Origin of the sequence: Streptomyces sp. NPDC058653, assembly GCF_042716895.1 — a bacterium.
In the GTDB taxonomy this organism is placed as follows: Bacteria; Actinomycetota; Actinomycetes; order Streptomycetales; family Streptomycetaceae; genus Streptomyces.
Window position 1 is genome coordinate 1 of record NZ_JBHXRM010000055.1, and the last position, 50,854, is coordinate 50,854.

The following is a 50,854-nucleotide window of genomic DNA, read 5'->3' on the forward strand; positions in this document are numbered from 1 at the left end:
TACCAACGCGCTGCGCGCGTTGCAAGCGATCACGCTTCGCTTCGCTCACCGTGACGGTTCGGCGCTGCGCGCCTCCCCTTCCGGGCTGCGCCCGGGGACGGGCCTCCGCTGCGCTCCGACCCGGACGGGAAGTGCGGCCTCCTCGCTGCGCTCTGAGGCCGTGACAGGCCGCTTCGCGCCCCGTCCTGGGCCTGTCCGCTGCGCTCCCGGACCTACCCGGCTCCGCCGGGAGCTGGCTACGGGGAAGGGTAGCCGGCCCCGGAGCATGTGACCGAACGTAGTGATGCAGCATGTGCAGTTGGCAAAACCAGGGCACCCCCTGCATCAAACCTGACCCCAGATCAACCCTGGAACCACACCCCACCCCCACCCCACCACCCCTGACCAGGCCAGACACCGGTACACCCCTCCAGCACCACCCTGACCTGACGAGCCGTCAGGGAACCTGCATGAATTCAACCGGTCGCAACAACACCCCCGGACCACCCATCTGACACCACTTCAAAAAACACCCCCAGACCAACACTGGAACCACACCCCACCACCCACCAATTCATCCCTCAATTCGCCGCCCAATTCCCCTCGGAGAAAAAGGGAATTCGCGCCGGACCGGAAATCGGGCAACCCGAAACGGGACATGCCCACTCAGTGGACGTGTCCCGTTTCGGGTTGCCCGGCGCCCCGGCGCCCGGCCGTTGACACCCTCCGCGATCCGGATCAGCTGGAGCGTGCCGTCACGCGGGGGCATGGAATCGGTCACCCTGACCGTGCCGCGCGGCATGTCCCGACCTGAGCCCGAACGCCCGGCGAGGACGCCGCCGGGCCGCCGGGGTCATCGGCGGAGCGTCGCGTACGTGAGCGGGACCAGGACGGCCGCAACTGCCCCGCCGGCCATCAGAGGCTCCCGGGAGCCGGGATGGGCGTACGCCAGGTACGCACCCGCTCCGACCGCCAGGAGCACCACCAGGACGGCGAGCAGCACCACGGCGTCCCTCAGCGGCGGCGCCGGGGCGGGGGCCGGCGGCTGCGGCTCGGGCGGTACGGGCGGCGGGTTCTGCGGACCGGTCGGGGTCGACATGACCGGGGGTCCTTTCGTCAGGCACACCGGGGATCGGCGCGCGGCGGGGCGGAGCATGGGAGGCTCCGCCCCTTTGTGCCGCAGGGCGGAGCTGGACAAGCAGCACCGTGCGACATCAAGGAGCAAGCCCCGCAACCCCTGCCAGGACCGGCCCCGTCGGCGGCCCGGCCACCATCCACTACGAGCCCTGTACTGGGAGCGTCACGCTCAGTAGTGCGGAGGGGTGCGGGTTCTCCGGTGACGGGAAGCGGGCGCTGCGGCGTCAGTGCCGCGTTGACCGAGGCCGGAACCCGGCCGCCGGACGGCACGCGCGCAGCTCGCCGCCGAACGCCCCCCGGCGACCACGGTCACGGTCTCCGCCGACGAACCCGTCGCCGCGGGGCCGGCCAACCGGCGCCGGACCCTCGACACCGGAACCGCGGCCAGCGCCCCGCCGGACCGGTCGGCGCCCCTCCGGCGGGGCGCTTCACAAGGCGCCTGGCCGTACCGCTGCGGGCGAGGGAACCCGCACGTCAGTAAGCCGGTCAAGGGGGTGGTCCGGGCGCCGACTACTTCTCTGAGAGGGGTCTTTGAGAAGTCCAGACCCGACCCCGACGACTGATGCGGACTCATGAAGTCAGGTGCTAGCAGGGGTGCTAGACCTAGCAGCCCCTGCCGCTAGGCACACCGCTCTGACCAGCGCTCTAGTGTCTAGCAGCCCGTCACCCAAGCCCCGCAACCCCGGCAGCCGGCTACCTCAACCGCCGCGCCGACCGGGTGCTAGAGCCCGCCTGCCCGATTCAGGAAGGATGGGCGGTATGAACGAATGCGAGTACGCAATGAGCCGGGTCGACCAGGGCGCCAACTGTGCCAATTCCGGCGACCTGGTGCGGTATCTGAGCCGGGTCGCCGCGGAAACCCATAGGCTCCGAAACGGTCTGTCCGCAGCCGTCTCCCAGGTCTTCGCCGGGGTTTCGCCGCCGGGCGGACTCGGAGAAGACCTGCCCTATCCGGCGGACCGTGTCGAGCGGTTGCTGTTCGATGACCTGATGGGCGCGGACGTCCTGGTCGGGGACCCGGCACTCGCCACCGCGCTCCGGCAGACCATGCGCCTGCTCGAAGACGCCGCCCACGCAACCCACCTCGCCTGCTCCCTGATCGAACGGCCCTGCGACACCGCGACGGGCCAGCCACTCTCCGGACCTCTCTACGCCACCCGCACGTGAACGCCCGCCGCCCGAAGCGCTGTACGCCGACCTGGCGGCCGATCTCCACCCCCGGCGGCCGGGAGGAGCCGCACGAGGGGGGAGAACGGCGCTCAGTGGCGCTCAGAGCGATGTTGAGGCGGCTTCCATCGCTTCGGCCGCCGCACCCGCCGCCGCGACCGTCGCCGCCCACTCGGCATCCTTCGCCTGCTTCCGCTCCATGGCTGCTGCTGACTCGCACCGGAAGCAGAGCCCTGTGGTCGTCTGCACGTCGCCACCTCGCTCGCACCCTCTGCCTTGGTGTCCGGGGCACCGCTCCGCCGGAGGCCGCTCCGCCATCTGCCGCTTCATCTCCCGGTACGCGGCACTCTCGGCACACGTCACCCACAGCGGGCCGTCGACCCCCGGCGGGAGGGGCGCGCCGCACCCGCACAGCGGCCACCCGAGGTGACGGCCGCACATGGCGTGCCCGGCTTCCGCCAGCCGGTGCGCGAGCGCGAGAGTGCGGAGCAGTCGCGGCGGGGCGGTTCCTTCTCCAAGTTCGAGACGGACCCGGAACGCCTGGCCGAAATCTGGGCAGCCAAGCACTCGGAGTGGCGGCGTGTCAGGGACTCGATGGTCGCGGCCGGTTGTGGTGCGTACGGGCCGGAGGAGGACACCCAGGGCTTGAAGTGGGCTCAGGACCGTGCGGAACGGCGGGAGAATGCTCTCGCGGAGGCGGCTGCCTTTAGAGCGCGGCGGGAGTAGGCGGATGAGCTGCGGATGGAGTTGTGGTTGCCCGCAGCCCCCAGCCGACTGATCCGGACGGTGGCGAGCCGGGCCGGGCTCCAGCTCACTCAGGTCCTGGCGCAGCTCGCTGAACGGATCGTGGTGAGTGAGGACGGCTCGGTGTCCGTCCCGCCCTTCTCACCGAACCTGTGATTTCTCGAAACGGCTTCGAATACGAGCGAGAGGAGGATCGTAAGATGTCTGGTATTCAGCTTCGGGAACACCAGGTGGACCAGAAGTCAGCATTCCGAAGGTGGGTCGGATTTCCCGCAAGATCACCCGTGCCCACTCAGGGTGCCCGGGGCACGATCGTGTCCGAGGCGGAAAGGTTACTCCAGGAAGTCCTGCCAGAAGGCCACAGTCGCTCTGGGGTCCCAACCGTCAGGGGTGTGCGTGCTGAAGTCGTCGAATTCGTGGTTGATTTAGTCGGCCAAGTCAGCGGCGTAATAGATGATGTCGGTGCCCCAGATGGACATGACTGGGTGCCCGTGGGAGCCGTGACCTGCAGGCAGGAATCGGTGGGCGTACACGGGCACGAGCTTTGGTACCTGGCCCAGCATCAACGTAGCTTTTTGATGCACTTCATCCGCGCCCGCAGGCCGCTGCCCCCACGTCGGATGCCAGAAGCCATGCTGAACAGCGCCAAGGACGCCTTCGACCGGCCATTCAAGATGTTCCCGGAGCTTCGCCGGATCTCCATGCCGCCAGTCGGGCCACGGATTTTCCCAGGTGTCCCCCTCCTCGGGCGGCTGCCTCACCGGAAGCCCCGCAGCCAGAAACGCCCTATGGTCGTCGGCGAACTCGAAGCCGCACTCCTCCTCTATGCGGCGGAACTCGGCATCGGTCAACCCGGGCTCAATCTCGCAGCAGTCGGCGGCGCCGAGCAGGCGCGCCGCCTCCAACCCCAGCTTCATTCCCACGGATGTCATCACCCTCGAACACTAACTGCCCTGGCCTGGGGTGATGCCAGCCAATTTCGGGTTCACGCTGCACGTGGAAGAGCGGGCTCGGACCTCTGCTGCCGGTAGTCCGGATAATCGTCGCTAGTCGAGCGTCTAAATCCCCTTGCGGTGTACGAACGCGACAGCTGGATCTGCCAGATATGCAAGACGGCCGTCGAGCGCGAGCGGTCCTGGCCCGACATGTGGGGCGCGACTCTCGATCACCGCATCCCGCTCACTGCAGGCGGCGAGCACACGCTACTCAACGTCCAGCTCACCCACTGGATCTTCAATCTCCATAAAGGCGACTACTTTCCGGTCGACGTTTAGTTCCGCCTGCCAGGGCGCCAGCGGCGGCGTCCGGGGCACTACGAGGCTCCGGTGGGCCGCATACCGGTATCGGGTCGGCGTCCTTGTTTCCGGGTGCCATGACTGCGATTTTTGTGGTGTCCGAGACCACGATCAACGTCAGGGCGCTCCGGCACCGAGGCCTGTCCGGCGCGGATTGCCGCGGTCGATGGTGAACACGACGCTGCTGCCCGTCTGCAGCGGAGTGGTGAAGATCGCATGGGCGGCCGCCTGGCCGAATGCCGGGTGGGTGCGGCCGTGTTGGGTCAGCCCGCCCGTACCGAGGCGGCTCAGTCCGGAGACCTGCGTGTTGAGAATCTGAGCTCCGATCGATTCTCCAACGGTCAGCCGATATTCGGCGTCCAGGACGGGCCTGAAGAGGTGAGCCTGGACACTGATTTCTCGGTCCGTTCCTAAGTATTTGCGAGTGACAACGCAAAACTCCACGGAGTGGGATCCGCTGTGCCGGCGCAGCTCCGACAGGGGGAAACTGAATTCGACGGCCGGGGATCCTCTCAATGTGGACTGGTGCGGTGACGCTGGTTCCAGCTGCTGGCCGTCGACCCGTACGTGATCGACGCGGAAGCTTTCGCGGTCCGTTATCTCAAGCCCGTCATCGATCTGCCAGCGAAACACATATCTGTTGTCGTTGGCCAGGACGCTGAACGGCTCGTCGGTCAGAGAGGACACACAAATAAATCTTAGTTCCCTGGGAATTTCCGGCACCTGGTAGGAGACCCTTATTGCTTGGACGGCATACCCATCGGCTCCGAGGCCGTCCAGGTGGCAGTCCCATCGGTAGCGGGTCAGGGCGCCGGTGAAGAGGTTTTCACGGATCGGTTCGAGGACTTCGCGTAGAGCGTGGTCAATGGCCTGGTTCACCTGCAACGTCGTGTCGCGGATGGTGATCTGGCCAAAGATGAAGCTGACCATCGCGGCCGAGACCAGCGTCGTGCCAACGATCTCTAATGATTTGACGATGACGTCGTCGTCAGCGCGGTTCACCGAGAGGACCAGGGCCACCGCTCCGACCACCAGCACCAGGAGGTTGTAGATGCGCACCGTGCGCCGGACTTCTGCAATGACATTGCGCTGGTCGACCATAGGTGAGTCCGACTACACAGGTTCCCCGAGGACCCGCCACACGTCTGCCATGCAGTCGCCGATCTCAATTCCGACTGTCGCAGTTTCCGGCTGATTCTCGGTGAGGAAGACAGCGATGAGGTCGTGGTCGCGGCCGTAGAGAATGCCTGCGTCGTGAGCGAGGCCGCGTAGGCTGCCCGTCTTGTGTGCGACATGGAGGTCGTCCGGGAGGCGCAGCGGCAGGCGGAAATTGCGCACGCTGTTCCGTAGGGCTTTGATCACGGGCTGCAGCTTCGGCTCTGCGGCGGCATGCTGCAAGATCAGTGCCATATCGCTCGCTGTCGTGATGCTGTTTCTTGCCATCGGGCCCAGTTCGTCGTCGGTGAATCCCACGCGCATGTGTGTGTGGTGTGCGCCTGCCCGCGCGGCAGTGGCGGTCACGGCTTCCATGCCGACGAGGTCGGTCAGGTAGGCGGCGATGGGGTTGTCACTGGTGGCGAGCATTAGACCGCCGAGCTCCGCCAGGGTGAACTCGTGCCGTTCATCGAACACCTCAAGCAGGGACGGATAGGCAGTACGGCCGAGGTCTGACCGCTTGACGACCTGGGTGGCGTCACGCTGCTCCAGCAATGTGATGAACAAGGGCACCTTCATCAGGCTGGCGGCAGGGAAGGTGCGATCGGCGTTGCGCTGGGCGCACAGGTCCCGTCCGCGCGTGGAGCGCAGCACAACAGCTCTGGATGGATCGTTCCGGACGAAGGAGTCGATGCGGCCATCGATATCCATGCAGAGCCCCCCGTGCCTCCGCCAGGCTAGGCCAAATCAGCTTAAGCCCAGCCAGTTCGGACGTCCATACCGCTCATCGCACGGGTGGTTCGCTCGGCAGTCCGGATCCCGCGCAGGCTGCCGGTGGGTTGTCGGCCGGTGCGCTGCCGGAGGAGCGGCGCGAGCAGCTGGAAGAGATCGACCCGTCCTGGTGCCCCGCCTGGCCCCTGGAGTGGCAGCGCGCCTTCCATTTGGTCCGGCTGCGCCTGGAGGCTGGCGGCGAGCTCCCGATGGAGCCGAGTGATGTCGTGCACCATGGCGAGGATCTGGGGCGGTGGGTGCGCTCGGTCCGGCTGGGCCGGGACAAGCTGACGACTGTGCAGCAGTGGCTGTGCGAGCACGTCCTCGGCATCGAACCCGCGGCCGAGGACGAGAAGCCGAAGCCCCGCCGCACCCAGGCCGACAAATGGGTCATGAATTACGCCGCCGCACGCCAGTACTACCAGCAGAGCCGCCACACTCACACCCGAACGAATTGAACAACTGTCCGCGATCGGCATGCGATGGGCATAATTCCGTCCTGGGTCAGCGGTGCTGCCGTGATCGCGGCCGGCTATCCGCTCGGACGGCTGCGCCCGTGGCGGCAGGCGGGCGGGCGGCGAAGACATACCCTATTCGACCCCGAACGCCCGCTTCGTCGCAGCAGTTTCGGTACGACTGCAGCCGTCTCCCACACTTACGATGAGGGAACCAGTCCGGTCACGGATACTCCTGCTCGGCCGATGGGCGGACCGGGTGCCCCAGGCGCCCCGGGTGTGCGTTGTGTCTGCAGAGGCCGTGTGCGTTGGAGGGCGTGTTTGCAGCCCTGGCATTGGAGCGTGTTGCATTGCGACAGCACGGGCGAAACGCAGACCACACTCCCGGGTGACATCGGGTCCCGTCCACCCCATCCGAGGCATGGGCTCAGATTCGTGTGAGCCGCACGAGGACGAGGTATTCGCCGGGCGTCTCGATGCGACCGGCTTCGATGGCGTATTCGCCCGGCGTGAGGTCGATGTCCAGGTGCTCCTCGTTCTTGATCCCGGTGGAGTCGTAAACCGCGTCGAACAGGATGACCGGCTCCGTGACGCTCCAAGAAGGTCCGGATTCCCAGTCCACCTTCGGCAGCAGTCCGGCGACCAGGTCCGGCAGCTCTGCTTCGTCGTCGCCCGCGATTTCACGGACCAGAACGTTGAACTCGGGGAGGAATGTCGTCCGCGCCGGCATGTCCCCGAGGACCAGAGCCTCCGAGGTGCCAACGTCGATCAGCCCGACGTAGCCCTCGACCTCGCAGCCTCGTCCGTAATCGCCTTCGTCATCGGGGTAGTTGCGTGGTGCCTCACCCCACTGCGTGCAGGTCGACCCGGCAACCAGGATCAACGGCCCGCCCGCCGAAGTCACCCAAGTGAGGCCCACCACGGTCTCCGATCAGTGTTGCCGCCGTCCGGCCTGCCTCGCCGTTCACAGGGCGATCGGCCGGTATCTGAGGGCTTCTTCGACGATCTCCTCAGCCGAGGCGTCCCGAAGTGCGGCCGGGGGACGGAAGATCAGGTCACTGACCCCCGGATGCGACACGTTGGCGTCGAGCAATCGCAGGAAGAAGTCGCTCTCCGGGTCTCCGGCGAGAAGCCTTCGAACGATTTCGACGAGCTCGTCCATGGTGATGTCCGCGATCTGGGAGCGGGCCGGTCGGGCAGTCTCCAACGCGAACTCGACCAGGTCCCGGCCGCCGTCGTACTCGGCGAAGTCAAGGGGCGCACACTCATGGCCGGTCTTCGCGTTGAAGTCCCTGATCGCCTCATCCGCCTTCTCGGAACCGGAGAGCACCAGGTCAGCGATCCGTACGATCTCACGGCAGAGCTCGTCCAGGTGTTGCCGGCTCACCATCGGGGGCATCAGTTCCGCTCTCAGGTCCACGGCCCGAATCATGCCGTCGGCGCCAAGGCGCGCGCCACCTCGCCGGAGAACGGCTTTCGGCGTCTGCGGGGAGCCCGGCCGAGTGGCAGCGCGACGACGAATCCGCAGTCCGGGCCGGGGCGTTCGCACGCGCCGGTTTCCAGTGCGGTCCGCAGGATGTGGCGGGCCCGGTGAACACCTGGGCTGCCGCGCCGGGCGTGACCGGGCGTGGCTTGCCGGCGCCGCGGCCTGCCCCAGCAACTCAGTGCGGCTCCAGCAGAACCACGACTTCAACGGCAGCCGCGACGCGCTGATCTGCGTACTCACCGACAGCGTCCTGCACCTGGAGAACCGCGACAACTGGGCCACCTCCGTCTACCACGGCCACGCGTTCGATGTGCGGGGCTGTAACACGAGGGACACCTGTACGAATTCGGAGATCGACACGAGCAAGAACCACAACAAGTTCAACGACGTGATCTCGTCGCTGCCGTTCCGCCAGTCCTGGGTCCTGTCAGCACAGTCCCGCCCAAAGCACGAGGCACCGCACCATGGGCGGACGACACTAATTTCCGGATGCTCCCTAGGTGAACACCCCGTACAGATCCTTCGTCAGGGCCCCGGCCCCCGCCCCGGGCACGGCGGGTCTGTCGACGGGCGGTGCGGCGTCCACGTATCGCCCGGGTGTCAGCGCGTACGCCTGCTCCCGCACCTTTCCCAGATCGGCGGAGACGCAGAAGCCAGGGTCGTCCCGGTACGTCCGGAGGGGCTGACGGGCCGAGCCGGCACCGCGCCAGGCGTGGTACGTGCCGGCGATCTTCGCCACGTCCTCCTCGCCCAGCACCCGCTCGGTACGGTCCACCATCATGCCCGTGTCCCGGGCGTCGACGAGGAGGATCTGCCCTCGGCGGTGCTCGGGCTTCTCCTTCACCAGCGTCCAGAGGCAGACAGGGATCAGGGTGGAGCGGAACAGCTGGCCCGGCAGCGTCACGACGGAAGCCACCAGGTCGGCCTCGACGAGCGCCCGCCGGATCCGCCCCGCCCCGGACGAGGAGAGCGAGCCGTTCGGCAGGACGAGACAGGCCGTGCCCCGTTCGCCGAGCTTGGAGATCGCGTGCTGGAGCCACGCGTCGTGGGTGCCGGCCCCCGGGACGCCGTACGCCCACCGGGGATCGTCCTCCCGAGGTGACCGGCCCGCGAGGCCGAACGGCGGTTGGGCCAGCACGAAGTCGGCCTTCAGGTCCGGGTGTCCGTCGTCGGCGAGTGTGTCACCCCGTCGGATGTCCGTGCCGTTCATGAAACCGTGGACGGCGAGATTCATCCTGGCCAGGCGCCAGGTGTGCCTGTTGATCTCCTGGCCGTAGATCTTCATGCCGCCCGGGTCCTCCCCCTGGGCCGCCATGAACGCGCCCGCCTCGACGAGAAGGCCTCCCGAGCCGCAGGCCGGGTCGTACACCCGCCCGCCGTACGGCTGAAGCATCTCGACCATCAGCCGGCCGACGGAGCGAGGCGTGTGGAACTCGCCGCCCCGGCGTCCCTCGGCACGCGCGAAGTTGTCGAGGAAGTACGCGTAGAGTTCGGCCAGCCCGTCCCGCACCGACCCGTCCCGGGAACGCTCGACGCCCATGCTGCCGACGATGGTGACGACGCCGGCCAAGCGCCTCGGGTCGACGGAGCCCTCTCGGAATACCGTCGGCAGGGCGCCCTTCAGCGCAGGGTTCGCCTGCATGATCGATCCCATCGCCCGGTCGATGTGTTCGCCGAGGCCGGGGGAGTCCGCCTCAGCGGCGACGGACGCCCATCGGGCCGACCGGGGAACCCAGATGATCTGGGCGTCCGTGAACTCCCTGTCCTCCAGGACCTCGTCGAGGTGGTCCACGTCGAACCCCTCGGTGACAAGCCGCGCCCTCAGCTGGGACCGGTTCTCCTCGAACGCGTCGGAGGCGAACTTCAGAAAGATCAGGCCGAGGATGTACTCCTTGTACTCCATCGCGTCGACGGAGCCACGAAGTCTCTCCGCAGCCTTCCAGTGAAGGTTCCTGATCTCCGCCTTGGACAGCACCGGGCCGTCTCCTTCCGCCGTCAGGGGCGCGAGGCCGCATGCGCGCCCCGGGGTCCTGCGAGGTTATGCCCAACTTCGCCGGTACGTCCCGGAAAAGCGGTAGCGTGACGGGTCATCAGCTCCTGAACGGGGACGGGGCTCGGGACGGTGTGTGGAGTTGGGCATGGCGAGTATCGGTCTGGCCGCGGCGATCGAGGAGTTGCGCCAGGAGTTGTACCAGGCGCAGGATCTCGGCGTCGGCCAGCAGTTCGCGTTCGGCGTGGAGGAAGCCGAGTTGGAGCTGCTGCTGGAGCTGCGCGACAGCGGCAGCGGCGAGGGCAGGTTCACCTTTGGCGTCGCGACCGTCGGCGTGGGCGGTGAGCATTCCACCGTCCGTACCCACAAGTTGACCCTGCGCCTGTCGGTCCGGGACCGCGCCGCCGGCGGAAGCTCCCCCGAGATCAGCGACGGCGCGGTCGGCTCCTGGGAAGAGGAGTGAGATGGACCCGCGCAGACTGGCGCTGATTCGCGGGGGCACCGCACAGGAACGGCGGAGTGTCGGTTCGGGCTATCTGATCGCCCCGCGGCTGGTCCTCACCGCCCGCCACGTGTTGGTGGACAGCGGCACGGACCGCGACTGGCCCCAGATCCAGGTACGGGTGGGGCACCCCGGCGAGGGTGGCACGTCCCCCACCCGGGCGACCGTCCTGTGGACGCACCCACGAGGTCTGGACGTCGCCCTCCTGCTCACTGACGACACGGTGGGCGAGCCGGACGACCCGGTGCGCTGGGGCCGTCCCACCGGCAGGGCGCCGCTGCGCTACGACGGGCTCGGCTTCCCCCTCGCCGGCGCCGGCGGGGAACGCGAGGTCGAGCATCTGCGGGGAGTGCTGCCCCCGTTGTCCTCGGGCTCCAGCGGTCTCTACGTCCTGGACCAGGACCCCGCGCCCGACCACCGGGCCGACGGACGGAAAGCCTGGGCAGGAGCCTCCGGGGCCGCGGTCTTCTGCGAGGACCGTCTCGTCGGTGTGGTGATCCAGGACGCCCAGAGCTACGGAAACCGCCGGCTGCGCGCCCTCCCCGCGCACACCTTCATCCAGGACGCCGATCTCGCCCCTCATCTCGGGCGGCACGGCGACGGCCCGCCCCACCTGGCCGACATCGGTGGCTCCCTGCCCAGGGCCCGGCCAGCGGGGACACGTACGCCTGCCGAGCAGGACATCGAACAGTCGCTGTGGTACTTCCTCGGCGACCCCGGCACCTGCTCGTTCCACGGCCGCTCACTCGTCCACGAACTGGGTTACCAGGTCCCTGCCGACTACTCGCCCTCCATCTCCGATCTCATGGCACTGGTCGCCGGAGACCGTCGCGCACTCGCCTCGCTCAGCGGGACCCTGGCCCGGACGGCCACCGGGGACACCGCCCGCACCCGGCTGACCGCCCTGCTCACCCGGGCGCGCGCCGCAGGGCTCGGCTCGCTGCTCTCCCTGGAGGAGTTCGACCTCCTCATACGGCTGCTGAGCGGCCTGTGCGAGGAGCGCCCCACCCTGCTGCCCCGCGCCGCGAGGGAGGCCCTGCGCCACGCCTGCCTCCCCGACGCCCTCTCCCGCACGCAGCTCCCGGACGGCCAACTCGCACGGGTTGTAGGGGAATTGGAGTCGATGTCCGACAGCGAGGAGGTGCCGGACGGAACTCCGCGGGTGCCGGCCCTGCTGCGGCTGGTCGAGTACGTCGCGGCGAGTGTGGGCGGAGACGAGCGGGCGGGGCTGCGCGCGTGGTCCACCGGCGTGGCCCGCCGGGTAGGCATCCACCCGACCGCGCTCGACGAGCGCCGCGCGGACGCCGTCCGGTGGGCGGCCGGGCAGACGTCACCGGTGTCGCGGGTGGTGCTGGAGCTGACCGGTGTGCGGGACTCCCCGGACCAGCGGTACAACTGCCGGATCCTCGTCGCCCGCCAGGACGGCACGCACGCCCTGCTCCACGAGTCGCGGACCGTACCGAAGACGCCGGAGGAGGTCGCCGCGTGCCTGCGGGAGGCCGTCGAGGCGGCGGCCGACGAACCGGGCCAGGGAGATCACGTTCCGTGGGTGACGGTGGTGGTCGAGCGGCAGGGACTGCATCTGGCCGTCGACGAATGGAACCCCGGGGCGCCCAACGACATCGTGCCCGACCAGCCGATCGGCGCGGAGTTCCGGATGACGCTGAGCTGCCCCGACATGAGCGCTGTCGCGGCGGGCCGCGAACGGGACCAGCGGCGCCGTTGGCGGAGCGGATGTCCGACGCCGCTGGTCACCGACCAGAGCTGCGGGAACAGCCGACAGCTCGCACGGGTGCTGAAGACCAGTCACCGCGACGCGACCCGCGTGGTCATCCACGCTCCCGGTGATCAGCGGGTGCCGTTGCTCGAAGTCTGTCTCGCGCTCGGTGTCCCCGTGGTCCTCTGGGACCGCGTGGCCGGGGACCCCGAGGACGCCACTCGGCTGGGCAAGCTCGACCCCCTGGGCCTGCTGGCCGAACTCCCCGAGCGCGTACGCGTCTTCCGGGCCACGGCCTTCGAGTCGCCCGAGTCGGCCACCGCCCGCCCCTCCCTCGTATGGGAGGAAGAGAGCAGCATCCCGAGACCCGGGTCGCTGCGGCTGAGGGATCCACGACAAGGAGTCCATGCCTCATGACGCCCACCGACCCCGGCCGCGGTGACGCACGGCCGGCCGACACCTGGCGGCTGTTCCGCGGCGACGGAACGGCCGGCGAGGCCGCGTTCCCGCCGGCCCCGCCGTGGCGCCGGTTCGACCCGGAGGAACCGCCCGCGGGCCGTCGGGGCTCCCGGCACCGGCCGTATCTCATCGGCAGGGACGAGGCGGACATCGTCAACGCCGCCCTCCACCTGCGCCGCCCCCTCCTGGTGAACGGTCACCCCGGCACCGGCAAGTCCTCCCTCGCCCACGCCGTCGCGCACGAGCTGACCCTCGGATCCGTGCTGCACTGGCCGGTCAACAGCCGCTCCACACTGGGGGACGCCCTCTACGAGTACGACGCCGTCGGCCGGCTGCGTGAGGCCAACCTCCACCGAGGATCGGACGGTCCGGAACCGGACATCGGCCGGTACGTACGTCTCGGTCCGCTGGGCAACGCCCTGGTCCCGGGGGAGCGCCCACGGATCCTGCTCATCGACGAGCTGGACAAGGGCGACGTCGACCTGCCCAACGATCTGCTCACGGTCTTCGAGGAAGGCGAGTTCACGATCCCGGAGCTGGCCCGGCTGCCGGACAGCCACCCCCCGGTCCTGGTGCAGACCGACGACCCCGACCGGCCCGCACCCGTCGTTCGGGGCCGTGTCCGCTGCCAGGAGTTCCCCGTGGTGGTCATCACCAGCAACGGAGAGCGCGACTTCCCTCCCGCCTTCCTGAGGCGCTGCGTCCGGCTCGACCTGCCCGAGCCCGACGAGCAGCGGCTGCGGGACATCGTCGCCGTCCACCTCGGCGACGACGCCCTGCGCGACGTGGACGAACTGCTGGAGGCCTTCCTCAGCCGCCGCGCTCCCGGCGAACTCGCCACCGACCAGCTTCTCAACGCCGTCTTCCTGCGAAAGGGCGGCGTCGATCTCGACTCCGGGCGCCTTCTCGACGCCGTCCTGCACGAACTCGGCGGAGCGGTGTGACGGCGTGCTGGGGCGGCTGAAGCGGGTACTCGCCCGGAGCGGCGCGGACCTCTCCGACGAGGAACTTCTCGATGTCCTGTGGCTCGCCGGAAAGCTGCCGCCGCAGGCCGCTCCCCTGGCCCGGGCGCGTACACCGGAGGGACGGCCCGACGGCCAGGACAGGAGCCCGGCTCCTCCGCCGGACCCGCCGGCCGCCGCGCGGGACGCCCCGCCCGACCCGGAACGGCCGGGGGACTCCGCACCCGAACTCCCGCTGCGCGCCGCGACAACGGCGGACAGGGGCGAGGGCCGGGACACGGCCCCCCACCGGGCGGTCCCCGTCCGGGCTCCCGACCGCCGTCTCCTCGGCGCCCGGGAGCTCCGGCTGGGCAAGTCCCTGCGCCCACTGCGACAGCGGTTCCCCGACCGCCGCCGCCGCGAGCTCGACATCGTACGGACCGTGGCCGCGATGGCCGACACGGGACTGCCCGAGACCATCACCCGTCCCGTCAGGAGCCGCTGGCTCTCGCTGGCCCTCCTCGTCGACGACGGCGTGTCCATGGTGCTGTGGCAGCGGCTTGCCACCGAGGTGCGGGCGCTGATGGAACGTGCGGGAGCTTTCCGCGACATCCGCGTGTACGGACTGGAGACCCGGGGCCCGCACGCCCCGCGCCTCAACACCCGGCCCTACGAACAGAAAGGGCCCTACCACACACCCGCGAGCCTGAGCGACCCCACCGGAGACACGCTCGTTCTCGTCATCAGTGACGGGGTCGGCGAGGCGTGGTGGGACGGCCGTATGCGCGCCGCGACGAGCCTCTGGGCGCGCCACGGCCCGACGGCCGTCGTCCACGCGCTTCCCACCCGGCTGTGGGCGAGCTCCGGTATCACGGCCCAGCCGTGGCAGGTCGCCACACACCGCCGGGGCGGCCCGAACAGCGCCTGGCACGTCACCGATCCCGTGCTGCCTCCGGATCTGGTCCGTTTCGACGCGGTCCCCGTGCCGGTCCTGGAGCCCTCACCCGCCGCCGTGGCCTCCTGGGCCCGGCTGATCACCTCCCCCGGAGCCACCGCGCGGCTCCCCCTGTGGACCGCCGGCCGGCCCGCCCCCGCACCCTCGTCCGTCGGTGAGCACCACGGCGATCCCGCGGACGACGTCCCGCGTTTCCGGGACGCCGCCTCCCCCGAGGCGTACCGGCTCGCCGCGCATCTGGCGGCGGTGGCTCCCGTCACGCCACCGGTGATGCGTCTGGTGCAAAGGGCTCTCGGCGCGCCCACGGACAACGGGCACCTGGTGGAGGTGTTCCTCGGCGGTCTGATGCGCCAGGTCGGCGCGGCGGAACCGGCCCGTCTCCCTCAGCACCAGCTCTTCGACTTCTCGGACGAGGCCCGCCGCGTCCTCCTCGGCGCCCTGGCCCCCGAGGAACTGCTGCGGACGGCACGAGCCGTCACCCGGCAGCTGGAGGCCGCGGTCGGCCGCTCCCCGAACTTCCCCGCCTGGGTCGGCCATCCCGACGGCACGGCCGTGGTCGCAGAGAACGACCGCGCGTTCGGCTGGCTGAAGGAGCGGCTGCTGGGACGGCTGGGCGTCCCGCCGGTGAGCGCAGAACCCTCCGACGGGCTGTCGGCACGGCGTACGGCTCCGGTTCCCACAAAGCAGGCGCCTTCGCCCGGCACGGACAAGGCCGGCCCCTCGCAAGGCCGGCCGGGGGCCCCGCACCCGGAAATCCCGCCCGGCTGGTCGCGGATCGAGCGGCACGACCCCCAGCGGCTCGGACCGTACCGGCTCTACGCCAGCAGTGAACGGGGCTGGGACGATCCGGGCAGCTATCTGGCCCGGCACGAGGACGGTACGATCGCGCTGGTACGGACGCCCTCGCCGTCCGGCTCCATGGACGCACGGCAGGCACGCGAACTGATCCGCACGGAAGCGGACTGTCTGAACCGTATGGACGGAGCGCACGCTCCGCGGTTGCTGGACTCACACCTCGGTCCTGAGGGGGAACCCCCTTGGCTGGCGGCCACGTATGTGAGCCGCCGGGACGGCGACCCCGGCTCCGGGTCCGCCCCGAACCTGCGCGCCTTCTCCAACGAGCTCGGTGGGCCTGTCGGAGACGATCTCCTCCGGCGTGTCGGAGGGGACCTGGCCCGCGCGGTGGGTCACGCGCACGGCGTCGGCCTGGTGCACGGGACGCTCGCGCCGCGAACGGTGCTGGTCACCGACCACGGCGTGAGCCTCGTCGGGTGGATGACGGCGACGGTGGACGGTGCGCACAGCGACTACCGGGACCACTTTCCGCGAAGTGAGGCCTATCTGGAGGCGGGGCACGACAACCCTGGGCCCACCAGGGAGAGCGACATGTACGCGGTGGGTGCCACGCTCCTGGCGTTCGCCACCGGCCGGTGGCGGGACTTCCGGCCCGACGCCGAGGCGCGCGAGGCGCTGGCCGCCTCGGGGATCGACGCGCGCCTGGTCGACGCGCTCTGGGAGTGTCTGGACCTGGTCCCCGGTGCCCGGCCCACCGCCGCCGAACTGGCGGATGCCTTCGCCCCGGCTCCTGTCGGGGCGAGCGACCTGGAACGGCAGGTGGAGAGCCTCGCCACTCTCCGTGTCGCCGTCCTCAGATACCGGGAGCTGGCAAGGGACCGGCCCGACGTCTACCGCCCGGGGCTCGCCTCCAGGCTCAACAGCCTCTCCGGCAGGCTGAGCGAGCTGGGCCGGCGCGACGAGGCGCTCAGCACCATCACCGAAGCCGTCGAACTGTACCGGGAGTTGGCGCGCCAGCACCCCGCCTCCGGGCGGCCCAACCTCGCCCGGGGGCTCAACAATCTCTCCGTCCGGCTGGGCGACGCGGGCTTTCAGGAGGACGCGCTTGCCGTGATCACCGAAGCCGTCACGCTTTTCCGGGCGTTGGCCGCCGAGGACCTCCACTACTACCGGGCCGGCCTCGCCACCGCCCTCAACAACCTCTCCAACCGGCTGAGCGACGCCGGTCTTCGGGAAGCCGCACTCGCCACGATCACCGAAGCCATGGGACTGCACCGGGAACTCGCCGCCGAGAACTCGGTGACCTACCGTCCCGAAGTCGCCCGGGGACTGAACAACCTCTCCAACCGGCTGGGCGACGCCAGCCAGCACGAAGAGGGCCTGGCGGCCATCACCGAAGCCGTACAGCTGTACCGGGAACTGGCCGTGCGGCACCCGGCGACTTTCCGTCCCGCCCTCGCCTCCAGCCTCACCAACCTCGCCGTCCGGCTCGGCCACCTGGGCCGACGTGACGACGCGCTCGCGGCGCTCGGCGAGGGACGGGAGATCCGGCACGTGCTGGCCGCGTCGCGCCCCGAGCTGCACCGCGAGGACCTTGAGCAGTCGCTCAGAGTCCTGGACTGGCTCCACGCCACGACAGAGGAGCCCTGATCCGAGCCGTGCCCGGAAAGTCCCCAGCCCGAGCAGGACCCGGCCGGAGCAGGACCCAGACAGCACCCGGCAAGCAGCGACCACCGCCCGTAAGGCGGGGCGCGGCAACTGGTGCGGTGCGTCACGCGACGGAGGACCGGCCGTGTACCGGACCTACTCGGCCGACTCCAACAACACCACGAGACCCCGTGCGAAAGCCTCAACCCCCGGCACCGGCAACCCCCACGAAGGGTTCCGACGGCCGGACACCCTGGACGCACACACGGTTCCCGGCAGGGCACACCGCGTACCGGTGGGACGCACAGCACAACGACGCGTCCGGCACGGTGCCACTCGCCGGCCCCTTCCCTACCGGTTCCCGCCACACATACACGGCCACGGGATCCGAGGGCTGGGGCTGGGGCATGAGCGGCGGTGTCACGGCCGACGCCGGCTCCACACCGGCCTGATCAAGAGGAACGAGCCGCCGCGGGCCGCTCCGTACGACCCGCGACGGCTGGCGAGCACCCTGCCTCAACCGCCGGCCCTACTGAAGCAACAGACAGACGTCGCCAGGCACTTCGCGGGCGGCCGGCTGCGCACCACCCCTGCGGATCCGGTCGCGGAAATCCCCCCGGGCACCGGCGCGGTCGTACGGACCGGCGGACAACACCGCGCGGTCCACCGGGACCCCAAGCCAGTCGTCCAGGACCCATCCGCCCGCTGTACACATCTGGGATGTCTCGTGGGTCTTCAACAACACCGAAACCGCCTGGGAGCGCCCCTGTCACGAGCCCCGTTTCGCTGTCCACGGTTCGGTACGGCAAGGGCCGGCCGTCCGTCCGCTGGAGAAGTAGGACGCACCCGGCAACCGACACGGACCCGCACCACCGCCCCAGCCGCCGCCGCGCCCACCGACACCGCCCAACCGAGCGGCCCACCGAACCGGCCCCCGTACCTCTGACCGGCGGGCGGCCTTGTATGCAGACGGTGGTGTCACGGCTGGAGACCGAAACGCCGCGCTCTGCCCGTGAGTTGATGGCGACGGGCATTCTCGGTGTTCCGGGACGAACGCGGGGGTGCTGGCGTGGTGGGTGGGCAGGTGGGGCGTGGCCGGTGGCGGTGGGCGGTTGGGCGGCTGTTGTGGGCGTCGGCGGGGGCGGTCCTTGCGGGTGGGATCGTGTGGGCGGTCGCGCGGGTGGGGCTGGAAGCGGCGGATCAGCTGGCCAGTGTGATCGGCGGAACCGCAGGTGTGCTGGCTCTCGCAGTGTCGCTGATCGCCTGGGCGCACCAGTGCAGCAAGGCGACGAAAGTGCCCGTTCGAAGTGCTTCGGGAATTCACGACCTTGGTTTCCACTCCAGAGCCGGACGCCTGAACGCCCGCCCTGACTCGCACAGAGTGGGCACAATGCAGACTCGCCAGCTCTGCCCCACATGGCTTGTACACCGCAACGGAGAAAGTACACGGCGGGTTTAGTCCTGGGAGGGGCTCGCGCATGGCTCCCCGACGAGTAGCTGCCGATAACCACAGCTACGATCTGCGGCGTCCACACCTTCGGAGCAGCCGTAGGAAATCCGGCACTTACCGCAGCCCGTCCGCCTGCCCACCATTAGATACAGAACGTGTAACGGTCCACCGGCGGAGACGGCGGACCGTTACACAAGATCGAGACTAGGGGATCGTCACGTACGGGCTGCTATAAGCAGTGCCGCCGCTGTGCAGTACCACCTTGCAAGACCCCTTGTTGCCCACCGAGAAGACGAAGCTCTTCCTCTGGCCTGCCGAGATAGTGAAGAGGCCGTTATCCCATTTCGTGTAGCCATTAGTGCAGACCAGTTGGAATCGTGCGGTCACCGCGGACCCCGCCCACTTGTTGTAGGCCGCGTCATAACCGTTGGGAGAACCCGAGATGCCGGTAGCACACACTTCGCCATTTCCGATGTTCGTGCACTTCGTCGGGCCGAAGCCGCGGGCGCTGCTCGTTCCGGCTTGAGCCTCGGCTGCGGAGAGGGCGGTTAACGACACTACGGCGCAGGCTGCGAGCACCACGGAGCTAAATCTACGACGTGCCATCACTCGTTGATCCTTTCGTAGGTGAGATCTTGCGTGCACTGATTGAGACTGCCTATCGACCATTGCCATACCGATTGGCTGTCGAAGAGAGCCGTCGCCAGGTTTTTCTGTTCTGGCCTAAATTGCTCGGTCTCGTGGAGCAGGTCCTTCTCCCGCTCGGTGAGACTCTGGGGGAGGGTGATACCGGCCCCCGGGTCCGGGAGCCGGTGCCGCTCTGGCAAGCGCCCCTGAAACCAACGACCAGCACCACCGCCGCCACGACCGTGGGACGGCGCCCAACACGCAACAGCCCACAGTTTGGTCCCCTCCCCCGATGAACCCCGCAGGACAGTGCCCCCGGGAACTTGCCCGTCGGCCCCGTTAGCCGGGGCGGCGTGGGAATGACAGTGGCACGACGTACCTGTGGAGAACCTGAAGGTGATTGACGCCAAATCAGGTATCGTCCGGTGAACCCGGCGGCCATGCTGGACCGATGCGGATTCTGGTGGTCGAAGACGATCGGCGGATGGCGGACCTGCTGCGGAGGGGACTCGTCGACGAGGGGTACGCGGTCGACGTGGCTCACGATGGGGTGCGCGGCGTGGAGCTGGGCCTGGAGAACCCCTACGACGCGATCGTGCTCGATGTGCTGCTGCCCGGGCTGGACGGGTACCGGGTGTGCACGCAGCTGCGCGAGGCCGGGGTGTGGGCGCCGGTCCTGATGCTCACCGCCAAGGACGGTGAGTACGACCAGGCCGAGGGCCTCGACACCGGCGCCGACGACTACGTCATCAAGCCTTTCTCCTTCGTCGCGCTCGCCGCGCGCCTTCGTGCCCTGATCCGCCGGGGCCGGCCCGAGCGGCCGACCGTCATGAGGATAGGCGACCTGGAGATCGACCCGGCCTCCCGCCGCTGCCGACGGGGCGACACGCACGTCCCCCTCACCGCCACCGAGTTCGCCGTCCTCGAACTCCTCGCCCGCCGCGGCGGCGAGACCGTGTCCAAGACCGACGTGCTCGATCACGTCTGGGACGACCGCTACGACGGCGACGTGAACATCGTGGAGGTCTACATCAGCGCCCTTCGCCGCAAACTCGACACCCCGTTCCAGCGGCGCACCATCCACACCGTCCGGGGCTCCGGCTACCGTCTGGACGCCGCCGAAGGGCAACCGCAATGAGACCGGCCGGCTTGGGGCGCCTTCTCCGCCGGCTACGGCCTGCCACGATCAGGACACGGCTCACCCTGCTGGCCGCCTTGGCCTCCCTGGTTCTCCTGACCGCGGGCGGAGCGGGTGTCGCCCTCGCCGTGCGCGCATCAGCCCTACAGGAAGCACGGGAGCGCGGCGCCGACAAGGAGCCGTGGCATCGGGTGTTCATCGAGGAGAAGAAGCAGGTCTCCTACCGCGGCAAACCGGTACCGGAATGCGAGTCGACCTCCCCGACGCCCACGAGGAACCGGCAGCTGAGGTTCTGTTTCGTCCGCTACGACTTCGACCTGGTCAAGGCTTCCCTGCCCGGACGACCCTCGATGTTCGACTCCCTCACCAGCCACGGATCCCTTTCCCTGAACCCTCTCACCGACCCGCTCCACGGCACCACACCCATCCGGCACGCAGACGCCTACTTCGAGTTCCCCGGCTACGTCGTCATGGTCTACTCGATGGAGAAGAGCCAGGCCCGCGTCAACACCATCGTCTGGTCCCTGGCAGGCGCCGTCCTCGGTCTCTCCGCCCTGATCGCCACGAGCATCTGGTACGCCATCGGCAGTGCACTGCGCCCTGTCGAAGCCATCCGCGCCGAGTTCGCCGAACTCACCGCCCATCACCTCGACCGGCGCATCACACCACCACGCGAAGGCACCGAAGTCGCCCGTCTGGCCACGACCATGAACTCCACCCTCGACACCCTGCAGAACGCCATCGACCGCCACCGCCAGTTCGTCGCCGACGCCTCCCACGAACTCCGCACACCCCTCGCAACCCTCCGCTTCACACTCGAACTCGCCCTCAGCAAACCCCACCTGACCCGCCTGGACCGCACCGTACGCGAAGCGCACAACGACACCGTCCGCCTGGAGAACCTCACCGACGACCTGCTGCTCCTCGCCCGCCTCGACATCGAGGACGCCGGCCAGCCCGTGCACAAGACCATCAACCTCGCCGACCTCGTCCGCGACGAAACCGCCCGCCGCCGCCCCCCGCCCCACCTTGCCGTGGAAATCCGGATCAGCCCCGACCCGTGCACCGTCAGGGGCCGGCAGGCACTCCTCTCCCGAGTCCTGGGCAACCTCCTCGACAACGCGGAACGGCACGCCAAAAGCACTATCACCATCACCCTGACCCGCGACACCCAGCGCCACGAAGCCGTCATCAACGTCGTCAACGACGGACCCCCCATCCCCACCAAGGACCACCAGCGGATCTTCGACCGCTTCACCCGGCTCGACCACTCACGCACACGCGACACCGGCGACAGGGACGGCTCCGGCCTCGGACTCGCCATCGCCCGGCGGGTCGCCGCCACACACCACGGCACCATCACCATCACCCCCTCACCGGACGGCGCCGACTTCGTCCTCCGCCTCCCCCTCCAGGACCACTGACCGATCCGGAGCCGGAAGACCCGCAGGAAGATGTCCGGTCCAGCGGCGCTGACAAGCGGGGATGGTGCCGGCGTCACCAGCACCCGGCACAGCGCTGTCCGCAATCGCTTCAGCCGGACCCAGTTCGTCCCCGGCGATGGGCGAATCATGTCGCGCTGGCCGTCGGTGTGGCGGGGGATGCCGCAGCCATTCGGCGAGACCTTCGTGGAAGAGCCGGTAGAGGGTGGTGCCGTCCTTGTCCACCTCGCGGCGCAGGTAGAAGCGCGCCTCTTGCGCGGTCGTTGCGCAGGGTGGCGGTGTCGGGACACGTTGGACCAGATGTAGCGGCGCTGTCCTCGTGGACGTCCGCGCGGGTGTCGCGGTGGGAGAGGGGCCAGCCCCGGAGGTTCACGGCGTGGCGGCCGGTGTCGGTGACATCCACCCACTCCCCGTTGGGGCTGCCTCGGGCTGCGCGGCTGCGGCCTTCCGGGCACGGTGCTGCTCTCACTCGTACGTCTTTGCCCACGCCCTGGCCGTTACGTGCTGGTGCAGTTGCGTGGCGGTGGCCGGCGGCCGCGACGGCGCGGCGCTGCTCCCGGCGGTCGGCCTGCTTCTCCTCGCAACGGGGGCAGGCCTGGCCTGAGTCGAGCAGGATGCGATTGCCTCACCGCTTGTCGCCCCACTGCTGACGCTGCGGCAGGGCAAAGCCGATCAGCCGGCCCACGGCCGTCGAGCGACGTCTGACGAAAAACACCGCCACCGCCATGTCACTCGGCGTCTTCCACCGGCCGCCCGTGGGCGGTGACTGGCCGAGCCGTGGTGGACCAGGCCTGCGAGAGCCGCTGCGCCGGGCGCGTAGATGTACTCATGTGGAATCGCAAGCGAGCCCGGACCACTTGGTCCGGGCTCGCGGGGTGTTCGGGGACGACAGGTCGACTTCAGAGGTTCGATGACCGCAAACCGGGGCATCCAGTGAGCCGACGCTGCGGCCCCCCTTCGGTCTCCTTGAGGACTTCGGCGGCAATCTCCTGAATCCTCGCCCTGCTCCGATGCTGAGTACGAGTACTCACGCGACGGTCAGGTCGTTTGCGAGCGGCTCTCACTGCACGTCCCGGAGTAGACATGACCCGAGGTGGTCACCTCACAGGTCTGCCAGGTGAAGGTGCCCCCTTCGGCGAAGTTCTTGTTCACGCTCCCCCAGCCGCTGTCCTTGCCCGAGCTGTTGTAGATCAGACCGGAACGGGGAGCGCCACCGTTCGGCGGGTAGTACGTCCAGTCGACACCGACCGGGATTCCGTTCGCGTCGAGGTCGCGGACCCAAACCCAGTCGCCGTACGGCTGGAAGCAGCCCTGTCCGGTGTCGAAGAGGACCTGGTCACCGGAGTACGAGCACACCTTGGCGTATCCGTTGCTGTAGTTGCTGTCCTGTGTCGTTGCCTGCAGCCCGTCCGCAGCGGCGGCGTCGGTCGCGGTGGAAAATGCAAGGCCCACGGCCAGCGCGAAACTGGCGACCAATGAGCGGGAGCCCTTCGACATTCTCAATCCCCCTAAGGAAGGCGTTCGGTCGGCTTCTACGGCGACACTCTTCTCCGCCGACCTTGAGAGAACCTTGCGATAAACCTTGAATTCCATACGGGCTGGTTCTTCGAGTTGGCCATCGCAGCCTGGAGGGCATCGCGGGCCAGGTCGACATCGGAGTCCCCGGTAACGGCGGCAGTTCCGGGCTGTGTGGGGGTGGTCATCAGAAGGCTCCTGCCGGGGTGCTGTTGGTACTCGCGAACAACCGCGGCGAAGTCAGCTTCCGCGTCGGTGCAGGCGCCGGAGAAGTCGTCGAAGCCCTGAGCGGCCTGGCTGGCGGAGTAGGCGGCCAGGCCCTGGAGAACGTCGGTGACCAGACCAGACCGGGCCGGACGGCGGTGAACGCTCCTGAGACTACGGCTTCGCCCCGGCCCGCTGGCGCTACGTGCTGTGCCACTTGGTGCTCCGCAGTGGCCTGCCGCGCGCGGCGCCGACCGCTAGGATGCTGCCCGCGGGCCGGCACCAGAGCGAGGCAACGGACGCGCGGCTCACAGTCTTCCAAGCCCCGGTCGCGCCGCGAGAAGTACTCAGAACGGAGAACAGACCACGTCATTCCACGCTTACCATCATCCGAGCACCACTGCTCTGATCATAAAGTCAGGGGTGGGAGCGGCGAGCGGTGTACGTAGCCGAGGTGCTGGTGGAACAGTTCAGGTCGTGCGAGCGGGTACAGATTCCGCTGCGGCCCGAAGTGATGGTGTTGGTCGGGGAGAACAACGCTGGCAAGTCGTCCGTAGTCGACGCACTCCGGCTGCTCACGGACCCCCTGGACGGGCGGCGCGTGCCGCATTTCGAGAAGTCCGATGTCCTCACCACCGCGGCCGCGCAGGGCGGCCCCAGCCTGCAGCTGGATGTGGCCGGCATCGGCACGCGGGAAAGCGGCGCGTATCTGGAGGCGCTGTTGCCCCAAGTGGCTACTGGCAGCCGTACCGCCCGGTAGCAGGTGTCCTGGACAACACCGAAAACGGGCGGGCGGCGTGGAAGCACCGTCTGGGCGCAGGGCGCGGGCCTTCCGACCACGGGGGACCCCCTCCGGCACGGGGCGGTATGCGGCATGTCTATCTGCCGGCGCTGCGCGATGCCGAGCGGGAGCTGGCCTCGGCGGGCGGGGACCGAGTACGGATGATCCTTCGCGGGCTGTTGGGCGATGACGAGCAGGTCGATGCCTTCGTGGAACGGATCGGCACCGAGCTGAAGAAGCCGATCGCCGGCCAGGAGGACATCTGCGCCCACCTCGAAGGACCACGTGGTCGGCCGCGCCCACCGGCTACTCCGGCCGCGGGCCGCGGATTTCGGCGGCCGTGCTCACACGGGCTTCTCCATCGCCAGGGGAAAGGAAAACGGATGGGGGACATCGCGCTTTGTGCGCGGCGCCCACGGACAGGTGCATCGCAGTCGTGAATACCGTGCTGCAAAACGCTATGTCGAGATACTCAACGTCCGAGAATTTCACCTCCAGGCTCACGCGTCCGCCACCGCCTTGACGAAAATAGGCATCCGCGAGGTCCTCCGCGAGCGTCTCGTGAACGTCGGTGTCCGTCGCTCCCTCCTCCTGCGCTGCGAGGATGAGGGCCGCGTGGGTGGGCGACACGACGATGCTGAGGTCCCGTACCCGGGCGTCGTCCGAGGTCCCATTCGCGGTGAAGCCGAGGGTGGCCCGGAAACTGATGGCGAGCCCGCCCGAGGTAGTCGTGTGCTGCCTCGTGTGCGCTCTGACCTGTGGTTGCCACTCCCCGACTCGGTCTCCTGAGTCAGAGCCTCCTCGAAGCGTCTGTTCGGCTTGCTGAAGGCGCCCGAGAGGTAGCGCTGGACCGTCTTTCGGGGGACGCCCAAGCGCTCCGCCAGGCTCTTGGTGGAGCCCCTCTCCCGCGTGCGAGGGAATTCCATCCGGGCTCGCGCGGATTTCGGCGCGGAACGGGTGAACAGGGCGCGCTCCGCTCGGGCGAGTCCGTCCATGATCTTGGCGCGTGTCCGGGTCGCCTGCTGCGCCTTCTCCTCATCAGTCATACGAACAAGCAGAGGGGCTGGCCGCCCGGTGGCCGCACGGGCGCTTCTCGGCGTACCACGGCCCGTACGTCCGTTACGACGCGGGCTGCATCGAGAAGTGCTTCTGAGGAGTTCCGCCAGCACTATGCGCGCTGGCGCCGGCAGCAGGATTGGGAGGCACTTGATGCTCGGCAGGATGCGTCGGTCCGGGCGATCTGGTGGGCTGCTGACCAGGTCGTGCCCAGAAACCAGCGACTTCCACTTCGGTGATGCGTGCGACCACGTTCGGACGAGCAGCGACGTCAGGCTGCAGTCGGGTGTCACGAAATCTTCAGAAAAGCTTAAATACGCCTTGAATCACTGATTGGTGGCGCTCAGGGTGTGGCGTGGGGACGGGTGCGGGCGTGACAAGGGGGTGTGATGGGCACGCTCTTCGGGATCTTGGGGAGCATCGAAGTTCGGCGCGACGGGGTCCCTGTCGACGTCGGGCACGCGATGCAACAGCGCGTGCTGGCGGCGCTGCTCGCCGACGCGGACCGCGCTATATCGATCGATGCGCTGGTGGATCGCGTATGGGGGGATGCCGAGCCGCAGCAGGGCCGCCGGAGACTGTACGGCTACATCTCGCGGCTGCGCACCGTACTGGCCGGTGACGGTACGACCATCGCACGTGAGCGCGGCGGTGGCTATCGGATCACGGCCGATCCCTCGCTGGTGGACGTGCACCGATTCCGGGAACTGTCGGACCGAGCTCGACGGGCGACCGCGGACGACCAGGCGGCGGCGCTGTGGCGGGAGGCGCTCGGACTGTGGCGTGGCAGCGCGTTCGCCGGAGTGGACACGGCGTGGTTCAACGCGCAGCGCCACCTCCTGGACGCCGAGCGGTTGGCGGCCCAACTGGATTTGGTCGACGTCCGATTACGCCTGGCACAACATGATCGGATGGTGAATGAGCTGGTGGCCCGGGCCGAGGCGCATCCGCTCGACGAGCGGGTGACCGGTCAGTTGCTCCTGGCCCTGTGCCGGTGCGGGCGGCAGGCGGAGGCGTTGCAGGAGTACGAGCGGGCCCGGCGGCGACTCGCCGACGAGCTGGGGGTCGACCCCGGCGCGGCGTTGAAGCGGCTGTACGGGCGGATCCTGGCCGGGGATCCTGATCTCTCCGGCGAGCCCGATCCGGCCGCTGCCCGCGCCGTCGCGCCGTCTGCCGTCGCGCCGTCTGCCGACGAGGAGGCGAAGGCGGAAGACGGTAGTGGCTCTGCCGTTAATCCTGTGACGGGCCGACAACTCGTGCCCCGACTCCTGCCGGCGGACCGCTTCCTGTTCGTCGGCCGCGAGACCGAGGTGGACGAGGTATGCCGGCTCTTCGACCGGAACGCCGCCGGGCCGCTCACTCTGTTGGTCACCGGTCCCGCCGGGGTGGGCAAGACGGCCTTCGCCGTACGCACGAGCCACCGGCTCGCCTCCCGCTTCCCGGACGGTCAGTTGCATGCGGACCTGCGCGGCTTCGGCGATGAGCCGACCGATCCGTTCATGGTCCTGGGCGCCTTCCTCCGCGCGCTCGGCGTCCGCGGCGGGACGGTGCCCGCGGAACTGACCGGACGCATCCACCTCTACCGCTCCCTGCTGGCCCAACGGCAGGTACTCGTCGTCCTGGACAACGCCGCCGGGTCTCACCAGGTGCGTGACCTGCTGCCGAGCGGTCTGGGGTGCTCCGCCGTCGTCACCAGCCGCACGATGATGGCGGAGCTGGACTGCCGTCGCCTCGCCCTCGATGTACTGGACTCCGCGACCGGGCTCGCCCTGCTGCGCGAGATGCTGGGCTCCGACCGCACCGACGCGGAGCCCGAATCGGCCCGTTCCATCGTGGAGACGTGTGGTGGCCTTCCGCTCGCGGTGTGGGTGGCCGGCGCGCGGCTGGCCGCACGACCGCACCTCCCCCTGGCCGTCGTGGCCCGCGCCCTCGCCGACGAGGAGCGCAAGCTTGACGAGCTCGCCGTCGGACATATCGCCGTACGGGCCAGCCTCGAGCTCACCTATCGGGGGATGCCCGAGCCGACCCAGCACGCGCTACGGTTGCTCTCCCTGTTGCCCGGCCCCGACTTCGCCGCTTGGACGCTGGCCGCGCTGCTGGATGTGGATGTGCCCGAGGCGGAGGCCGTTGTCGATGACCTGGTCGAGGTGCACCTGGTGCAGATCGGCTCGGTCGGCGCCAGCGGAGTCCGCTATCAACTGCACGATCTGGTGCGGCTCTTCGGCCGGGAGCGTGCGCATCAGGTTGTCCGTCACCAGGACCATACGGCTGCACTCACCCGGCTGCTCGGGGCCGGTCTCCACCTCGCGGACCTTGCCGCGGACACCCTCAGCGTCGACTTCCAGGGCGTCTCGCAGACGGATCTGGCCTCCTGGCGGGTTTCCCCGGCCGAAGCCGGTCGTCTGCTCGCCGACCCGCTGGCCTGGTTCACCGAGGAGCGCCTGTTCCTCATCGAAGTGGCGGAGCAGGCGTTGGACAGGGCGGAAGCCGCACCCGCCGCCGCAGGACTGGCCACTGCCCTCACGACCTTGTTCCAGGTCGGCGGCCACTTCGACGACTGGGAGCGGCTGCAGAACCGGGCGCTCAAGGTGGCGTTGAGCAACGACGACCGGCACAGCGCCGCGAAACTCCACCGCTGCCTCGGCGAACTCACCACCATCCTCGACCGGTACCCGGAGGCGCTGAACCACTTTGAACAGGCGCTGCTGCTCGCCGAAGGCCAGGATCCGAGCTACCGGGCGGGGGCGACCGCAGGGTTGGCGTACGTGCACCGGCTTCTCGGTCAGTACCCCTTGGCCGTACTTCACTTCGAGAAGGCCGCCGAGTTGGCCAGGCAGGCGGGCAACGTCAACTGTCTCGTCTACGCCACCAACGGGCTCGGTGTCATCGACCTCGAACAAGGCCGTATCGAGGCTGCGGTGGAGCGATTCACGGACTGCCTGCGCGAGAGTCGGGTTGCGGGATACCGGCCAGGGGAGGCACAGGCCCTGCGCTGTCTTGGCCAGAGCCACCGCGAACGCGGTACCTACCCGGCCGCCGCCGACGCCTACCGGCAGGCCCTCGTGATCAGTGCGGACCTCGGCGACCGACTGACCGCCACTCACGCCGCTTGCTGGCTCGGAGACGTTCTGGTCCGCCAGGGCGAGCATCGCGAAGGGCGCCGACTGCTCGCACAGAGTCTGTGGACGTACCGGGAGTTCGGCAACCTTTGGGGCGAGGCAGCCACGCTGTACGCCCTTGCTGAGGCGCAACTCGCGGCCGGCCGGCCGGCGCTCGCCCGCAGACGCGCCGAAGCCGCGGTCAGGATCTGGCGACAGATCGGCTCCCACACCTGGCTCGCCGTCGCCCTCGACACCCTGGCTACTGCGCACAGACAGGCTGGCGACCACCACGCTGCGACCCGGTCCCGCGACGAGGCAGCGATGCTGCGGAGTGCCTGAAGGCGCTTCGGGCCGGCTCCTTTTCTTCACCGCTTACCTAGGCGGCACCCACGTCCCGGGGTGAGGTATGCCGATGTGACTGACATTCCTCCCTCACTGCGGCCCTGGCATGGCTACCAAGCAACCGTGACAAGCGAGGGCGCGGAGCCCTGTGTCGGCATTTCGGTCGTCTGTGCGAGCCAGGAGCGTCCATTCCGGTCCTCGGACGGGCACGCTTCGGCCCCGCGGGGCACTCCCTTCAAACCTCATGTCTTGGCCACAGGGGCGGTTCTACGCGTCCCAGCCCGTGAGGTTGCGGCGGTGGTCGCCGGGCCGGTCGAGCAGGATGATCTCGTCGGGCATCAGTACGTACGGCTAGTGGGCTCCCATGTCGACGAGCAGATCTCAGACCAGGACGCAGCAGGACTCAGGCGGTGGCAGCCCGGCCGTACCGGGCTGCCACCGTGGCAATCAACCAACGGTGCCCCCTACTCGTTGGATTCCTTCGGCAACTTCTCGCGCCGGTACGGCCGTACCCGTGTCCAGCGGACCCGGCGAAGTCGGCCATGACCGCAACCGCACGCCGCAGGACCGCGCCAAGGTCCTCCGGGGGAATGGTCCAGCACGATCCCATCGACGCCGTAGGCCGTCGCCATTGCGTCGGGAGCGCGTCGGTGGCCTGTGCTGTCACGGGGCTTCTGGTACCCGATGGCCGGTCGTCCTGGCTGGGAGGTGCGCACCTAGGAAGTTCACGGTCTGGTTGGTGGGGGCTTGTTGGCGCAGCATGGCGAGTACCAGATTGCAGCCATACCCTCGGCGAGGAGACCCACGATGGACGCATTGAACCGGCTTACCGCCCTGCTGGGCGGACTCGCCGCCTCCGCCACGCTCGCGGGTGGCGCGCCCCCCGCCCAGGCGACCACACCGCCCGGACAGGGGGATCACCGAGAGCGCAACAAGGCGCTCCTCCGGTGGGCGTTCGGTCAGCAGAACAGCGGCGGCAGCGTCTACGAGGTCCTTGCCGACGACGTCGTATGGTCGGTCGTCAACGGCCGTACGTACCAAGGGAAGCACCAGTTCCTCGCAGAGGGGGCGGCACCTGTCCTCGATCGCCTGGACACGCCGCTGCTCATGCGGATTCTGGAGATGTGGGCCGAACGGGACACCGTCGTCGTCCGCTTCGAAGCGGACGCGACCGCTCTCGACGGCGTGGCGTATCACAACGAGTACTGCTGGATCATGGTCCTGCGCGGCAGCCGAGTCGTCCGTGTCAACGCGTTCCTGGACATGGTCGCGGTCGGGGACCTGATCGAACGCGTTCAGCTCCCCGACCGACCGGTCGTCAGCTGACGTCGGTGCGCGGGAAGTCGGCCGGGTCCCGGTTTGCCGACTCGCAAAACACGGCGGCCGCTGTCCTTGCCGTGACCCCTCGCACCGTCAGGCTCAACACTGGGCCGCTGAACAGTAGTTGAGTGCCTGGGTGTATCACACCCAGGCACGCTCCGCAGTCGCGGACCTACTCTGGTGAGATGAGCGAGAACCTTCTCGGCGAATACCTCCGGGCCCGCAGGGACTCCCTGCGACCGGCCGACGCGGGGGTGGTCCTGTCCGGCGCCCGTAAAGTGGCGGGGTTACGCCGCGAAGAGGTGGCCGTGCTCGCCGGGATCAGCGCCGACTACTACACGCGCCTGGAGCAGGGGCGGGAGCGGCGCCCGTCGGCGCAGGTCGTCGACACACTCGCGCACGCCCTCCACCTGGGCCCGGAGTCCCGTGCCCATCTGCACCGGCTGGCCGGGACGACGCCCGAGCGCCCGCCCATTCCAGCGACCGACCGGGTCAGCCCAGGGCTGCGTCAGCTCATGGACAGCCATCCGACTGCTCCCGCCTTCGTCATCAACGCCACCCTCGACGTACTGGCGGCCAACACACTGGCGAAAACCCTGCACGCCCCCTTCGAGTCTATGGACAACATGGCCCGCATGATCTTCCTCGACCCTGCGGGGCGGCACTTCTACCCGCGATGGACCAAGGCCGCGGAGACAGCCGTCGGGCACCTTCGCCTGACAGAAGGGGAGAACGGCTACAGCGAGCGCCTGCGGCAACTCGTTGGGACGCTCAGCGCACACAGCACGTACTTCACCCTCCTCTGGCAGAAGCACGACGTGCACAGCAAGACACAGGCCGCCAAACAGATCCGCCACCCCTGTGCCGGGCTGCTGTCGCTGACCTACCAGGCCCTCGACGTCCGGGACGCCCCCGGACAGCAGCTGATCGTCTACCAGGCGGAACCCGGCAGCCGCGGCGCACTGGCACTGGGCCGGCTCACCACCTGCCCCTCCTGCGGTGGGACGTCCGGCACATCGGCGGGAGCTGTTCACCGGCCAGGTTCCTTCGTCATGCCGGATGCCGGAGTGGAGAAGGACGGTTGTCCGTTTCGGCAAGGTCGCGCCGGATGGCACGGAGGAGACGGATGCGGTGTCCCAGCCGACTGATTCCGGGCGTGCGCGTATCGAGCCGTAGCTGCTGGAGGGGGCTCCGAAGCGGGCAGGGCGGTGGCGTGATCACGGGCGGCTAAGCGACGCGATCGCGTTCAAGTACCGCACGGGCACGCCGTGAATGGCGCATGACCTGTCCGCATCCGTTGCAGCCGCCCAGTTCCCAGGGTGAGCATCCTAGCGCGGAGGCGCTGCCACCCGTTCGTCCGGACCCCAAGCCGAAGAACGCCCGGGCCGGCCTGGTCCCGGGCCCCTGGGACTCGGGGGAAGTCAGCGGAAACCTGCGCGGGTCCCCGTCGCTACCACCGCGGTCCTCCACGCGCCCTCTACCTCTCCGCTCGGGTCAGCTGCCTCGTAGTGGACGAGGCAGCAGCGGAAGGGGAAGTCGTACGCGGCCACGACTGTTCGCCTGTGGGCCAGGGCGAGGTCGATGACCTGGGTTTGCCGGTGCCCGACGATGGCGGTCCGCCTCACGGTTCCGGCCGGGATCCACCCGGGACCTCCTAGCCTGCGTCCGCGGCCAGCAGTTTCTCCAGCTGTTCGATTGTCGTGGGGATGACGCGCTGGAGACCGGCGACGTCCAGCCCCTCGTCGCCGATCAAGGTGAGCAGAGCGCGGTCGCCGATCGCGAGGACCATGATGTGGCCACCGGCGCATCGGGTGACCACATCCCGCAGTGAGCCTGTGTTCGTCTGCTCGGCCAGCCGGCGGCCCACGCCCAGGGCAGCCGCTGCAAGGGCCGCGATGGATTCGGGAAGGACCGCGTCGGTGTCTGCGGCGACGAGGAGACCGTCGCCCGTCGAGATGACGGTCTCGCTCACTCCCGCGACCGTGTCGCGCAGGGCGGTCAGGACCTCGACGAGGGGATCGGATGTGCGGGTGTCGTCCATGGCGGTTCCTTGCGGTCGTGGTGTGCTCGGAATCGTTGCCCCCTGTCAGGACAGGGCGTCGAGGCCGGCCCGGACCCGGCGCAGTAGGTCCAGATCGGGAGTGTGCTTCTTGAGATCGCCTTGGTGCGGAAGCTCCGGAGGCTTCCCCTCGCGCCGGGGAAGTGGTGGCGGGAGAGTCCGGGTCGGTGTGCGGGCTCTCAGGGCGCTCGCCATGGCGAGGTGGCGTCTGCGGGCTGCCCTGCGTCTTCGCGAACTCATGTGGTGCCCGGGCGGGGTGGGCGGTGGTTTCCTGGGGCGCGCCGGGGCAGCGGCGACGCGGGGGTCGCGGGCGGGGCCTTCCTCGGGTTCACGGCGCGGGGGGCGGTACTGGGGCGGCCCGCAGGGGCTGGGGAGTCGCGGCGGATGAGTCCGAGGGTCTGCATGCGGCTCAGGTCGAGCATCACCGCGTACAGTCCGCGCCCGACCGCGAAGGCGATGTCACGCGGGTTGCGGCGCTCGTTCACCGCGCTCAGCAGGGCGAGGTAGCGGGGCTGTACGCGGGAGACCGCGGCGCCCGCCTGGCGGATCCGGGTCCGGGCGAACTCCGACGGCGGCCCCCAGAGGCCGGTCAGCAGTGCCGTACGCCGGGTGGTCTCCGCGGTAAGGCGTTGCGGCTGCACGGCGACGCCCGCCACGACGGACGGGCCGGATTCGGTCAGTTCCCAGTCACCGGGCGGGTTGAGGGCCAGGGCGAAGGCGCCGTCGAAGACCGTTGCGGCGCAGACCACTTCGAACTCCTCCGGTCCGATGACTCCGCGGGCCGCGAGTTCCGCCTTGAGATCGTTCCCGGACGCGGAGGACGCGGCGACGGTGGAGGCCCAGACAGCGTCAGCAACCCGGCCGGTCTTGAGCAGAATGGATTCTGCACTCGGAGCGGCCGGAGTCTCGACCGAGATCACCAGCCCCTCGCGCAGATGAATCGACCCTCCCGGCGAACCCGGGAGGCGCACCGCGCCGGTGTACTGGTTCTGGTGCAGGGAGTTCAGCAGCGCCGGGACGTTGCGCGGACGGCCGGACCGTGGGCTCACGTCATCGCCTCCGTCGCGTAGACGCCCAACTCGTGCATGGTCAGCGCCAGGTTGGCCTGCTCCCGCTCAAGGGTGGCGGCCAGGAACACCGGGTCCCCCTGCCTCGGCAGACTGCGCAGGATGTGGTGGTGATGTGAACTTGTCACGACGATGCTCTCCAGATCTCCCTGGGCGCCAGCGGCATGGAGTCCGTCGCCAACGAGTGCGGCGAAGTCGCTGCACTCGACGCCGTCGACGCCTCCCAGACCCGCCTGGCCGTAGACCAGACCGGTCACCGCGTCAACGAGCGCAACGGTGTTGATGCCCGGCGCCGAGAGCAACTGGGACAGGGAAGCTTCGAGCGATGACACCCGCACCTCTTCACTGATACTTCACAAGATGACAAAAACCACAGTAGTTTAAGTTCAAAGCGCCAGAACAGAGCCTCTACTTGTATTTTTCCGGTCCGTCACCGGTCAACGGTCAAAACATCACCAAGCAGCCAAAGGCAGGGCAAGGGCATGAACCTCGAAACAGCGCTCAAGGAAGCCATGACCGTGGACGGTGCCATCGGCGTTGCCGTGGTCGACTACGAGAGCGGTATGTCGCTCGGCACCCTCGGCGGCGGCCAGGGCCTGGACCTGGACGTCGCAGCCGCCGGCAACACCGAGGTCGTACGCGCGAAGACGCGCACACTCGCGACGCTCCAGATGAACGACACGGTCGAGGACATCCTGATCACCCTCGGCCAGCAGTACCACCTGATCCGCCCCATGACGAGCAGCAGCGGCAGTCTCTTCCTCTATCTCGCGCTGGACCGGAGCCGTGGAAACCTCGCGCTCGCCCGTCACGCGCTCAAGCGCATCGAGGCCGAACTGGAGGTCTGACAGCGCCAGGGCGTACGGCCGACCGCGCGTGCATGCACCCCTGACGGTCCCAGACAGGACGGGGTGCGTGCAGGAGGAGTGCATGACCGAGATCCGTACGCCCGGCTCCCCCTCCATCGCCGGACCGGCGACCCGGGATCGACGCGGATCTACGGGGCCATGAGGGGGTGCCGACGGTCAGGGGGAAGGCTGCGACCCGGGTGGACGAGCTCGTACTCGTTGCCCGAGGGCAGATCTGCGGGGCGAGGGCCGGTCGCCTGCGACGTGGGCGACCGCGACAGCGTGCGCTTCTGATGGCACCATCTCCCCTAAGCACGGGCGCTGTTCGACGCGGGCGGCCAGTTGCTCCAGGCGTGCGCGGTGTGCCGTGGCGGTGTTCGGCGCTCCACCACCTTGATCAGGGCCAGAGCGGGCCGGCTCCCCCCGCAGGACATCGCCGCTCGCGTTCTGCGTGTCCGCCACCCCAGTCCAACACCCGTGTGCCACGGCGCAGTGCCGGGCACCTGATCAGCGATCGGGCTGTGACAGGGCGTCGATGAGGCGGCGGGCCCGGTCTCCCGGCGAGAGGTCGGGACCACCGATGTCGTCGATCCACCGGTTCAGACGGGCGGCGATCTCCCACGCTCCCAGGCCGATGTGGTCGCCGGTGCTGTCGTCGCGTACGAGGCGTACGCCCAGCCCTCGCGGGGAGCCGAGGAGATACCGGGAGCGCTCGGTGTGGATGTCCGCCGGTGCGGCAGGTGTGTTCCACGCGGCGCTGAGGGGGGTGCGTGGGGGGCAGGCGGGGTCCGTCGCCGCACCAGATCTGTACGTTGCCCACCCGGTGGTGGAAGGACTGGGCTGCCCGGCCCGGTTCGGCGACGGTGGGGACATCGCCCGGCCGGTACTCGGCGTTGACAGCACTCTTGCCGCCCATGACGGCACACGCCTCGTCACGGGTGGGAAGCCTGGCTCCGCTCCACGCGGCGAAGACGGCCGCCCCCGTCCAGATGACCCCGTACGCCGGGTGGTCCTCGTATCCGGGACTCACGCGCCACCGGGCCGGGCGGGCATCGAGGTGGAGTCGGCCGCCGCGCTCGTGCGGTATGGGACAGACCAGCAGGTTCGTCCCGAGGACGCGAGCCGACAGACCGGCGGCATGCAGCATCGTCAGCAGTTCGGCCATCTCGCCCTTGCTGACCAGATAGTGGCTCCATCTCACCCCCGCTCCGAGGCGTCGGCGCGACGTACAGGGGGCACAGGGAATTCGTCTGGCTGATAGGGCGGGGGTCGGCTGGCGGGAGGGTCGGATCGGTTCGTGAAGGTCGTAGCGGTCGGATTCCTCCAGCCACTCACCGGCCGTGGCAACGATGGCGGGCGGCGGGAACCCGGCCAGCGCGTCGGCTACCAACTGCGCGGTGTCGGCCGACAGCTCCGCGTGAAGCGCGGTCTTGGAGCGGGTGGTGGCGAAGTCTCCCGCCGCGGGTGTGTCCGTGCGGGCAAACTGGTGGCCGTACCGCGGCGCGGGGAAGCCGGCACCGTCCGCCGAGTCGGCCGCGGATCAGTGAAGGAGTTGCACGGTGGGCGACGAGTTGTTCTATCGGCCGAGGAACCCCCTATGGAGCACCGTCGGTGCCTACTTGGGCGGGCCGACACCAAGCCGAAAGGATGACCCGGCGGTGTCTTTCGACCCCAACGGGGTTGAGTACCACGAGTCGTACGGACGTGGGCCGACCACTCGCCTGAGGTGGACGGAGGTCCGCGCGGTCGCGGTTCTGCCGGGGCCGGTCGAGGGCCGTCAGGCCCTGTGTGTCTATCCACTTCATGAGGTACCGGCACCTGACAGCCCAGTGAGCGAGCTGTGGACCGGCACCGGGCCAGGGCTGGCGAACTATTTCAGGATGTTGTTCGGCACACCGATCTCGGTGCATCTGCATCACGTGCGAGGTCCGTCGCTGGGGAAACTCGCCGCGCGCCTGCCGATACGGAGGGTCGCGTACCCCTGACTTGGGCGCGCCCAGCCTGAAGGTCGCCGACCTTCTCCGCGGCGGACCGTAGTTGTCCGGTCGCGTGAAAGCGCCTTGGGACGCCGAGACGTGGAACGGGAATCCGGCGCGGTCAGCGCCGCGAGCCGTGTCGAGGGATGCCGGGAGGCATACACCCAGCACTCGTGTCGATCCTTCCTGGGAGCGACAACGCTTCGAGCCGAACTGCCCGGGCGGAGCCACTCCCGCGCCCCGCAACCGCAAGGCGGACTGCACTTAAACGCCGATTTAAAGGCTTGTTTGGTATTCGTACCAGTATTCACCCGCCTTATTCGGTCATCTCATCGCTGAGGATGGCAGCCAACACCGGTTCGACGAAGGGGATTTCAGCATGGCGGATTGGGTGAAGGTCGCGGGCAGTCTCTCGGCCATCTCGGCGGGGTCCAGGACGACTGTGTGGGGCGTGAACGCGGGGAGCGCCGTCTACCGGTACACCAACTACGACGCCAACCCCTGGATCAACATCCCCGGCGGCCTGAGCGACATCGGCGCGGGCGCCGACGGCACCGTTTGGGGTGTCAACAGCGGCAACCAGATCTACCGTTACACCGGCGACCAGGACGGCCCGGGCCCGTGGAAAGGCATCTCCGGCAGCCTGGTCCGCATCGACGCGGGCTCCCGGACGAACGTGTGGGGAGTGGACTCCGCCGGCGCCATCTACCGGTACACCAACCACGACGCGAACCCGTGGATCAAGATCCCCGGAGCGCTGAGCGACATCGGCGCGGGCGCCGACGGCACGGTGTGGGGGGTGAACAGCGGGAACCAGGTCTTCCGGTACACGGGGGACCAGGACGGCTCGAACCCGTGGAAGAACGTCAACGGCAGCCTCAAGCGGATCGCGGTGGGCTCCCGGACGAACGTCTGGGGCATCGATCCCGCCGGCAGCATCTACCACTACACCAACAACGACGCCAGTGGCGGCAACCCGTGGGTCAACATCCCCGGTAACGCCACCGACATCGCTGCCGGCGCCGACGGCACCGTGTGGCACATCAACAGCGGCGGCGACATCTACCGGTACACCGGCGACCAACCGAGCTGATCCCCCCTGCCGCCCGTGCGGTCCCCCCGACCTGGAGGCCGGGGGACCGCACGCGCGTGCCGTTTCTCCGCTGCGGCAAAACTGCTATCCGGTATTCCGGTCAACAGCCCCATCCGAGAGGTGTCGTGACCTTCCGTTCATTCGCTGAAAGCGCGCGGCGCGCGGGCCTCGTGCCGCCTTGCTCTCTGGCCGCTCTGTGGGCGGTCCGGCACGGTCAGAGCACGGCGAACGTCGCCTTCGCCGCTGCCGAGAGGTCCGGTTCCGCTGAACCGGTACCCGGCCGCGACCGCGATGTCCCGTTGTCCGACCTTGGTACCACGCAGGCTTCGATGCTGGGCGACTGGCTGGCCAGGCAGTCGCCGGCAGGCGGGCCGGATCTGGTGGTGTGCTCGCCCTACCTGCGTGCGTGGCAGACCTGGGCCGTAATGGCGGACTCCGCTGCCGGCCTCGGGAAGGCGCGGTTGACGGTGCTGGTCGACGAGCGGCTCCGCGACCGGGAGATGGGCATCTTCGAACTGCACCCGCCTGCCGCCCTGCACGCACGGTCCCCCGAGGAGGCGGCCCGCCGCGAACTGCTGGGTGAGTGGTACTACCGGCCGCCTGGTGGCGAGGCGTTCACCGACGTTGGCGTACGGGTCGGGCAGTTCGTCTCCGATCTGGGCCGCGCCGCACCCGGGCGGCGTGTCCTGGTGGTGGCGCACGACGGCGTGATCATCGCCCTCCGCCATGTGCTCTCGGGGGTCGGGGCCACCGCGCCCGATCGGCTGCCGCCAGTCCCGAACGCGTCGGTGTCGTCCTGGGTCGGTGTCAGTCATCAACTGCGTCTGTCCGCCTGAGGCGAGACCGCCCACCTGATCTCGCCGGACGATACGGAAGGGATAACACCCGCATGAACGACCACTCCCCCACAAGCCCGGCTCTCGGGCACGCCCGGCCCGTTCCCGGCGGGGTGTGCGGCGGGTTGTATGGCGACCAGCCGTACTGCGCCCTGCTGACCTTGCTGGAGCGCGCCAGTCGTTCTCGCCCCGGCAACACGCTGTCCGCCCAAGTGCTCTCCAGCAAGAGATTTGTAAGCCTTGTGCTGTCCGACTGTTTCGCCGAAACTACTCGAGAGCGGCCCCTATCGCCGCGAAACTCCCAGGTCACCGAGAGTGCTCCCCGCAGGCGCGGGGATGGTCCGTCCTTTGCCGCGTTCGGTGCCCTGTTTCCCAAGTGCTCCCCGCAGGCGCGGGGATGGTCCCGAAGGTGATAGGGGCTGTCCACGTCATGCATTGTGCTCCCCGCAGACGCGGGGATAGTCCCTGGGGTCGCTGGATTGCCGACTGCCCCGCCCAGTGCTCCCCGCAGGCGCGGGGATGGTCCCCTCGCCCGTCTGCACGCTCCGCATCATCGGGTGGGCTCTCCGCGCCCGCGGGGGATGGTTCCAGCAGCGTCGCCGAGCTGCACGCTCGGCAAGTGTGCCCGGCTCGGCAGCGCGCAGCCGGAATCACCCGGCAACAATGCCAACAACCCTGCTGACACCACCCCGCACACTCACTGGTGCACAGTGATGGCGATCTTGCCGCGTGGGCGTCTGCGGCCCTCGCCGGTAGAGCCGCCTTCCAGCAGGGTGTGCGCCTTTGCGATGTCGGCCAGTGGTAGCACGGCGCCGATCACCGGCCGGAGTCTGCCCCGGTCGACCAGCCGGCCGAGGGCCGCGAGCTTCGCCCGGCCGGGGCTGGCGAAGAGGAAGTGGTACGTCGCGTTCACGCCCCACGCGGCGAGCAGGTTCTGGGGTTCGGGGATGTCCACGATGGACACCACGCGGCCTCGGTCGGCGAGGACCTCCGGGCTGCGGGCCAGGGTGTCCCCACCCACCGTGTCCAGCACGACGTCCACCCCGCCCAGCGCGCGGACCTGCGGCACGTAGTCACCGGCTGAGAAGTCGATCGCGTGGTCGGCTCCCAGTCCGGTGACGAACTCGTGGTCCTTTGCCCGCGTGGTGGTTACCACCTCGGCCCCCAGCGCGCTCGCGAGCTGGACGGCGGCCGAGCCGACCCCGCCCGCTCCGCCGTGCACCAGGACCCGTTCTCCGACCCGCACCCTGGCGCGTTCGACCAGTGCCTCCCACACTGTCACGCCCACGAGCGCGAGGCCGGCGGCCTCGACGTGCGTCAGCCGTGCGGGCTTGGGGGCGACCAGGGCCTGGTCGACCACGTGGTACTCGGCGTAGGTTCCCTGCCCGGCGAAGATCGGCGCCAGGTACCAGACCTCGTCGCCCGGCTGGAAGTCGTCCGCCCCGGGGCCGGTCTCGGCCACCACGCCGGACACGTCGTTGCCGATCACGGCGGGCAGCGCCACTTGGTCGCGGTAGTCGCCGCGCCGGGTCTGCAGGTCGAGTGGGTTCACGGACGTTGCCTCCACGCGCACCAGCAACTGGCCGGGTCCGGGAGTCGGTCTGGGCAGCTCTCGGGTGGCGAACGCGGTGTCCGCGGCACCGAAGCGGACGAGTTCCATCACGCGCATCGAAGTCGACATGCCGCAACCTTAGATCGTCATATCGCGATTCGTCAATATGACGATGCGCTACCATCGTGGCGTGTTCTCGGAAGCGGAGTTGCTGGCTGTGTTCCGGGCCCTGTCCAACCCGGCACGCCGTCAGATGCTGGTGTGGCTCAAGGACCCGATGAGTTTCCCCGGCCAGGAGCCCGCCGACGTCGAGATCGGTGTCTGCGTGACCGACATCCAGCAGCGCGCAGGCCTGGGGCAGTCGACCACCTCGCAGTACCTCGCAATGCTGCGGCAAGCTGGGCTGGTGATCGCCACCCGGCGGGGCAAGTGGACCTACTACCGCCGCGACGAGGCGAACATCGCCCGCCTCCTTGAGACCCTGCGCGACGTGTTCTAGATCCAACGCCGCCCAGCCACGGCGTGGATCAGGCTCGCAAGAGCCGGTTGGAGTGGTGATGTCGATGCTGATGAACCAAGAGGCCGAGGTGCGGCGAAGGGCCCGCCGGTAGCGCCACGGGGCACCCAGCCCGGCCACCACGTTGAACAGTATGTTCGTCTGGGTGACCGCAGACCTGAGCACGCCGAGGACGCTGAGCTGGACGAGAGGAGGAAGACCGCTCCGGACACGCCGACCGGCGCGGTCACCGTCGAGATCAGCAGACCGGCGGCCGACCCGGCCCAGATCGTTCACTCCGCAGAAAGCCGGGGATGAATCGGCTGGTCCGTAGCGGTTGCGCGTCACGAAGCGCTCGGCCGGTCCTGGGGGACGGTGCTGACCGCGAAGATCCACCTCACGGTCGAGGACCTGGCCGTTGTCGTGGTGCCCGAGGGCGGCGAGAGCTACGGTGAGAGGACGCTGGCCGGGGCGGGTTCGGGGCCGGCGGAAGAGCGCCGCTCCGACCCGTCAGGGCAAGTCGGCCTAGGGGTTGTGGGCGCGTTACGACCTCCTGGCGCTCAGCAGACGGCCGTCTCGTTCCGCCTGCCCCCGCAGTTCGCGAAGGGATACGAGCCCTCCGTCCTCCGATGTCACGTACCAGAAGGCCATCCCCACACAACTGCGTGTGCCGCAGACCAGCTTTCCCGCTTCGTCCGGGCTCGGACAGCGGTCACCGCTGTCCAGGAGTACGAAACCCTCCGCATCAACTCTCGCGGTGTAGCGGTTTCCGCGGCGCTCGCCGTGAAGTTGGGTGCCTGGGGCCAGAACGCCTGATCGCATCATGCGTGCCAGGTCGGTGCGGAGCGGACGGGGACGTACCGGTGTGGTGGAGCGCCGCGGTGTGACGGGGGTGGTGCTTTCCGTTCGGGTGGGCGGTGGGAGAGGTTGGAAGCCGAGCTGTTGCGGGTCCCAGATGTGTGCGCACAGGCGCCGGTAGAGCTCCCCGCGGACCTCGACGATCTTTTGCAGCGGCTCTTTGCCGAACTCTCGGAAGTGCCGTTCGATCTTGTGGCGGGCGATGAAGGCTCTCAGTGCCGGATGGTTCTTGCGATAGTCGGGGGCCAGGATGGCGGCGAGTCCGTTCTCGCGGGCATAGCGGAGTCTTTTCACTTCCAGTGGGAGGTCGTTGTAGCTGGCGTTGTCGGGCCGGCGTAGCAGTACGAGGACGCCGATGCGGGCTCGCCAGGCCCGGAAGGTCGCCGGGTCGGGCGTTTCGTGGGCGTGGCGCTCGGGGTGGTTGGCGTAGAGGTGCTCGACCTGCCAGGTTCGTTCCTGTGCGAGGTAGTCGGCTATGAGGTTGGGGTTGCCGATCTCTGTCTCTACATGGGCGGTCAGTCGTGCCAGGAGGTAGCGGACTTGGGCTTTGTTGTTGCCCCGCATCCCTAAAGCGGTGACTGCTTCGAACGTGGTGTCGGGCAGCTGGGCCGACAGGAGCCGTGAGACGTCCTGGTGGGTGATGCAGGTGCGGAGGCGCGGGATGAGGCGGTGGATTTCGGGCTGGAAGTCTCTGGTCTGGACGGGTTCGTCGTTGAGGGTGCGTTCGACGAAGAGCCGGTCGAGGAAGTTCGCGACCAGGGCTGCTTTTCGCTTTGCTTCCGTGTCGGTGTCGTGACGCTGGATGGATGCCAGGACCAGGGCCATTTGGTTGGTCAGTCCGTTGACCTCGTTGTAGAACAGGGCTGCCAATCCGTCGGCGTGGTAGGGCTGTCTGCTGGCCTGGAGGAACGTGCTGTGGTGGCCGGCGAGACGGATCAGGTCCTCGACGAAGCGGTGGTAGTCGTCGGGCTGGCGGAGTCCGATGCGGTCGCTGTTCTTACGGACCCAGATGTTGAGTGCCAGGTCGATGTTGTCGCTGTCGACGGTCTCTGTCTCGCTGACCGTCGCGTAGCGGGCGAGGAGCGCCGCCTTGAGGAACTTGCGAGGGGCATCGGTGTCGCCTCGGACTCCGGTGAGTTCGGAGAGCATGTGGCGCCAGGACTCGTTGAGTTTCTCCTCTCCCGTTCTGACATGGGACAGCAGGAAGCTCTTCACCAGGTCCACGGGGGTGAGACGGGCTCCGCGGTCGTTCATCGACTCGAAGATGCGGAATCCGCTGTCACGGCTGGGCGCCCGGATGCCGACCATCACAACTTTGGACAGCAGCCAGTCGACGAACGGCGGGCAGCGGTCGGCTTCCTCGAGAAGTTCGTCGAGGAGCTCGCCGATCTGCCGGCTGCGGTCGTGGAGGTTGCGCAGCGACAGCGAGGCGCCGGGGGGCAGTTCGTAGGGGCGGTCGCGGTAAAGCGCTTCGAGTGCTTCTTGGCGCTCCTCGATGTCGATGCGGAATTGGGGGCGGGTTCCTGGGCCGAAGTCGGTGATCACGCGGTCGAGTTTGCTGACCACATCACGTTGCCCCCAGTCGCCGGCCACTCGGTAGAGGTGGAGGAAGAGGAGGTGCAGCGTGGTGAATCGCTGCTGTCCGTCTACCAGGAAGCGTGCCTCGTTGGGTTGTTCGATGTAGACGAAGGGGCCGAGGAAGAACACGCCGGCGTCGTGCGGGTGCTGGAGGCGGTCGTGGGGGATCCGTTCGAAGGCGTCGAAGAGGTCGGTGAGGAGGGTACGTACGTCCTCCGCCGACCAGGCGTATTCCCGTTGGTAGTACTCGATGTCGTAGGTGGCTTGGCCGAACAGGCTTTTGAGGTCGAACGTGTTGCCCTCGATCGATCCATTTTCCATGCACGCCCCTACTGTCGGCCGGCACTCCTGAGGGAGCTCGGCTGAACCTTCCCGACTCAACGTGGATCTGCCTGCTTAGCGTAGGTAAGGCAGGGTACTGACGTGAACCGTCCGGGTTCAGCCACTTTCCGGGTTCAACTGTGGAGGAAGCAACTGGGAGAAGGGTCGGAAGGGGACTGGTACGGATCTGGGATGTCAGGCCGGGCGGCGCAGCAGGTTGAGAACCGCTTGGTGGTAGACGGTGTAGGTCTGGAGCCGTTCGGCGAGATGGGCGCGTTCGTCGAGGCCGTGGAGTCCTTCGTAGGGGACTCCGAAGCCTGCGGTCGCAGGGACGTTGCCCTGACTGGCCAGCAGGTTGCCGATGTTCGACTACGACCGGACTGGCGGCGCCACGTCGGAACACGGTGATGCCCGGGCCGGGCGATCAGGGAACCAGCAGAAGTTTGCCGCCGGGACGACCTGACTTGCTGAGCCTGGCCGCCTCATGGATCTCGCCGAGCGCGTAGGTGCGAGCCACCGACACGGCCAGGATTCCTTCGCCGGCCAGCCGGGCGAACTCTCCCATCCGGTCGAAGCGCATCTCGATGCGGGTGATCCGGGCGCCAAGCTCAGCCGCGGCAGCGAAGTCCGAGATCGTGAGGACGCGGTCGGGGTCCCCTGTCAGCTCGATCAGGGACGGCAGCGAGCCGCCGCCCGGGCCGGCCTGGTGGACGCGGTCGATCCGGCCGCCGGTCGGGGCCGTGTCCAGAGCGCGGTCGACGCGGCCTCCGGCCAGTGCGGTAACGCGTTCGGCCATGCCATCGCCGTAGCCGGTCACCTGCGCGCCAATCTTTTCCAGGGCGGCGGCACGTCTCGGTCCGGCGGTGGCTATCACCCGGACACCCCGGTGCAGCGCGAAGCGCACCGCCACCTCACCCACGGTTGAGCCCGCGCCGTGGACCAGCAGCAGCTCACCCTGTCTGACGCCGAGGTCGTCGAGCGCGTGCCACGCCGTCTCGGCCGCCATCGGCAGCGCGGCGGCCTGCTCGGCGGTGACGCCCACAGGAATGTGAGCCCAGACCGCCATCAGCGCATACTCGGCGGCCCCGCCCGTCGGCCCGTCGAAGGCCGCCGGGCCGAACACGCGGTCGCCGACCTCGACGCCGTCGACGCCCTCACCGAGCGCGTCGACGGTGCCCGCGACCTCGATGCCGAGTCCGCGCGGCAGTGGCGGCAACTGGTCGGCGAGCAGGCCGTCGACCACCGCCCAGTCGCCCGGCGTCAGGCCGCACGCCCGCACGGCGATCCGGATCTGGCCGGGTCCCGGTTCCGGCTTGGCGACATCGCGGAGCACGATCACGTCCGGGGATCCGAACCTGTCGAACTGAAGTGCTTTCATGACGATCTCCTGTTGATGACAGCATCTGCTGTCATCAACGTTAACACCCCGATGACAGCCTCTGCCGTCATATGCTGCTGGGTATGCCGAGATGGGAGTCCGACGGAAAAGGCCGACTTGAGCGCGCGGCGCTGGAGCTGTTCGAGACGCAGGGGTTCGAGCGCACCACGGTCGCGCAGATCGCGCGCACCGCCGGTCTGACCGAGCGCTCCTTCTACCGCTACTTCCCCGACAAGCGGGAGGTCCTCTTCGCCGGCAACGAGCTGGAAGCGCACCTTGTCGCGCGGGTCGAGGCGTCGGACCCCGTCCTCACGCCGATCGAGGCGGTGCTCACGGCGCTGGGAACCGCCGACGAGGTCTTCCAGTCGCGCGAGTTCCTGCTGCGCCGCGTCAAGGTGATCGCCGCCAGCCCGGCACTGGCCGAGCGCGACCTGATCAAGCTCGCCGACATCGCCGACGCACTCGCGCGGGCGCTCCGGAGCCGGGGCGTCGAGCCCGGCAAGGCACGCTTCATCATCGACGTGGCGATGGCGATCTCCCGGCGCGCCACGTCCCGATGGCTGGCCGACCCGGACGCGGCCTTCTCCGCGCTCGTCGCCCAGGCCGCCGCCGAGCTGCGCGATGAGTGGGCCTGAGACCGCGTGCCGGAGGAAGCCCGCCTTCTTCGACGGGCGATTACAGGGCACGATCCGTCGGCACGGCGACCAACTGAGACGGCGGTCGGCGCCGTAGCCCCTTGTCAGCATGTGGAGAGCGGGGACCCACCGCAGTCACAGATGACGTGAATCCTCGACCTGAGCTTGATGCGACCGATCGGATCACCGCCTCTTGCCCCCGCCGCGGTTGGCCCCGATCAGCGGTTCAACGGCCCGTAGGCGCCGTCCTCGAAAGTGAGGACGGTCAGCTCCGACTCGTACTCCTCCCGGAAGTATCCGCCGTGACCTGGCTCTTCGACATAGGGGGCGAGCAGTTCAAGGATCGTGACCAGTTCACCCATCTCGTCGTCGAGCCAGTAGTTGCGGCTGAACAGCCCCCACGCGTAGAGCTCGCCCCCCGCCTGCGAAGCCTCGGGACTGGCGCCGGAGAGAGGCGAAGTCTCCCCCGGGCAGGCGGCCCTCCGGGTCCGGTGTCAGCAATGGGTACATGTGCTCGTCCGCGTCGAGGCCGCTAGGGCGCTCGGGGACCATGCCGAGGTGCCAACGTAGGGCTTCCAGCACCGTGTCGGGAGTGTTGTCCCGGAGAAAGCAGGTGAAGACGACTTCGAAGTGGAGGCTCACAGGCGCATTCTCCCGGCCGGACCGACAGGCCCGGAACGCCCGGAACTCCCACCCGGCCCGAAGAACCAATGGCTGATCAAACCACAGGCTCAGCGGAAGTCATCGGAGTGGTCGACGGCCCACTGCGCATAGGTGCGCGCCGGGGTTCCGGTGATCTTTCCGGCGATGACGGATGTCAGGGACGGTATGCCGTCGGCGGCGGCCCACTGGTTCACGATCGCTCCGGCCACGGCCGGATGCATTGTTCTGCCTACTTCCGCGCGAGCCTGCTCGTCGGAGACGTGTTCGATCCGGATGCGCCGCCCGAGGGCCTCGCCGATGTACTCGACCTGCCGTTGCAGGGTCAGGGACTCGGCCCCGTAGATGGTGTAGGCCTGGTGCGAGTGGCCCGGTTCGGTCAGGGCGGTCACCGCGAGTGCCGCGATGTCCTTCTCGTGCACCGGTGCCGACTGTGCGAGCGGATAGGGAAGACGGACGACGCTGTCGGTGCGGATCGATTCGGCCCACCAGGTGCGGGTGTTGGTCGCGAATGTCCCAGGCCTGAGGAATGTCCAGTCCATGCCCGACCGTTGGACAGCCTCCTCGATCGTGCGGTTCAGGCGGGGGACCGGGTGGTCGGCGTCGGGGCTCAGGACCGACACCGACGACAGCAGAACCACTTGCCGGATTCCCGCAGCTGTGGCCGCCGCCGCGACCTTCTCGATGTCGTACGGATTCTGCGGATCGAGCATCCCGTACAGGAACAGCTTGTCTGCCGCGTCGAGCGCCGCGGTCAGCGTCTCGGGTCGATCCAGGTCTGCGGTGACCGCTTCCCACCCGGGCGTCAGACCCGTGACCGCGGTTCTGCTGACGGCCCTGACCTGCTCACCGGCGGCCAACAGACCATCGACCACATGACGGCCGACGTTACCGCGAGCACCGAAGACAACTGCCACCATGACGGGGCCTCCTGTTGATTGTGGACGTGAATTGCCGCAGCCGGCGATGCGGGGGAAGCCCGCTTTCGCCAAGGCATGGCGACAGTGCGGGACCCTCGCTGCCACACGGGTGGCGGTCCCGCGTCGGCGGGCTTGGTGCCACCGGTGATACGGAAACCCATGGGGCCCTCCCGCAAGTGATGGGACTCTTGTCCCGTCACCATAACAGGGTTACGGGACAAGAGTCCCATCACTCACGCGCATCACGCACGATGGGGCTATGGGGCCACGGGAACCCGGGCGCACGCGAATGCCTCGTCGATGCAGCCGTCGGCCCGTTCACCGAGCTGGGGTACGACGCCACGACCGTCGCGCAGATCACCGAACGCGCCGGAGCCACCAAAGGCATCTTCTTCCGACAATTCCCTTACAGGCGCTAACTGTTGGCAGCCAGGCAGGAAGCGCTGAGCCGACTCCTCGCCAAGGGAATCGCCGAAACACCCGCTGGCGGCCACCCCGCTCAAAGCAGTCGTAGTCGGCCTCGAACGCGCCTGAGGCATCATTGGCACCACCAACCGCGAACTCCGATCGCGGAGAGCAGGAGCGGATGGCTACGGCCGGACTCTCTGCCCGCCGAAGGGCGAGCCGCGGTACGGATTGGAACGCCATTGACGTTGAGGGCAACTGGCCAGCTCGATGCCCCGATCGATCCAGCAGTTCGTCGGAGGCCCCTGTCCGGGGCGCCACCCCGAGCTTCCGGTTCGGGCTCATGTTGATCTCGCCGCAGTGGCGGCCGGTCTACCGCGCGATACCGAGGACCAGCCGGTTCAGGATCTTGTTGCGTGGGACCGGCGCGGATACTCGCTCCGGCATGATCCTCGGCAGGCTCGTCCGGCCTGCCGGACGTCGCCTGCGCCTTCCCGCCCGTCGAGGGCTTTCCCGGACGCACCAAATCACAGAGTGGGTTGCCGTGTGGTGGCTCACTTGGCCGGAGCGCCCGGCCGAGTTGCAGGGGTACTGGGGAGCGGCGCGGTAGCGGCCAGTTGCCGCTCGGGGCCGCCAAATGAGTCGCTCCGCAATAGCGTTGACGAGTCCTGCTCCTATGACTCGGGGCGCGAGTTTCGTAGGTCGGTACGTCGACGGGTCGTCTAGCCACTGGTACGGACCGTCCGCCGTCCTGGCGAGCATGCGGTTCGATCGAATCGATACGGGTTTCGATTCGCGACCCTCGTCGCACTTAGTTTTGGTCGTCTTCTCTCATGGGTTGCGGGGGAGAAATTCCGGGTGGCGCGCGCCAATTCGCCGGGCAAAGGGCGGCGGGCGCGGGCGCATGTGCAGAGCGGATTGCATCTCAGGAGATGCCGGAAGGTGCCCTTTTGGGCTGCGGCTACGTGGTGCCCTGATCGGACGACAGGGGTGGGCCGTTGGGGCCGTCCCCTGTCCCGAACAACTCACCCCACCGTTACGGACTTCACACGGTCCTGCCGCGACAGCCGATCAGCCATGCCCGACGCCGCGGATTCCGGGACCGGCTCCCCCGGCGTACAAGCCTCAGCCGGGTCGGCCGGGGTCCCGAGGGGATCGCCGGTTTGCGGAGGGGTTCTTCCTATGGAGCCTGCGGAGGGGACGACCGCCGGGCCGCGGAGTGCGGCCGGATCGGTTGGCGCCGGCCGGCCCCAACGACACGGCAGCGAGGGCGAGAGCGGCCAGGTCGATCCAGTCGGAGGAGAGCCCCAGGGAGATGAGCACCGCTCCCACGGCCAGAACACCGACCGCCGTGACACGCCTGTGGCGCCTGAGGAACTTGCCACGGTCCTTCGTTCGCTTTCCCATTTCAGTTGCCTTCCAGATTCGCCCAACGGGTGGAAGACCAGACTGCGATGGTGATCTGATGTCCATTCATGTCCGCTCCCGTCCGTGCGTGTCCGCGCACGTCACGGCGCTGAGTCCGGCCAAATCCCGAGGACATCCCGGACGGATACGAACCGAGAGGGGACGGAAATCATGCGCGACGAGGAACGCCCCACCCATCCGCTGAGGGTTCCGCGGCACGGCCCGGTGGAAGCGGAGACGCCCGAGGGCGCCGAACTCGCCAAGTGGTTACGCGCCCGCGTGGGCGGCCGGACCCTGCGCCAACTGGAAGGGATCTTCCCGCACCCCCGGCGTACGCGGTGGAGCGAATACCTCAAGGGCCGCAAGCTGATTCCCTTATGGCTGCTGAATGATGTCGTCACCAAATTGGTCGCCCCGCAGGACCAGCAACTGCACCGCGGTCTTGGGCAGCAACTGCTCGCTGCGGCCGAAGAGGCCGAGAAGCTGCGGCGAGAGGCAGAATCCCCGGCGACCGCCTCTCAGGGCACGTCGGCGCACGAGCAGCAACTCCGTCTGAACGACGCACTTCAGGGCCAGATCAAGGCGCAGGAGACGGTGCAGGGGCTCACCCACCTCATCTACGCCTTCATCACCGCGATGGCCGAACTGAACCAGCGCTGCCGGAATCTGGAGATCCAGCGGGACGAAGCGCGCCTGCGGCTGAGCCGGCAGGAGACGGAGACAACGACCAACCAACAGCGCGCGGAGGAGAACAGGAGACGTGCGGCCGACGACGCACGGCGCGTCGCCGAGGCGGAACAGCGGCTGGCGGAGACCGAGCAGCGGCTGATCGAGTTCGAGGAGAGACTCGCCCGCGCCCGCTGGGAGAAGCACAACGCCGAGGACCTGCGCATCGAGGCGTTCAGGCAAGCCGAACAGCGCCGCCATGCCATCGAGCCGTCCCCCGTGCAGAACACTCCCCCAGGCTCATTCGAGGAGGGCAGCCGCTCGGTACCTGTTCCTCGGCCCTGGGAGTACGACCACTTCCTCGAAAGCGCCGACGCGCAACTCGACTACCACGAAGCCGGCATGGTGGCGATCCGCGAGCAGATCGGCAGTGCCGCCCCGGCTCCCGCCCCGGGCTCCGCCCCCGGCTCGCCCGACCGGGCACGCACCATCCCCGGACAGGTTGTCCCGGGTCCCTCCACGGACAGCACGGACGGGCCCGGCACCGGTACGAATTCTGTCCGTGGGGTGTCCGCGGACGGCCCGGACAGCCCCAGGTCCCGGCCGGAACCGGAGCGGGAGCCGGGGTCGGAGCGGGAGTCGGAGTCCGGGTCGGGGCGCGACCGCCCGAAACGCCGTGCGGTGCTGGCGGGCGGGATCTGTCTGGCTGTCCTCGCTGCCGGCGGCGGCTGGCTCGCCTGGAACCAGTACCACCCGACTCAGGAGTTCGCGCTCACAGACTCGCCCGCGATCAGAGACGCTCAGACCGACGGCGGGGTGCTCAGAATCGGAGTCAAGGCGAATCAGCCGGGACTGAGCGAGGAGGTCGGAGGGGAATGGGTGGGATTCGACATCGAGTTCGCCAAGAACATCGCGAAGGAACTCGGATTCGAAGGCGACAGCATGATCGACTTCATCCCCGTGACCACCAAGACCAGAGACGACCAGCTGAACAACGGCCAGATCCATCTCATGGTCGGCAGCTACAGCATCACCGAGGAACGTATGAAGGAAGTGGATTTCGCCGGTCCCTACTTCATAACCGATCAGGGAATGATGGTGAACACCGGCACTTCGGGAGACGAAGCCTGGGTGGAGCAGAACGGGAAGCAGACGCGGAAAAAGATCAACGAGCCCGACGACTTCCCCGACGGGACAGTTGTGTGCACGGTCGGGAAATCAATATCGGAGTCAATTCTGGACAAACTGCCGGCATCCAAGTTCAAGACAAGAGGGGAATCCGACTACCAGACCTGCGTCGACAACCTCAACAGTTCCACCGACGGCACCACCGGCTCCACCGAGCCCCCCGTCCGGGCCGTGGTCACCGACCGGCCCATACTCGCCGGCTTTCTGGCCGCCAACCCGAATCTGTCCATGGTCCCCAACCCGCTGGAGGCAAGCACGACGGGATGGGGCGTCGGCATAGCGAAGGGGGACGACGCCCTGCGCCACTTCGTGTGCGAATCCATCGCGGATCAGATCGACGACGGCACCTGGCGGGAGATCTACCGAGAGAAACTGGAAGGTCACCTCCAGGAACAGAACATAAAGGCCACACCTCCGAGAGAGGAACTCCGGACCTCGTGCCCCGACTGAGCTGAGCGGGGCCGGGGCACCGGATGATGCGACCAGGTCCGTGGCGCCAAACTAACGGCCCAGGTTGGTGCGGTCCGGGCGGCTTCCCATGAGGATGATCTGCGTGCCGCCCATGAGCTTGGCCGAGAGCACCGCCATCAGGCCGACGGCACCGTCGCCGATCACGGTGACGCGTGTGCGCTCGTTGACGCCGCCACGTACCGGCGCGCGGTCACCGGTGCCGTACACGTCCGAGCGGATCAGCGGTGAGGGGGTGGAGTACGAGCCGTGGCCCGTGCCAACTCTGCTCC

Annotated in this window: 41 protein-coding genes and 4 pseudogenes; 22 read left to right on the top strand and 23 right to left on the bottom strand. The window is 68.6% G+C overall.

What is annotated here, in order from left to right:
* Positions 1 to 832: 832 nt before the first annotated feature.
* Positions 833 to 1,078 (bottom strand): hypothetical protein, encoded by a 246-nt coding sequence (locus ACFWU9_RS32315; RefSeq protein ID WP_384324632.1) that lies wholly within the window; start codon positions 1,076 to 1,078, stop codon positions 833 to 835.
* A 797-nt stretch (positions 1,079 to 1,875) separates the two neighbouring features.
* Here ACFWU9_RS32315 and ACFWU9_RS32320 point away from each other — a divergent pair.
* Positions 1,876 to 2,283 (top strand): hypothetical protein, encoded by a 408-nt coding sequence (locus tag ACFWU9_RS32320; protein ID WP_384324633.1) that lies wholly within the window; start codon positions 1,876 to 1,878, stop codon positions 2,281 to 2,283.
* Between the two features lie 102 nt (positions 2,284 to 2,385).
* Here the strand turns inward: ACFWU9_RS32320 and ACFWU9_RS32325 are convergent, their stop codons facing one another.
* Entirely contained in the window at positions 2,386 to 2,532 is a 147-nt protein-coding gene (locus ACFWU9_RS32325) for a hypothetical protein (protein ID WP_384324634.1), read from the bottom strand.
* Positions 2,533 to 3,036: 504 nt separating this feature from the next.
* Here ACFWU9_RS32325 and ACFWU9_RS32330 point away from each other — a divergent pair.
* Positions 3,037 to 3,183 carry a hypothetical protein gene (locus ACFWU9_RS32330; RefSeq protein WP_384324635.1) on the top strand — a complete coding sequence of 49 codons (147 nt, stop codon included), beginning with the start codon at positions 3,037 to 3,039 and terminating at the stop codon, positions 3,181 to 3,183.
* A gap of 269 nt (positions 3,184 to 3,452) precedes the next feature.
* Here the strand turns inward: ACFWU9_RS32330 and ACFWU9_RS32335 are convergent, their stop codons facing one another.
* The gene (locus ACFWU9_RS32335; protein ID WP_384324636.1) at positions 3,453 to 3,950 is read right to left on the bottom strand and encodes a hypothetical protein; all 498 of its coding nucleotides are present in this window, start codon (positions 3,948 to 3,950) and stop codon (positions 3,453 to 3,455) included.
* Between the two features lie 150 nt (positions 3,951 to 4,100).
* Here ACFWU9_RS32335 and ACFWU9_RS32340 point away from each other — a divergent pair, with 150 nt between their 5' ends.
* On the top strand, positions 4,101 to 4,301 hold the full coding sequence (locus ACFWU9_RS32340) for an HNH endonuclease (protein WP_384324637.1): 201 nt from the start codon (positions 4,101 to 4,103) through the stop codon (positions 4,299 to 4,301).
* Between the two features lie 138 nt (positions 4,302 to 4,439).
* On the opposite strand, the gene ACFWU9_RS32345 is transcribed toward ACFWU9_RS32340, so the two are convergent.
* A complete protein-coding gene (locus ACFWU9_RS32345; RefSeq protein WP_384324638.1) occupies positions 4,440 to 5,423 on the bottom strand; it encodes a hypothetical protein in 984 nt (327 codons plus the stop codon).
* Between the two features lie 12 nt (positions 5,424 to 5,435).
* A complete protein-coding gene (locus ACFWU9_RS32350) occupies positions 5,436 to 6,188 on the bottom strand; it encodes a serine hydrolase (RefSeq protein WP_384324639.1) in 753 nt (250 codons plus the stop codon).
* A 128-nt stretch (positions 6,189 to 6,316) separates the two neighbouring features.
* On the opposite strand from ACFWU9_RS32350, the gene ACFWU9_RS32355 reads away from it, so the two are divergent.
* On the top strand, positions 6,317 to 6,706 hold the full coding sequence (locus ACFWU9_RS32355; protein ID WP_384324640.1) for a hypothetical protein: 390 nt from the start codon (positions 6,317 to 6,319) through the stop codon (positions 6,704 to 6,706).
* A 424-nt stretch (positions 6,707 to 7,130) separates the two neighbouring features.
* Here ACFWU9_RS32355 and ACFWU9_RS32360 read toward each other — a convergent pair whose 3' ends face one another.
* The 3 genes from ACFWU9_RS32360 to ACFWU9_RS32370 all read right to left on the bottom strand — a co-directional run bounded on the left by ACFWU9_RS32360 (position 7,131) and on the right by ACFWU9_RS32370 (position 10,164).
* The gene (locus ACFWU9_RS32360; protein ID WP_384324641.1) at positions 7,131 to 7,607 is read right to left on the bottom strand and encodes an Imm21 family immunity protein; all 477 of its coding nucleotides are present in this window, start codon (positions 7,605 to 7,607) and stop codon (positions 7,131 to 7,133) included.
* Between the two features lie 60 nt (positions 7,608 to 7,667).
* Positions 7,668 to 8,123 carry a hypothetical protein gene (locus ACFWU9_RS32365; protein WP_384324642.1) on the bottom strand — a complete coding sequence of 152 codons (456 nt, stop codon included), beginning with the start codon at positions 8,121 to 8,123 and terminating at the stop codon, positions 7,668 to 7,670.
* 562 nt (positions 8,124 to 8,685) lie between these two features.
* Positions 8,686 to 10,164 carry an N-6 DNA methylase gene (locus tag ACFWU9_RS32370; RefSeq protein ID WP_384324643.1) on the bottom strand — a complete coding sequence of 493 codons (1,479 nt, stop codon included), beginning with the start codon at positions 10,162 to 10,164 and terminating at the stop codon, positions 8,686 to 8,688.
* Positions 10,165 to 10,327: 163 nt separating this feature from the next.
* On the opposite strand from ACFWU9_RS32370, the gene ACFWU9_RS32375 reads away from it, so the two are divergent.
* From ACFWU9_RS32375 to ACFWU9_RS32390, 4 genes are read left to right on the top strand one after another with little or no spacing between them, the layout of a single operon-like run.
* Positions 10,328 to 10,642: a trypco2 family protein gene (locus ACFWU9_RS32375; protein WP_384324644.1), complete on the top strand. Its 315-nt coding sequence runs from the start codon at positions 10,328 to 10,330 to the stop codon at positions 10,640 to 10,642.
* Between the two features lies 1 nt (position 10,643).
* A complete protein-coding gene (locus ACFWU9_RS32380; RefSeq protein ID WP_384324645.1) occupies positions 10,644 to 12,815 on the top strand; it encodes a hypothetical protein in 2,172 nt (723 codons plus the stop codon).
* On the top strand, positions 12,812 to 13,801 hold the full coding sequence (locus ACFWU9_RS32385) for an AAA family ATPase (RefSeq protein ID WP_384324646.1): 990 nt from the start codon (positions 12,812 to 12,814) through the stop codon (positions 13,799 to 13,801). Before ACFWU9_RS32380 ends, ACFWU9_RS32385 begins: the two co-directional genes overlap by 4 nt.
* A 4-nt stretch (positions 13,802 to 13,805) precedes the next feature.
* Positions 13,806 to 17,198: an SAV_2336 N-terminal domain-related protein gene (locus ACFWU9_RS32390; protein ID WP_384324647.1), complete on the top strand. Its 3,393-nt coding sequence runs from the start codon at positions 13,806 to 13,808 to the stop codon at positions 17,196 to 17,198.
* A 1,651-nt stretch (positions 17,199 to 18,849) separates the two neighbouring features.
* Here the strand turns inward: ACFWU9_RS32390 and ACFWU9_RS32395 are convergent.
* The gene (locus ACFWU9_RS32395; RefSeq protein ID WP_384324648.1) at positions 18,850 to 19,227 is read right to left on the bottom strand and encodes a hypothetical protein; all 378 of its coding nucleotides are present in this window, start codon (positions 19,225 to 19,227) and stop codon (positions 18,850 to 18,852) included.
* Positions 19,228 to 19,723: 496 nt separating this feature from the next.
* Here ACFWU9_RS32395 and ACFWU9_RS32400 point away from each other — a divergent pair, with 496 nt between their 5' ends.
* Both ACFWU9_RS32400 and ACFWU9_RS32405 read left to right on the top strand, forming a co-directional pair.
* The gene (locus tag ACFWU9_RS32400) at positions 19,724 to 20,410 is read left to right on the top strand and encodes a response regulator (RefSeq protein WP_384324649.1); all 687 of its coding nucleotides are present in this window, start codon (positions 19,724 to 19,726) and stop codon (positions 20,408 to 20,410) included.
* A gap of 11 nt (positions 20,411 to 20,421) precedes the next feature.
* Complete coding sequence (locus ACFWU9_RS32405) at positions 20,422 to 21,834, top strand: sensor histidine kinase (RefSeq protein ID WP_384324650.1); 1,413 nt, start codon at positions 20,422 to 20,424, stop codon at positions 21,832 to 21,834.
* Between the two features lie 1,056 nt (positions 21,835 to 22,890).
* Here ACFWU9_RS32405 and ACFWU9_RS32410 read toward each other — a convergent pair.
* Positions 22,891 to 23,349: a hypothetical protein gene (locus ACFWU9_RS32410; protein WP_384324651.1), complete on the bottom strand. Its 459-nt coding sequence runs from the start codon at positions 23,347 to 23,349 to the stop codon at positions 22,891 to 22,893.
* 661 nt (positions 23,350 to 24,010) lie between these two features.
* Between ACFWU9_RS32410 and ACFWU9_RS32415 the strand changes: the two genes are divergently transcribed.
* Both ACFWU9_RS32415 and ACFWU9_RS32420 read left to right on the top strand, forming a co-directional pair.
* A complete protein-coding gene (locus tag ACFWU9_RS32415; protein ID WP_384324652.1) occupies positions 24,011 to 24,331 on the top strand; it encodes an AAA family ATPase in 321 nt (106 codons plus the stop codon).
* Positions 24,332 to 24,438: 107 nt separating this feature from the next.
* A complete protein-coding gene (locus tag ACFWU9_RS32420; protein ID WP_384324653.1) occupies positions 24,439 to 24,792 on the top strand; it encodes a hypothetical protein in 354 nt (117 codons plus the stop codon).
* 25 nt (positions 24,793 to 24,817) lie between these two features.
* Here ACFWU9_RS32420 and tpg read toward each other — a convergent pair.
* A pseudogene (gene tpg, locus ACFWU9_RS32425) lies at positions 24,818 to 25,294 on the bottom strand (telomere-protecting terminal protein Tpg); the annotation flags it as partial.
* A gap of 503 nt (positions 25,295 to 25,797) precedes the next feature.
* Between tpg and ACFWU9_RS32430 the strand changes: the two are divergent.
* The 3 genes from ACFWU9_RS32430 to ACFWU9_RS32440 all read left to right on the top strand — a co-directional run bounded on the left by ACFWU9_RS32430 (position 25,798) and on the right by ACFWU9_RS32440 (position 31,319).
* Positions 25,798 to 28,848, top strand: a complete 3,051-nt coding sequence (locus ACFWU9_RS32430) for a BTAD domain-containing putative transcriptional regulator (protein WP_384324654.1) — start codon at positions 25,798 to 25,800, stop codon at positions 28,846 to 28,848.
* 810 nt (positions 28,849 to 29,658) lie between these two features.
* Positions 29,659 to 30,177 (top strand): nuclear transport factor 2 family protein, encoded by a 519-nt coding sequence (locus tag ACFWU9_RS32435; RefSeq protein WP_384324655.1) that lies wholly within the window; start codon positions 29,659 to 29,661, stop codon positions 30,175 to 30,177.
* 179 nt (positions 30,178 to 30,356) lie between these two features.
* Positions 30,357 to 31,319, top strand: a complete 963-nt coding sequence (locus ACFWU9_RS32440; protein ID WP_384324656.1) for a helix-turn-helix transcriptional regulator — start codon at positions 30,357 to 30,359, stop codon at positions 31,317 to 31,319.
* A 506-nt stretch (positions 31,320 to 31,825) separates the two neighbouring features.
* Here the strand turns inward: ACFWU9_RS32440 and ACFWU9_RS32445 are convergent.
* From ACFWU9_RS32445 to ACFWU9_RS32455, 3 genes are all read right to left on the bottom strand, one after another.
* On the bottom strand, positions 31,826 to 32,212 hold the full coding sequence (locus ACFWU9_RS32445) for a roadblock/LC7 domain-containing protein (protein WP_384324657.1): 387 nt from the start codon (positions 32,210 to 32,212) through the stop codon (positions 31,826 to 31,828).
* A 254-nt stretch (positions 32,213 to 32,466) separates the two neighbouring features.
* Entirely contained in the window at positions 32,467 to 33,279 is an 813-nt protein-coding gene (locus ACFWU9_RS32450) for a hypothetical protein (protein ID WP_384324658.1), read from the bottom strand.
* Positions 33,276 to 33,629, bottom strand: a complete 354-nt coding sequence (locus tag ACFWU9_RS32455; RefSeq protein WP_384324659.1) for a hypothetical protein — start codon at positions 33,627 to 33,629, stop codon at positions 33,276 to 33,278. The genes ACFWU9_RS32450 and ACFWU9_RS32455 overlap by 4 nt, the downstream gene beginning before the upstream one ends.
* Before the next feature lie 150 nt (positions 33,630 to 33,779).
* Here ACFWU9_RS32455 and ACFWU9_RS32460 point away from each other — a divergent pair, with 150 nt between their 5' ends.
* Positions 33,780 to 34,145, top strand: coding sequence for a hypothetical protein (locus ACFWU9_RS32460; protein WP_384324660.1), 366 nt, complete (start codon positions 33,780 to 33,782; stop codon positions 34,143 to 34,145).
* 507 nt (positions 34,146 to 34,652) lie between these two features.
* Here the strand turns inward: ACFWU9_RS32460 and ACFWU9_RS32465 are convergent.
* Together ACFWU9_RS32465 and ACFWU9_RS32470 are read right to left on the bottom strand one after the other, a co-directional pair.
* A complete protein-coding gene (locus tag ACFWU9_RS32465) occupies positions 34,653 to 35,018 on the bottom strand; it encodes a hypothetical protein (RefSeq protein WP_384324672.1) in 366 nt (121 codons plus the stop codon).
* 31 nt (positions 35,019 to 35,049) lie between these two features.
* Positions 35,050 to 35,310, bottom strand: a pseudogene (locus ACFWU9_RS32470) (SUMF1/EgtB/PvdO family nonheme iron enzyme); the annotation flags it as partial.
* Between the two features lie 1,190 nt (positions 35,311 to 36,500).
* Here ACFWU9_RS32470 and ACFWU9_RS32475 point away from each other — a divergent pair.
* Positions 36,501 to 37,214 (top strand): tectonin domain-containing protein, encoded by a 714-nt coding sequence (locus tag ACFWU9_RS32475; RefSeq protein WP_384324661.1) that lies wholly within the window; start codon positions 36,501 to 36,503, stop codon positions 37,212 to 37,214.
* 170 nt (positions 37,215 to 37,384) lie between these two features.
* On the top strand, positions 37,385 to 38,050 hold the full coding sequence (locus ACFWU9_RS32480) for a histidine phosphatase family protein (protein WP_384324671.1): 666 nt from the start codon (positions 37,385 to 37,387) through the stop codon (positions 38,048 to 38,050).
* A 697-nt stretch (positions 38,051 to 38,747) separates the two neighbouring features.
* Here ACFWU9_RS32480 and ACFWU9_RS32485 read toward each other — a convergent pair.
* On the bottom strand, positions 38,748 to 39,731 hold the full coding sequence (locus ACFWU9_RS32485) for a zinc-binding dehydrogenase (protein ID WP_384324662.1): 984 nt from the start codon (positions 39,729 to 39,731) through the stop codon (positions 38,748 to 38,750).
* A gap of 61 nt (positions 39,732 to 39,792) precedes the next feature.
* Here ACFWU9_RS32485 and ACFWU9_RS32490 point away from each other — a divergent pair, with 61 nt between their 5' ends.
* Positions 39,793 to 40,101: an ArsR/SmtB family transcription factor gene (locus ACFWU9_RS32490; RefSeq protein ID WP_384324663.1), complete on the top strand. Its 309-nt coding sequence runs from the start codon at positions 39,793 to 39,795 to the stop codon at positions 40,099 to 40,101.
* A 99-nt stretch (positions 40,102 to 40,200) separates the two neighbouring features.
* Here the strand turns inward: ACFWU9_RS32490 and ACFWU9_RS32495 are convergent.
* The 3 genes and pseudogenes from ACFWU9_RS32495 to ACFWU9_RS32505 all read right to left on the bottom strand — a co-directional run.
* Positions 40,201 to 40,388, bottom strand: a pseudogene (locus ACFWU9_RS32495) (sulfite exporter TauE/SafE family protein); the annotation flags it as partial.
* Positions 40,389 to 40,641: 253 nt separating this feature from the next.
* Complete coding sequence (locus ACFWU9_RS32500; RefSeq protein ID WP_384324664.1) at positions 40,642 to 42,855, bottom strand: DUF262 domain-containing protein; 2,214 nt, start codon at positions 42,853 to 42,855, stop codon at positions 40,642 to 40,644.
* Between the two features lie 424 nt (positions 42,856 to 43,279).
* A complete protein-coding gene (locus ACFWU9_RS32505; protein ID WP_384324665.1) occupies positions 43,280 to 44,233 on the bottom strand; it encodes an NADP-dependent oxidoreductase in 954 nt (317 codons plus the stop codon).
* An 83-nt stretch (positions 44,234 to 44,316) separates the two neighbouring features.
* On the opposite strand from ACFWU9_RS32505, the gene ACFWU9_RS32510 reads away from it, so the two are divergent.
* Positions 44,317 to 44,868: a TetR/AcrR family transcriptional regulator gene (locus tag ACFWU9_RS32510; protein WP_384324666.1), complete on the top strand. Its 552-nt coding sequence runs from the start codon at positions 44,317 to 44,319 to the stop codon at positions 44,866 to 44,868.
* A gap of 218 nt (positions 44,869 to 45,086) precedes the next feature.
* On the opposite strand, the gene ACFWU9_RS32515 is transcribed toward ACFWU9_RS32510, so the two are convergent.
* Positions 45,087 to 45,230, bottom strand: coding sequence for a hypothetical protein (locus tag ACFWU9_RS32515; RefSeq protein WP_384324667.1), 144 nt, complete (start codon positions 45,228 to 45,230; stop codon positions 45,087 to 45,089).
* Between the two features lie 369 nt (positions 45,231 to 45,599).
* A complete protein-coding gene (locus ACFWU9_RS32520; protein WP_384324668.1) occupies positions 45,600 to 46,553 on the bottom strand; it encodes an NAD(P)H-binding protein in 954 nt (317 codons plus the stop codon).
* 146 nt (positions 46,554 to 46,699) lie between these two features.
* Between ACFWU9_RS32520 and ACFWU9_RS32525 the strand changes: the two genes are divergently transcribed.
* Both ACFWU9_RS32525 and ACFWU9_RS32530 read left to right on the top strand, forming a co-directional pair.
* Complete coding sequence (locus tag ACFWU9_RS32525; protein ID WP_384324669.1) at positions 46,700 to 46,867, top strand: helix-turn-helix domain-containing protein; 168 nt, start codon at positions 46,700 to 46,702, stop codon at positions 46,865 to 46,867.
* Between the two features lie 1,564 nt (positions 46,868 to 48,431).
* Positions 48,432 to 50,564 (top strand): transporter substrate-binding domain-containing protein, encoded by a 2,133-nt coding sequence (locus ACFWU9_RS32530; protein ID WP_384324670.1) that lies wholly within the window; start codon positions 48,432 to 48,434, stop codon positions 50,562 to 50,564.
* Positions 50,565 to 50,615: 51 nt separating this feature from the next.
* Here the strand turns inward: ACFWU9_RS32530 and ACFWU9_RS32535 are convergent.
* Positions 50,616 to 50,854 (bottom strand): annotated as a pseudogene (locus tag ACFWU9_RS32535) (IMP dehydrogenase); the annotation flags it as partial.

What these genes read in the sequence shown, in the direction of transcription:
- ACFWU9_RS32315 (WP_384324632.1), bottom strand. Translation starts at nt 1,078, where the DNA reads ATGTCGACCCCGACCGGTCCGCAGAACCCGCCGCCCGTACCGCCCGAG.
- ACFWU9_RS32320 (WP_384324633.1), top strand. Translation starts at nt 1,876, where the DNA reads ATGAACGAATGCGAGTACGCAATGAGCCGGGTCGACCAGGGCGCCAAC.
- ACFWU9_RS32345 (WP_384324638.1), bottom strand. Translation starts at nt 5,423, where the DNA reads ATGGTCGACCAGCGCAATGTCATTGCAGAAGTCCGGCGCACGGTGCGC.
- ACFWU9_RS32350 (WP_384324639.1), bottom strand. Translation starts at nt 6,188, where the DNA reads ATGGATATCGATGGCCGCATCGACTCCTTCGTCCGGAACGATCCATCC.
- ACFWU9_RS32375 (WP_384324644.1), top strand. Translation starts at nt 10,328, where the DNA reads ATGGCGAGTATCGGTCTGGCCGCGGCGATCGAGGAGTTGCGCCAGGAG.
- ACFWU9_RS32380 (WP_384324645.1), top strand. Translation starts at nt 10,644, where the DNA reads ATGGACCCGCGCAGACTGGCGCTGATTCGCGGGGGCACCGCACAGGAA.
- ACFWU9_RS32385 (WP_384324646.1), top strand. Translation starts at nt 12,812, where the DNA reads ATGACGCCCACCGACCCCGGCCGCGGTGACGCACGGCCGGCCGACACC.
- ACFWU9_RS32400 (WP_384324649.1), top strand. Translation starts at nt 19,724, where the DNA reads ATGCGGATTCTGGTGGTCGAAGACGATCGGCGGATGGCGGACCTGCTG.
- ACFWU9_RS32410 (WP_384324651.1), bottom strand. Translation starts at nt 23,349, where the DNA reads ATGTCGAAGGGCTCCCGCTCATTGGTCGCCAGTTTCGCGCTGGCCGTG.
- ACFWU9_RS32420 (WP_384324653.1), top strand. Translation starts at nt 24,439, where the DNA reads ATGCGGCATGTCTATCTGCCGGCGCTGCGCGATGCCGAGCGGGAGCTG.
- ACFWU9_RS32430 (WP_384324654.1), top strand. Translation starts at nt 25,798, where the DNA reads ATGGGCACGCTCTTCGGGATCTTGGGGAGCATCGAAGTTCGGCGCGAC.
- ACFWU9_RS32435 (WP_384324655.1), top strand. Translation starts at nt 29,659, where the DNA reads ATGGACGCATTGAACCGGCTTACCGCCCTGCTGGGCGGACTCGCCGCC.
- ACFWU9_RS32440 (WP_384324656.1), top strand. Translation starts at nt 30,357, where the DNA reads ATGAGCGAGAACCTTCTCGGCGAATACCTCCGGGCCCGCAGGGACTCC.
- ACFWU9_RS32445 (WP_384324657.1), bottom strand. Translation starts at nt 32,212, where the DNA reads ATGGACGACACCCGCACATCCGATCCCCTCGTCGAGGTCCTGACCGCC.
- ACFWU9_RS32460 (WP_384324660.1), top strand. Translation starts at nt 33,780, where the DNA reads ATGAACCTCGAAACAGCGCTCAAGGAAGCCATGACCGTGGACGGTGCC.
- ACFWU9_RS32465 (WP_384324672.1), bottom strand. Translation starts at nt 35,018, where the DNA reads ATGTCCCCACCGTCGCCGAACCGGGCCGGGCAGCCCAGTCCTTCCACC.
- ACFWU9_RS32475 (WP_384324661.1), top strand. Translation starts at nt 36,501, where the DNA reads ATGGCGGATTGGGTGAAGGTCGCGGGCAGTCTCTCGGCCATCTCGGCG.
- ACFWU9_RS32485 (WP_384324662.1), bottom strand. Translation starts at nt 39,731, where the DNA reads ATGTCGACTTCGATGCGCGTGATGGAACTCGTCCGCTTCGGTGCCGCG.
- ACFWU9_RS32500 (WP_384324664.1), bottom strand. Translation starts at nt 42,855, where the DNA reads ATGGAAAATGGATCGATCGAGGGCAACACGTTCGACCTCAAAAGCCTG.
- ACFWU9_RS32505 (WP_384324665.1), bottom strand. Translation starts at nt 44,233, where the DNA reads ATGAAAGCACTTCAGTTCGACAGGTTCGGATCCCCGGACGTGATCGTG.
- ACFWU9_RS32510 (WP_384324666.1), top strand. Translation starts at nt 44,317, where the DNA reads ATGCCGAGATGGGAGTCCGACGGAAAAGGCCGACTTGAGCGCGCGGCG.
- ACFWU9_RS32515 (WP_384324667.1), bottom strand. Translation starts at nt 45,230, where the DNA reads ATGGGTGAACTGGTCACGATCCTTGAACTGCTCGCCCCCTATGTCGAA.
- ACFWU9_RS32525 (WP_384324669.1), top strand. Translation starts at nt 46,700, where the DNA reads ATGGGGCTATGGGGCCACGGGAACCCGGGCGCACGCGAATGCCTCGTC.
- ACFWU9_RS32530 (WP_384324670.1), top strand. Translation starts at nt 48,432, where the DNA reads ATGCGCGACGAGGAACGCCCCACCCATCCGCTGAGGGTTCCGCGGCAC.